General features: G+C 62.2%; 49 protein-coding genes, 1 tRNA gene and 1 pseudogene (1 of these 51 running past the window's edge). 26 read left to right on the forward strand and 25 right to left on the reverse strand.

All coding sequences use genetic code 11. The annotated features are described in order from the left end of the window. From MUY37_RS09490 to MUY37_RS09510, 5 genes and pseudogenes are all read right to left on the reverse strand, one after another. Positions 1-115, reverse strand: a pseudogene (locus tag MUY37_RS09490) (electron transfer flavoprotein subunit beta/FixA family protein); the annotation flags it as partial. Between the two features lie 116 nt (positions 116-231). Then, complete coding sequence (locus tag MUY37_RS09495) at positions 232-2,583, reverse strand: TonB-dependent receptor (RefSeq protein ID WP_499195146.1); 2,352 nt, start codon at positions 2,581-2,583, stop codon at positions 232-234. A gap of 306 nt (positions 2,584-2,889) precedes the next feature. Then, complete coding sequence (locus tag MUY37_RS09500) at positions 2,890-3,693, reverse strand: SDR family NAD(P)-dependent oxidoreductase (RefSeq protein WP_499195147.1); 804 nt, start codon at positions 3,691-3,693, stop codon at positions 2,890-2,892. 2 nt (positions 3,694-3,695) lie between these two features. Further along, positions 3,696-4,490: an enoyl-CoA hydratase/isomerase family protein gene (locus tag MUY37_RS09505; protein WP_499195148.1), complete on the reverse strand. Its 795-nt coding sequence runs from the start codon at positions 4,488-4,490 to the stop codon at positions 3,696-3,698. Beyond that, the gene (locus MUY37_RS09510) at positions 4,480-6,117 is read right to left on the reverse strand and encodes a class I adenylate-forming enzyme family protein (protein ID WP_499195149.1); all 1,638 of its coding nucleotides are present in this window, start codon (positions 6,115-6,117) and stop codon (positions 4,480-4,482) included. Before MUY37_RS09510 ends, MUY37_RS09505 begins: the two co-directional genes overlap by 11 nt. A 227-nt stretch (positions 6,118-6,344) precedes the next feature. Between MUY37_RS09510 and MUY37_RS09515 the strand changes: the two genes are divergently transcribed. The 15 genes from MUY37_RS09515 to MUY37_RS09585 all read left to right on the forward strand — a co-directional run bounded on the left by MUY37_RS09515 (position 6,345) and on the right by MUY37_RS09585 (position 20,716). Further along, entirely contained in the window at positions 6,345-6,860 is a 516-nt protein-coding gene (locus tag MUY37_RS09515; RefSeq protein WP_417322446.1) for an FAS1-like dehydratase domain-containing protein, read from the forward strand. Then, complete coding sequence (locus MUY37_RS09520; RefSeq protein WP_499195150.1) at positions 6,857-7,324, forward strand: MaoC/PaaZ C-terminal domain-containing protein; 468 nt, start codon at positions 6,857-6,859, stop codon at positions 7,322-7,324. Before MUY37_RS09515 ends, MUY37_RS09520 begins: the two co-directional genes overlap by 4 nt. 100 nt (positions 7,325-7,424) lie before the next feature. Continuing rightward, on the forward strand, positions 7,425-8,564 hold the full coding sequence (locus tag MUY37_RS09525; RefSeq protein ID WP_499195151.1) for an acyl-CoA dehydrogenase family protein: 1,140 nt from the start codon (positions 7,425-7,427) through the stop codon (positions 8,562-8,564). Continuing rightward, on the forward strand, positions 8,557-9,351 hold the full coding sequence (locus tag MUY37_RS09530) for an enoyl-CoA hydratase/isomerase family protein (RefSeq protein ID WP_499195152.1): 795 nt from the start codon (positions 8,557-8,559) through the stop codon (positions 9,349-9,351). Before MUY37_RS09525 ends, MUY37_RS09530 begins: the two co-directional genes overlap by 8 nt. Next, complete coding sequence (locus MUY37_RS09535; RefSeq protein WP_499195153.1) at positions 9,341-10,102, forward strand: enoyl-CoA hydratase/isomerase family protein; 762 nt, start codon at positions 9,341-9,343, stop codon at positions 10,100-10,102. The genes MUY37_RS09530 and MUY37_RS09535 overlap by 11 nt, the downstream gene beginning before the upstream one ends. Beyond that, on the forward strand, positions 10,099-10,569 hold the full coding sequence (locus MUY37_RS09540) for a MaoC family dehydratase (RefSeq protein WP_499195154.1): 471 nt from the start codon (positions 10,099-10,101) through the stop codon (positions 10,567-10,569). The genes MUY37_RS09535 and MUY37_RS09540 overlap by 4 nt, the downstream gene beginning before the upstream one ends. Before the next feature lie 4 nt (positions 10,570-10,573). Next, the gene (locus MUY37_RS09545) at positions 10,574-11,047 is read left to right on the forward strand and encodes a Zn-ribbon domain-containing OB-fold protein (protein ID WP_499195155.1); all 474 of its coding nucleotides are present in this window, start codon (positions 10,574-10,576) and stop codon (positions 11,045-11,047) included. Continuing rightward, positions 11,044-12,027 (forward strand): VOC family protein, encoded by a 984-nt coding sequence (locus MUY37_RS09550; protein ID WP_499195156.1) that lies wholly within the window; start codon positions 11,044-11,046, stop codon positions 12,025-12,027. Before MUY37_RS09545 ends, MUY37_RS09550 begins: the two co-directional genes overlap by 4 nt. Then, positions 12,024-15,509 carry an indolepyruvate ferredoxin oxidoreductase family protein gene (locus MUY37_RS09555; protein WP_499195157.1) on the forward strand — a complete coding sequence of 1,162 codons (3,486 nt, stop codon included), beginning with the start codon at positions 12,024-12,026 and terminating at the stop codon, positions 15,507-15,509. Before MUY37_RS09550 ends, MUY37_RS09555 begins: the two co-directional genes overlap by 4 nt. Continuing rightward, the gene (locus MUY37_RS09560) at positions 15,506-16,387 is read left to right on the forward strand and encodes an SDR family NAD(P)-dependent oxidoreductase (protein ID WP_499195158.1); all 882 of its coding nucleotides are present in this window, start codon (positions 15,506-15,508) and stop codon (positions 16,385-16,387) included. Before MUY37_RS09555 ends, MUY37_RS09560 begins: the two co-directional genes overlap by 4 nt. Then, entirely contained in the window at positions 16,384-17,547 is a 1,164-nt protein-coding gene (locus MUY37_RS09565; RefSeq protein ID WP_499195159.1) for a thiolase C-terminal domain-containing protein, read from the forward strand. The genes MUY37_RS09560 and MUY37_RS09565 overlap by 4 nt, the downstream gene beginning before the upstream one ends. An 11-nt stretch (positions 17,548-17,558) precedes the next feature. Continuing rightward, positions 17,559-17,993 carry a VOC family protein gene (locus MUY37_RS09570; protein WP_499195160.1) on the forward strand — a complete coding sequence of 145 codons (435 nt, stop codon included), beginning with the start codon at positions 17,559-17,561 and terminating at the stop codon, positions 17,991-17,993. Positions 17,994-17,996: 3 nt separating this feature from the next. Continuing rightward, on the forward strand, positions 17,997-18,707 hold the full coding sequence (locus MUY37_RS09575) for an SDR family oxidoreductase (protein ID WP_499195161.1): 711 nt from the start codon (positions 17,997-17,999) through the stop codon (positions 18,705-18,707). 179 nt (positions 18,708-18,886) lie between these two features. After that, the gene (locus MUY37_RS09580; RefSeq protein WP_499195162.1) at positions 18,887-19,507 is read left to right on the forward strand and encodes a TetR/AcrR family transcriptional regulator; all 621 of its coding nucleotides are present in this window, start codon (positions 18,887-18,889) and stop codon (positions 19,505-19,507) included. An 18-nt stretch (positions 19,508-19,525) separates the two neighbouring features. Then, on the forward strand, positions 19,526-20,716 hold the full coding sequence (locus MUY37_RS09585; protein ID WP_499195163.1) for an acyl-CoA dehydrogenase family protein: 1,191 nt from the start codon (positions 19,526-19,528) through the stop codon (positions 20,714-20,716). On the opposite strand, the gene MUY37_RS09590 is transcribed toward MUY37_RS09585, so the two are convergent. From MUY37_RS09590 to MUY37_RS09620, 7 genes are all read right to left on the reverse strand, one after another. Continuing rightward, positions 20,717-21,940 carry an acetyl-CoA hydrolase/transferase family protein gene (locus tag MUY37_RS09590; RefSeq protein ID WP_499195164.1) on the reverse strand — a complete coding sequence of 408 codons (1,224 nt, stop codon included), beginning with the start codon at positions 21,938-21,940 and terminating at the stop codon, positions 20,717-20,719. A gap of 4 nt (positions 21,941-21,944) precedes the next feature. After that, positions 21,945-23,135, reverse strand: a complete 1,191-nt coding sequence (locus MUY37_RS09595) for a cytochrome P450 (protein ID WP_499195165.1) — start codon at positions 23,133-23,135, stop codon at positions 21,945-21,947. Positions 23,136-23,261: 126 nt separating this feature from the next. Then, on the reverse strand, positions 23,262-24,290 hold the full coding sequence (locus MUY37_RS09600; RefSeq protein ID WP_499195166.1) for an acyl-CoA dehydrogenase family protein: 1,029 nt from the start codon (positions 24,288-24,290) through the stop codon (positions 23,262-23,264). Continuing rightward, the gene (locus MUY37_RS09605; protein WP_499195167.1) at positions 24,287-25,396 is read right to left on the reverse strand and encodes an acyl-CoA dehydrogenase family protein; all 1,110 of its coding nucleotides are present in this window, start codon (positions 25,394-25,396) and stop codon (positions 24,287-24,289) included. The genes MUY37_RS09600 and MUY37_RS09605 overlap by 4 nt, the downstream gene beginning before the upstream one ends. Before the next feature lie 191 nt (positions 25,397-25,587). Next, positions 25,588-26,361 carry an SDR family NAD(P)-dependent oxidoreductase gene (locus tag MUY37_RS09610; protein WP_499195168.1) on the reverse strand — a complete coding sequence of 258 codons (774 nt, stop codon included), beginning with the start codon at positions 26,359-26,361 and terminating at the stop codon, positions 25,588-25,590. Between the two features lie 27 nt (positions 26,362-26,388). Continuing rightward, positions 26,389-27,588, reverse strand: a complete 1,200-nt coding sequence (locus tag MUY37_RS09615) for an acetyl-CoA acetyltransferase (protein WP_499195169.1) — start codon at positions 27,586-27,588, stop codon at positions 26,389-26,391. Beyond that, the gene (locus MUY37_RS09620) at positions 27,581-29,107 is read right to left on the reverse strand and encodes a 3-oxoacyl-[acyl-carrier-protein] synthase III C-terminal domain-containing protein (RefSeq protein WP_499195170.1); all 1,527 of its coding nucleotides are present in this window, start codon (positions 29,105-29,107) and stop codon (positions 27,581-27,583) included. Before MUY37_RS09620 ends, MUY37_RS09615 begins: the two co-directional genes overlap by 8 nt. 243 nt (positions 29,108-29,350) lie before the next feature. On the opposite strand from MUY37_RS09620, the gene MUY37_RS09625 reads away from it, so the two are divergent. The 4 genes from MUY37_RS09625 to MUY37_RS09640 all read left to right on the forward strand — a co-directional run bounded on the left by MUY37_RS09625 (position 29,351) and on the right by MUY37_RS09640 (position 34,386). Continuing rightward, the gene (locus MUY37_RS09625; RefSeq protein WP_499195171.1) at positions 29,351-30,514 is read left to right on the forward strand and encodes an acyl-CoA dehydrogenase family protein; all 1,164 of its coding nucleotides are present in this window, start codon (positions 29,351-29,353) and stop codon (positions 30,512-30,514) included. A gap of 187 nt (positions 30,515-30,701) precedes the next feature. Continuing rightward, positions 30,702-31,817: a Rieske 2Fe-2S domain-containing protein gene (locus MUY37_RS09630; RefSeq protein ID WP_499195172.1), complete on the forward strand. Its 1,116-nt coding sequence runs from the start codon at positions 30,702-30,704 to the stop codon at positions 31,815-31,817. Between the two features lie 23 nt (positions 31,818-31,840). Further along, entirely contained in the window at positions 31,841-33,067 is a 1,227-nt protein-coding gene (locus MUY37_RS09635; RefSeq protein WP_499195173.1) for a sulfotransferase family protein, read from the forward strand. Then, the gene (locus tag MUY37_RS09640) at positions 33,064-34,386 is read left to right on the forward strand and encodes a DUF1254 domain-containing protein (RefSeq protein ID WP_499195174.1); all 1,323 of its coding nucleotides are present in this window, start codon (positions 33,064-33,066) and stop codon (positions 34,384-34,386) included. Before MUY37_RS09635 ends, MUY37_RS09640 begins: the two co-directional genes overlap by 4 nt. A gap of 117 nt (positions 34,387-34,503) precedes the next feature. Here the strand turns inward: MUY37_RS09640 and MUY37_RS09645 are convergent, their stop codons facing one another. The 7 genes from MUY37_RS09645 to MUY37_RS09675 are packed head-to-tail and all read right to left on the reverse strand — an operon-like array spanning position 34,504 to position 43,217. Next, positions 34,504-34,944 (reverse strand): lipocalin-like domain-containing protein, encoded by a 441-nt coding sequence (locus tag MUY37_RS09645; protein ID WP_499195175.1) that lies wholly within the window; start codon positions 34,942-34,944, stop codon positions 34,504-34,506. Then, the gene (gene paaN / locus MUY37_RS09650; RefSeq protein WP_499195176.1) at positions 34,934-36,652 is read right to left on the reverse strand and encodes a phenylacetic acid degradation protein PaaN; all 1,719 of its coding nucleotides are present in this window, start codon (positions 36,650-36,652) and stop codon (positions 34,934-34,936) included. The genes MUY37_RS09645 and paaN overlap by 11 nt, the downstream gene beginning before the upstream one ends. A 20-nt stretch (positions 36,653-36,672) precedes the next feature. Continuing rightward, complete coding sequence (locus MUY37_RS09655) at positions 36,673-37,833, reverse strand: acetyl-CoA C-acyltransferase (protein WP_499195177.1); 1,161 nt, start codon at positions 37,831-37,833, stop codon at positions 36,673-36,675. A 4-nt stretch (positions 37,834-37,837) separates the two neighbouring features. Further along, positions 37,838-39,067: an acetyl-CoA acetyltransferase gene (locus MUY37_RS09660; RefSeq protein WP_499195178.1), complete on the reverse strand. Its 1,230-nt coding sequence runs from the start codon at positions 39,065-39,067 to the stop codon at positions 37,838-37,840. 4 nt (positions 39,068-39,071) lie between these two features. Beyond that, positions 39,072-40,763, reverse strand: coding sequence for a class I adenylate-forming enzyme family protein (locus MUY37_RS09665; protein WP_499195179.1), 1,692 nt, complete (start codon positions 40,761-40,763; stop codon positions 39,072-39,074). Between the two features lies 1 nt (position 40,764). Then, positions 40,765-42,261 carry a carotenoid oxygenase family protein gene (locus MUY37_RS09670; RefSeq protein ID WP_499195180.1) on the reverse strand — a complete coding sequence of 499 codons (1,497 nt, stop codon included), beginning with the start codon at positions 42,259-42,261 and terminating at the stop codon, positions 40,765-40,767. Positions 42,262-42,266: 5 nt separating this feature from the next. Further along, on the reverse strand, positions 42,267-43,217 hold the full coding sequence (locus tag MUY37_RS09675; protein WP_499195181.1) for an NAD(P)H-dependent flavin oxidoreductase: 951 nt from the start codon (positions 43,215-43,217) through the stop codon (positions 42,267-42,269). Positions 43,218-43,352: 135 nt separating this feature from the next. Here MUY37_RS09675 and MUY37_RS09680 point away from each other — a divergent pair, with 135 nt between their 5' ends. The 4 genes from MUY37_RS09680 to MUY37_RS09695 all read left to right on the forward strand — a co-directional run bounded on the left by MUY37_RS09680 (position 43,353) and on the right by MUY37_RS09695 (position 47,649). Continuing rightward, the gene (locus tag MUY37_RS09680) at positions 43,353-45,680 is read left to right on the forward strand and encodes a TonB-dependent receptor (RefSeq protein ID WP_499195182.1); all 2,328 of its coding nucleotides are present in this window, start codon (positions 43,353-43,355) and stop codon (positions 45,678-45,680) included. A 210-nt stretch (positions 45,681-45,890) separates the two neighbouring features. Then, a complete protein-coding gene (locus tag MUY37_RS09685) occupies positions 45,891-46,871 on the forward strand; it encodes a winged helix-turn-helix transcriptional regulator (protein WP_499195183.1) in 981 nt (326 codons plus the stop codon). Between the two features lie 30 nt (positions 46,872-46,901). Beyond that, positions 46,902-47,279 (forward strand): hypothetical protein, encoded by a 378-nt coding sequence (locus tag MUY37_RS09690; protein WP_499195184.1) that lies wholly within the window; start codon positions 46,902-46,904, stop codon positions 47,277-47,279. Between the two features lie 139 nt (positions 47,280-47,418). After that, entirely contained in the window at positions 47,419-47,649 is a 231-nt protein-coding gene (locus MUY37_RS09695; RefSeq protein WP_499195185.1) for a hypothetical protein, read from the forward strand. Between the two features lie 100 nt (positions 47,650-47,749). On the opposite strand, the gene MUY37_RS09700 is transcribed toward MUY37_RS09695, so the two are convergent. From MUY37_RS09700 to sppA, 3 genes are all read right to left on the reverse strand, one after another. Further along, on the reverse strand, positions 47,750-49,360 hold the full coding sequence (locus MUY37_RS09700; RefSeq protein ID WP_499195186.1) for an ABC-F family ATP-binding cassette domain-containing protein: 1,611 nt from the start codon (positions 49,358-49,360) through the stop codon (positions 47,750-47,752). Positions 49,361-49,775: 415 nt separating this feature from the next. After that, positions 49,776-49,850 (reverse strand) — tRNA-Val (locus tag MUY37_RS09705). Positions 49,851-49,918: 68 nt separating this feature from the next. Further along, complete coding sequence (gene sppA, locus MUY37_RS09710; protein WP_499195187.1) at positions 49,919-51,802, reverse strand: signal peptide peptidase SppA; 1,884 nt, start codon at positions 51,800-51,802, stop codon at positions 49,919-49,921. Positions 51,803-51,905: 103 nt separating this feature from the next. Here sppA and MUY37_RS09715 point away from each other — a divergent pair, with 103 nt between their 5' ends. Both MUY37_RS09715 and MUY37_RS09720 read left to right on the forward strand, forming a co-directional pair. Continuing rightward, the gene (locus tag MUY37_RS09715) at positions 51,906-52,931 is read left to right on the forward strand and encodes an aspartate carbamoyltransferase catalytic subunit (protein ID WP_499195188.1); all 1,026 of its coding nucleotides are present in this window, start codon (positions 51,906-51,908) and stop codon (positions 52,929-52,931) included. Continuing rightward, entirely contained in the window at positions 52,928-54,157 is a 1,230-nt protein-coding gene (locus MUY37_RS09720; RefSeq protein ID WP_499195189.1) for a dihydroorotase, read from the forward strand. The genes MUY37_RS09715 and MUY37_RS09720 overlap by 4 nt, the downstream gene beginning before the upstream one ends. Positions 54,158-54,224: 67 nt before the next feature. On the opposite strand, the gene MUY37_RS09725 is transcribed toward MUY37_RS09720, so the two are convergent. From MUY37_RS09725 to MUY37_RS09735, 3 genes are read right to left on the reverse strand one after another with little or no spacing between them, the layout of a single operon-like run. Continuing rightward, entirely contained in the window at positions 54,225-55,535 is a 1,311-nt protein-coding gene (locus tag MUY37_RS09725) for a tetratricopeptide repeat protein (RefSeq protein ID WP_499195190.1), read from the reverse strand. Between the two features lie 38 nt (positions 55,536-55,573). Further along, positions 55,574-56,089, reverse strand: coding sequence for a hypothetical protein (locus MUY37_RS09730; protein ID WP_499195191.1), 516 nt, complete (start codon positions 56,087-56,089; stop codon positions 55,574-55,576). 24 nt (positions 56,090-56,113) lie between these two features. Beyond that, the gene (locus tag MUY37_RS09735; RefSeq protein ID WP_115417806.1) at positions 56,114-56,830 is read right to left on the reverse strand and encodes an AAA family ATPase; all 717 of its coding nucleotides are present in this window, start codon (positions 56,828-56,830) and stop codon (positions 56,114-56,116) included. A 231-nt stretch (positions 56,831-57,061) separates the two neighbouring features. Here MUY37_RS09735 and MUY37_RS09740 point away from each other — a divergent pair, with 231 nt between their 5' ends. Continuing rightward, a protein-coding gene (locus MUY37_RS09740) for an SPOR domain-containing protein (protein WP_499195192.1) crosses the window boundary here: on the forward strand, positions 57,062-57,671 show its 5' portion. It continues 497 nt past the right edge of the window; 610 of the gene's 1,107 nt are visible here — the first part of the coding sequence; the start codon lies at positions 57,062-57,064; the stop codon falls past the right edge of the window.

Genomic DNA, 57,671 nt, shown 5'->3' on the forward strand with positions numbered 1-57,671 from the left:
CGAACGGGTTCATGCTCATCTTGACGTTGGCAAGATCAACGCCAGACCCATCCGCCTTCACGCGCGGCTTGACGTTGTAATCGATCACCCGCTTCACGGGGACGAGGATTTTCATGCAATACCTTCCGTTAAAAAGGGAGCCGCCAGGTCAGAAACGAATTTCCGTCCTGGCGGCAGGAGAGAGGGTGGAATGACAGGGGGAGGGCAGGGCGTACCCGCGAACGGTCCCTGTCAGTATCGATAGCCCAGAGTGACCCCGTATGTGGCGGGCATGCCCGCGATGCGCGAGACATAGTCCGTCAGATGGGTCACATTGTTATAGTAGAACGCATTGGTGACATTACGGCCCCAGATCTGGGCCGACCAACCGCTGTCCTCGTCCTCGATACCGAACCGCAGGTCGAGCAGCGCCACCGAAGGCAGTTCGAAGATGGGGTTCTCACCGAACGCGGCCGGGCTCGAATCGCGAACCGTCAGGCTTGCGCCGAGGACCGCACCCAGGCCGCCATTACCGAGCGAGAAGCGATATTCCGCATCGGCATTGACTTGCCAGGGGGGCGTGTTGGGGAAGCTTTCACCCACGTAACTGGTCAAGGCGCCGAACGGATCGCGAGGTTCGGCCGGAGCTTGTGGATCCTGCTGCACCTTGGTTTTTACGTGAGTGACGCCGAGGCTGAAGCGCAATCCGCGGATTGGCCGAAGGATACCCGTGGCCTCGAACCCGTACACCTCCGATTCCGGAATGTTAACGAGTTGGGGTAGCGGGCCGAATACGGGCGTCAGGACAATTCCCTGCAACTGTTTGTCGCGATAGTCATTATAGAACGCGGCAAATTCGAAGCTGAAGGTTTCGTCCAGCGTGCTGAAGCGAGACCCCACTTCGTAGGCCAGTACCGATTCCTGGGTGACCGGCGTGAACTGGCTGGACAGGATCGCGGGCACCAGCCCGTAACTCCCCGCCTTGTAGCCGCGCGTGACATTGGCGTAGATCAGCGCATCGGGCGAAAGCTTGTAGTCGATCCCCAATCGCCAGGAGATATTGTCCTCGTCGAGGCTCGATGTCGCCAGACCAGGCGCGAAAGTCGCCGCGTCGAGCGTTACGCAGCCGCCTGCCGGGATCGTGGTCGGGGTGCCCGACAGGATCGTGGCGAGGAAGGAAAAGGCATCGCCGGCGCTCACACCGACCACGCCCGCTCCGGCGTCGCTGATACAGCCGGCGAAGTCCCGTTTCTGCGATGCGTAGCGGATCGATCCCTGCAGGGTCAGATCCTCGGTCAGATGGAAATCGAGGCTGCCGAAGACCGATGCGGTTTCGACATTCTGCACGGCCAACTGACCTAGCGGAGAGAAGATGAACGGGCCGATGGTCCCATTGGTGCCCTGGGCGATCGTATAGGTCGATTCGCGCAGATCCTCGTCCTGGTAGTTGCCCCCGATCATCCAGTCGACATTGCCCACCGATCCCGAAAGGCGCAGTTCCTGAGAGAAGGTTTCGATACGCGTCGGGTGTTCGGCGACGAGGAAATTATTGAAAGCCGTACCGTCGATATCGATCGGCTGATTGCCATCGAATTCGGACCAGGCTGTGATCGATGTCAGCAAGATATCGTCCGACAGGTCCAGATCGGCGCGGAGCGACAATTGATAGAATTCATCGTCCCGGCGCAGATCGGCTCCGGCGTCCCAATCGGCTTCGCGCGGATTGTCCCCGGCTGGCGGAGAGGCCTGCATCGCATCCGCAATGTACTGTGTCAGCGGAGTGACGGGCACGGCCGGGGTGAACTGGATGAACTGCGCCGCCTGGCTTTCCGAACGGTCCCGCCATGCGGATGCGCCGAACTGGAAGCTGAGCGTATCGGTCGGTTCCCAGTCGACGAGCAAGCGGCCGTTGAGGAAATCCTTCTTGCCGAGCCGGTCATCGGGCCGGGTCGTGCTGTATTGCCAGCCGTCGCGCGTTTCGTATTGCACGGCAACACGGGCCGCCAGAGTGTCGCCCAGCGGACCGCTGACAAAACCTTCGAGATTGAATTCGTTGAAGCGGCTATAGGTCGCCGTCCCGCCGAATTCGAGCTGATCGGTGGGGCGCGCGGCGATGAAATTGATGGCGCCGCCAGTGGAGTTCATGCCGAACAGCGTGCCCTGAGGCCCCTTGAGGACTTCGACTCGCTCGAGATCGAGCACGGCTCCGCGGGTCATCGAAGAATAGGGTAGTGCGACCTGGTCGACATAAGCGGTAACGGCCGGTCCGGCGGAGGCCGAATTGTCGGCATAGCCGATGCCGCGGATCGACAGGATCGGTGTGCCGAACGCGCCTTGCTGGTAGTTGAACCCGGGCACGACCTTGACCAGATCCGCCGCTTCGGAAACGCCTGCCGTCACCAGCGCCTCACCGGTGATGGCGGTGATGGACATGGGAACCTCGGCGAGATTTTCCGCGCGCTTTTGCGCTGTCACGATAATGACGGTGCCGCCGTTCTCGTCCGCGCTGTTTCCGTCGTTCGTCTCCTGTGCATGTGCCGAAACCGGCGCAAGCGCTGCACACATCGCAGCAGAAGACAGCAACAGGGTTTTGCCACCTAGCATTCGATATTCCTCCCCATAAAGTGTCTGGCTGTATTTCGTTTCCCGATCCAGCGGTCGCTGCACCGTCGACTTGAAAGGGCAGGTCGCGGAGAGTGAATCCCACGAAAGCCTCCAAACAACCGAAGGTTTCTCCGGTCGACGCGAACCGTCCGGCGAAGACCGAAATCGCCAAACCTGTGAACCCCGGAAATCACTCTATGGTAATCCGCCCTGGTTCCGGTATTTTGGTATCTGCGCAAAAGCTGAGGTGCCACTCGGTTCGTGCTCGCTTTGCCGTAACGGCATGTGGCCATATCCGGGCTGCGATCAGTCATTGTTTTTGCTGTGGCAAGGCGGGGCGTCCGCGAAGGCCTGCGCGATCATGGCGTGATGTTTCGAGACGGGCGTGATCCATTCCGCGTGGGTCGCAATATGGCGCCTTCGATCGAGCATCCCGGTGAGGATTATCTCAGCCGCATCATCCGCGCCGATAACGCGGCACAGTTCCGGATCCATGATGGGTGGCTGATCGCTGTCGGTCTTGTCCTGGATCGTCGTGGCTATCCAGCCCGGGCACACGATCGACACATCGATCCCCCTCGGCGCAAGTTCTTCTGCCAGCACTTCGCTGTAGCCGACAACGGCATGCTTGCTGGCGGAATAGATGCCGAAACCGGGCAGCGGAACCAGCCCGGCCATGGACGCGATGTTCACAATGTGGCCGCGCCCCGCACCGGACATCATCGGGATGAAAGCCGAGGTGCAATTGACGAGCCCGACAAGATTGACCGACAATATGCGCGCCCAATCGCCGGAATCGCAATCGGTCAGCGGACGGCAGATCGCTATTCCGGCATTGTTGATCAGGAAGTCGCAGCCACCGAGCTTCTCGCCGCATTCTTCCGCCAGCTCGGCCATGGTATCGGCGCAGGCGATGTCGCCCCGAAAGGCGAACGCCCGTGCCCCGCCTTCACGAAGTTCCTCTGCCACCCTGTCGGCAGCGTCGCCATCGATATCGACGACCATGATACTGCCGCCCTCGGCGGCGCATTGCCGGGCGAGCGCTTCGCCCAGTCCGGCGGCGGCTCCGGTGATGACGACACAGCGCCCCTCCAGGCGATTACGCGCCATCGCTAGCGGCCAGTGAATTCGGGTTTGCTCCGCGCACGGAACGCATCGACCGCGATGCGGTGATCCTGGGTGAGCATGGACAGATTCTCGTAAGCTGCGGCGCGGTCGATGATGGCATTCGCCGTCACCTTGAGCCCGGCATTGATGGACGACTTGGTCCACTTCACGGCCAGGGTTGCCGCCTTGGCCATGCGCTGCGCCATCGCATCGACGACTTCGTCGATCCGCTCGCGTTCGACCGCTTCGGTGATGAGGCCGATCTCCGCGGCTTCGCTGCCCATGATCGGGTCGCCGGTCAGGAGGTATTTGCGGGCGCGCGCATAGCCGACAAGCTGCGGCCAGATAACGGCCCCGCCATCGCCGGCAACCAGGCCGATTGCGACGTGCGGATCGGCAAACCGGGCATCGGGTGTGGCGTAAACGAAGTCGCAGAACAGCGCCAGCGAACAGCCCAGGCCGACGGCGGGGCCGACGACACGTGCGATGATCGGCTTCTCGAGATCGAGCAGCGAGTTCTGGATGCGACGATCGTTCTCGATGCTGGCGGAGGTCGCCGCGAGGTCACCATCGAGCGACACGAGCCAATCGATGTCGCCGCCGGCGCTGAACGCTTCGCCCGAACCGGTCAGGACGACGACCGACACTTCGGGATCACGATCGACGTCGTAGAAGATGCGCGAGAACTCGTCATGAATCTGCGGGTTGACGGCGTTTTTCACCTCCGGCCGGTCGATCGTGATTGTCAGGATCGGACCGTTCCGGTCGATCTTCAGCGCTTCGTACCCATCATAGTTCATCAGCCTGCTCCGTGATTTCTTCGCTGGTTATGCCGAACCGCGCGGCCATTTGCGGGCGCAGTTCGTGTTTGACGATCTTTCCCGATGCCGTGGTCGGCATTGCGTCGACGAAAGCGATGTAGCGTGGCACCTTCCAGCGGGAGACCTGGCTGAAACACCAGTCCCGAACCGTATCCGCATCTGCGTGATCTTGCCGTGCGGGACGCAAGACCGCGCACAGCTCTTCGCCGTATTTTGCGTCGGGCAATCCGAAGACCGCAGCTTCGGCGATATCGGGATGTTCGATCAGATAGGCTTCGATCTCGGCGGGATAGAGGTTTTCGCCGCCGCGAATGACCATTTCCTTCAACCGGCCGACAATGGTCACGTAACCTTCATCGTCCATTGTGGCGATATCGCCGGTTTTGAGCCAGCCGTCGCTGTCGAAGGCTCCCTCGGTGGCGGCATCATCGCCGTAACGCAGCATCTTTCCGGGACCATCGACACACAGCTCGCCCGGCGTGTCGCAGGGCAGCACCTGCCCCTTCGCATCGACGACCTTGAGGCTGACGCCCTCAATGGCGAGACCGCTGGTGCCGGTCTTCTTCTCGGCGTCGTCATCTGCCTTTACGCTTGCGCTTACACCGCAGCTCTCTGTCTGACCGTAGCCGTTGAGCATAGGCACGCCGAATGTATCTTCGCAGCGTTTGAGGAAGGGCCGGGGCACCGCTGCCCCCCCGACGACGATCCGCTGCAAGGCCGACAGATCGCGCGATGCAAAGTCCGGCTCTTCCATCATGGCGGTGAGCATGGAGGGAACGCCGATGAAACCGGTGCAGTGTTCGCGTTCGAGGATGTCCAGCGCCTGCCTGGCGTTGAAGATGTAGATCGGCAGCGTGGTGGCGCCGACGATCAGCGACCCCGGCGTCGAGCTGCCCGACCCGCCGACATGGAACAGGGGAAAACCATGACACACGCGATCGCCATGCCCGAAGCCCCAGCGCTTGTAGGTGCGCGCCGCGATGGCGGTGATGCCTCCATGCGGCAGCCAGGCCGCCTTGGGCACGCCCGTGGTGCCCGATGTGTACTGGATCATGCAGACATCGTCCGCCGCAACGTCAGGCAGCCGCGTGTCGGGGCGGGCTGCACAGGCGATCCGCTCCAGATCGCAGGTCAGATCGAACCGGGCACGCAGCAGCGGCGTTTCGTCCGCGATATTCGCGAGCATGTGGGCGGGCGATGCGCCGCCGACCTGGCCGCCATGAAAGACGGCCACCACCTGCGATGCCTTTAAGGCATAAGCGAGTTCGCGTTCACGATAGAGCGGATTGATCGCGACCAGGACCATTCCGGCCTTGGCGATGGCATATTGCAGAAAGATCCAGTTCGGATGGTTCGGAGCCCAGACGCCGATCCGATCGCCCGCTGTAAAACCATGCGCGATCAAGCCGCGCGCCAGTTCGTCGGACAGCCGGTCCAGCTCGCCGAAGGTCCAGCGAAAGTCGCCGATCGCAGGCTGGTGGACGAAGGCAAGGGCAGCATCGTCGGCCCATTTTTCAGCCGAACGGGACAGCGCCTCGCCGATGGACGTGCACGCTGCGGCCGGATCATCGGCCGTGTCGATCCAGAGTGATTGGCGCAGGGCCAAGATCCCCTCCATTAACATTGGGAGCGCGGCTGAGCGGCGCCTTGATTGCCATCGTCATAGGCAGCCCAAAGGCCGCACGGCTGCTCGCCTATCGCTCGCAAACGCGCCCGATCTGTTGCGGATCGGCCGATCGCGGGCCAACATCCTGGCATCAAAGATCGGTCGTCTGCGGATCGTGACGGTCCGGACTGCCGATTGCAGGGCCGGTGTTCTTTTAGGGGGACGGAATGACGAGCCTACCCGACACAGTGAAGGATTGGCTGGGCAAGCCGGTGATCGTGATGGACCATGTCCTTACGGTGGAACAGGGCTTGTGGGCCAATTTCTGCGTGGCGATCGAAGACGCGAATCCACTCTACTGGGATTACCGTCTGGCACGCGAGGAAACCGAGACGGTGATCGCACCGCCCATGATGCTGCCGAGCTGGGCCATCGACCATGACTGGCGGCCCGAGCGGGAAGGTCCGGCACCGCGTACCTTGGAACTGCATTTCATGGTCAAGGATGCGCTTGGCTACAAGAATGGGCTCGTGACGGAGGTCGAACTCGAACTTCACGAGCCTCTTCGCGCAGGCGATTCCGTCAAGGCCGAACAGATATTGCGTAGTGTCGGCGATGAGCGCGAGACCAAGCTTGGGACGGGGCGCAACTGGGAAATCGATGTCGTCTATCACAAGCCGGACGGCACCCTGGCTGGCGTCCAGAAACTGACTTTCCTCGGATATGGGAGGGTTGAAGCATGAATCGCACGCCCAAGCCCCATATCGGCTTGAAATTGCCCGACCTGTTCTTGCCGGTCACGCGCAAACTCGTGAGCATGGGGGCGGCTGCGTCGAGGGACTGGCAGCCGCAGCACCACGATCCCGACTGGGCACGGAAAGCCGGCCTGCCCGACATCATCATGAACAATTACACCCAGGCGGGACTGATCAGCCGGTTCGTTACCGATTGGAGCGGGCCAGCGGGACGAATCGGCAGGCTGCGCTTTGCCATGCGCCGACCGCTATGCCCGGTGGGAAACCTCACGATCCGTGGCGCCGTGGTCGATTTGTCGGCTGAATCCGACACGCTCGTATGGGTGGAGATCGACGCGGAAATTCTGGTCGGTGACGATATCGTCACGACTGCGACGATCCGCGTGGCGCTGCCCGGCCCGGGAGGGGATTCGTCGGCCTGGCACTGCTCGGGCTCGCGCTGGAATCCTTGAGCGATCGGCTTCGGAAATATGAGTTCGAACAGAGTTGAGGTGAGCGCGGCCATCTGACCACTTCCCGTTGACTTTAGCGGTTTGAGAAGATGAGGCGCGCATGGACCTCGGGCTGTCCGATGAACAGAGAATGCTGCAGGATATGGTCCGCGACCTGTGCGAGGATCGGTTCCCGCTAACGGCGCTGCGTCGGCTCGAATCCGACGAAGATGGCTTGGATCGGGATTTCTGGAACGCCCTCGCCGATCAGGGGCTATGTGGTATCTCGATCTCCGAGGCCCATGGCGGCCACGGTCTCGGCCTGCTGGAATGTGCCCTCGTGCACGAGCAGTTCGGCTATCATCTCGCGCAGTCTCCCCATCTCGCCAGCTCGGTCTTGGCTGCATCCTTCATCGAGGCGGCTGGCGACGATTCTCTGTCGGCGGCACTGTTGCCGGGAATCGCCGATGGCTCGCGCATCGTCGCGATCGCATCGAGCGAGGCGGGGAGGGGCGAGGACCTGAGCGACCAGCAGGCCGTGTTACGCCGCGATGCGAAGGGCGTGCGGATTTCGGGCACGAAACACTTCGTTTCCTTTGCCAGCATCGCAGACGATCTCATTGTTTTCGGTCGCGAGAAGCAAAGCGGCCGCATGCTCGCCCTGGCCGTATCCCCTGGATCCGATGGCATCACTTTGCGCAGGCAGCAGACCATGGCGAGCGAGCCCTGTTTCGAAGTGCAATTCGAAGATGTTTTCGTCCCGTCTGAGCGGGTTTTCGCCGATGGCGCCGATGCGACAGGAGCTTGGCGGGCGGCGATGTCCAAGGCCTGCGTCGCCATCGCCGCAGCCGCAACCGGCGCCGCGCGGCGGATTCACGAAATCAGCACCGCCTATGCCAAGGAACGCGAAGCCTTCGGCAAGCCGATCGGGGCATTTCAGGCCATCGCCCATTATCTCGCCGATGCAATCGTCGAGATCGAAGGCGCCCGTGTGCTCTATCGCAATGCGGCCTGGTTGCATGACGAGGCGCGGCCCTACGCGCTCGAGGCGGCGATCGCGAAACTGCAGGCATGCAATATTTTCCGCCGGGCATCGGCTCTCGGCATCCAGGTCCATGGGGGGCTTGGCTACACGACCGAAGCGGACCCTCAGCTTTTCTTCCGCCGGGCCAAGCAATGGCAGATCCTCAATGGCAGCGAGGCCTGGCTGACGGAGGAAATTTCCCGGTTGGACGACAGCAGGGAGAATGCGGGTGTTTGAGACACTCGATTATTCGGTCCGCGACGGCATTGCCGAGTTGCGCCTTCAGCGCCCCGAACGGCGCAATGCGGTCAACCACCAGATGCATGTGGAATTGCCGCAAGCCTGGTCCGCAATCCGGCGTGACCCGCAGGTCGTCGTGGCGATTGTAACCGGGGCGGGGGGCAAGGCCTTCTGCACCGGCGCCGATCTTGCCGACCTCCCGCGTGTCGAGGAGAGCGATGGGCATGGCGCGATGGCCTGGACCGGCCTGCGGAACGATGTCTGGAAACCGGTGATCTGCGCGATCAACGGGCAGGTGGTCGGAGGGGGGCTGCATTTCGTAGCCGATGCCGACATCGTCATCGCCAGCGATGAGGCGACGTTCTGCGATAGCCACGTCAGCAGCGGGCTGGTCGCCGGATTGGAGCCGGTGGCGCTGGCCCGCAAGATTCCGCTCGAAGCGGTCTTGCGGCTGGCGCTGGTCGGGCGCGGCTATACCATGTCCGCCGCGCGCGCATGCGAGCTGGGCCTGGTCGGCGAAGTCGTCCCCGCACGTCAGGTGATGGAACGAGCGCGCGAACTCGCGGCGCTCATCGCAGCCAATTCCCCATCCGCGATGGCGAGGACCAAGCGGGCGATCTGGAGGTCACTGGAGCTGCCGCTGTCGCAATCCCTGGACGCCGCCTGGGACGATATCGCGACGCACAACCGTGGACCCGACTTTCAGGAGGGGATCGACGCTTTTCTGGAGCGCCGCCCGCCTGAATGGGCCGCTTACGATCCCGAGGCGCGCGATGACCGGTAAGCGGCAGGTCCAGGTCGACAGGATCGGGAAGACGGGTGTTATCCGCCTCGACCGGCCCGATGTGCTCAACGCCTATACGCCCGACATGGGGGACGAGCTGGTCGACGCATTCCGCACCCTGGCGTCCGACAGCGAGGTCTGCGCCATCGTCCTGACCGGCAAGGGCAGGGCCTTTTGTGTCGGCGCCGATCGCAACTTCCTGAACGGTGAGAAGGGGCGCAACGGGCTGCGCCTCGGCGAAGAGGATTTCATCGGCGGGTTCGCGACCGAACTACTGACGATCGCCAAGCCGACCATCGCGGCGATCAACGGCAAGGCAGTCGGCCTTGGCTGTACCATGCTGTTGCCACTCGATTTCCGGATCGCCGCGGACAGCGCAAGTTTCTCTTTCCCCTTCGCCCGTCTCGGCCTGATGCCGGGAATGGGATCGACTTTCCTGCTGCCCCGAATCGTCGGAGATGTCGCCGCGCGCGAGATCATGTTCGGCAACGCGGTTCTGGATAGCGGGGCCGCCCTGAGGGCCGGGCTGATCGGCGAAGTGGTCGCGGACGACCGGTTGCAGGATGCGGCCATGCGGCTCGCAGCGACATTCGAAACCGCCGACGCGGCAACGCTGGCGGCGATCAAATCCACCCTCAACGGCGCCGCCGTCCGGGCGATGAACATCGCGGTCGAAACCGAACTGCGCAAGGCGCGCGAATGCCTTGCCGCGCGATCGGCCACGCAGAAACAGGAACCAATCCCGACATGACGAACGATACGATCCGGTACGACGATCTCAACGCCTTGGCGCAGCGTGTAGGGGGCGAGTTCGGGGCGTGGAGCCCTGCCATCGAAGTGCCGCAGCAGATGATCGACGCATTCGCCGAAATGACCGGCGATCACCAGTGGATTCATGTCGATCCCGCACGGGCTTCCGAAACGCCGCTCGGAACCACGATTGCGCATGGCTTCCTGATTCTGGCGCTTTCCAGCGTGATCAAGAACAGTTCCGACCTGGCCATAGTCGGTCATGGCAGTGCCCTGAATTACGGGCTCGACAATGTCCGGTTCGTGTCGCCCGTGCCCTCGGGGGCACGGATACACGGCCGGACGAGAGTCGCTGCGGTGGCAGAGGAAAAAGGCGGCACCATGCTGACCGTGAGCGTCGCGATCCATGTGGTCGGTTCCGAAAAGCCAGCGGTCTGCTTCGACTGGAAGCTACTGTACCGGGCATGAGCCGATGATCGAAAGCATACCCCTTCCGATCGTGGACGATCCCGCCGACCGGGCTTTCTGGCAAGGTTGCGACGAAGGTCGGCTGTTGGTCCAGGCCTGCAAGCAATGCGGGCACCGCCAACATCCGCCCAGGGCGATGTGTCCCGCCTGTCGCTCGATGGAGCTTGGTTGGCAGGAATGCGCGCCGACCGGGCGTCTGTGGTCCTACGTGGTCCCGCACCCGCCGCTGCTCCCCGCCTTCGCCCCGCTCGCCCCCTACGTCGTCGGGCTGATCATACCCGATGGGTTGCCGGGGATAAGGATGGTGGGGGCGATCGTCGCCTCTGCGGAAGAAGGCATCGGGTCGGTCGCGCCGGCCGAGATCGCGATCGGCGACCGGATGCGTCTCACATTTGTTCGATTGGCGGAGGATGTCGCTCTGCCCTGCTGGGTCCCGGATGCGGCCTGCGCCCCCTCTGAAAGGGAAGAAAAACCATGAAAATCAAGTCGCTCGGATATGTAGGTATTGGCACGGCGAATCCCGGTGCCTGGCGGGATTTCGCGATCGAGGTGCTTGGCATGATGGCTGCCCGCGCCGTGCCTGGCGAAGGCTGGGGCGAGCCCGGCCAGCCGCGCCCCGACACAGGGCGCCCCGAAGGGGTTGCCGAGGACGGTTCGGTCTATCTCAAGATGGACGAACGCCAATGGCGCGTGGCGGTCCACAAAAACGAGGAAGACGGCAAGCTGCTCTATTTCGGGCTCGAACTGGACGGGCATCTCGAACTGGCGGCTGCGGTGGCGGAGTTGCGCGCCGAAGGTGTCGAGGTGCGCGAAGGGACGCCTGCGGATGCCCTGGCGCGGGCCGTGACGGGGATCGCCTATTGCGCCGATCCGTCCGGCAACCAGCTCGAACTCTATTACGGCCCGACGACCGACTACAATTTCGCATCCCCCGTGCCAGACCTCAAATTCATCGCCGGGGCGCTGGGGGTCGGCCACTTCAATCTCTTCGTCAACGACCAGGAGAAATGCTTCGATTTCTATACCCGCGTGCTCGGCTTCAAGTTGTCCGATTACATCCGCTTCGGTCCCGATGCAGCGTTGCAGTTCCTGCGCTGCAATGCCCGCCATCACAGCATCGCCATGGTCGATATGGGGGCGGGCAACGTGCTTCAGCACATGCTCGTCGAAATGACCGATATCGACGATGTCGGAAAGACGCTGGACCGGGCGAAGCGATATGGCCTCGATGTGGTCAGCACGCTTGGGCGGCACCGGAACGATGGCATGCTGTCGTTCTATATGCGCGCGCCGGGCGGGTTCGATGTCGAGGTCGGCTGCGGGGGCAAATTGCTCGATGAAAGCTGGTCGCCGAACGAATTCTGCGAAGGCGACGTGTGGGGGCATGACGGACTTGTCGAAGCCGTGGTCGAGGCGAGCGAAACGGCGCGGGCACGGATGCAAGCGGCAGCGTCATGACCAAAACAAGTATCGACTTGGAGTATCGGCTCGAAGACCGGTACACCCAGCGTTCGGGGCGCGTGTTCCTGTCGGGATCGCAAGCGCTTGTCCGCTTGCCCCTGATGCAGCGCCAGCGCGACGTTGAGGCCGGGCTCAATACTGCGGGTTTCATATCGGGTTACACCGGGTCGCCGCTCGGTGGATACGACATCGCGCTCAATCAGGTGCCCGAACTTCTCGAAGAGCATCACATCCATTTCGAGCCGGGGATCAACGAGGATCTCGGCGCCACCGCCGTTTGGGGTTCGCAGCAGGTCGGCCTGTTCGGCAATGCGCGATATGACGGCGTTTTCGGTATCTGGTACGGCAAGGGTCCGGGCGTGGACCGCTCGGGCGACGCGCTGAAGCATGGGAGCTATTCGGGTTCCGCGCCCAATGGCGGCGTGCTGGTCCTCGCCGGGGACGATCATGGCGCGAAATCGTCCACCACGGCCCATCAGAGCGACCACGCCTTCATCCATTTCGGGATGCCCTATCTGAACCCGTCATCGGTTCAGGACTACCTCGACCTCGGCCTCCACGGCTTCGCCATGTCCCGCCATTCCGGATGCTGGATCGGGATGAAATGCGTTACCGATATCATCGAAAGCAGCGCATCGGTCGATATCGACCCGAACCGGCCGTCGATCACCATTCCCGAGCGCGGCGGAGGCGGACTTGGCCCGCAATGGGGCATCCCGGCCCTTGCCGCCGAAGACCGGCAGTACAACCGACGCATTCCCGCATTGCTCGAATACGTTCGGGTCAACCGCCTCAATCGAGAGGTGGTTTCGGCACCCTCCCGCACGCTGGGCATCGTGACCAGCGGCAAGGCCTATCTCGATGTCATGCAGGCGCTCGAGGACCTCGGTCTGGATGCTGCACGGTGCCGGGAACTGGGTGTCTCGGTGTTCAAGGTGGCGATGCCCTGGCCGTTGGAGCCTGATACGCTTTGCGAGTTTGCCGAGGGTCATCGCGAAATCCTGGTGGTCGAGGAAAAACGCCCGGTGATCGAGGACCAGATCGCCAGCCTCTTCGTCAACCGCGCAAATGCGCCGCTGCTGACTGGCAAGACAGGTCCGGACGGATCGCCGCTGGTCCCGGCGATCGGCGAGACGACCCCGCTCATCGCTGCGCGGTCGATCGCTGCGAGACTCATCGCTTTGACCGGAGATGACGGCCTCCGCGCGGCGCTGGATGGTCTGGAGGCGGAAAGCGCGCCTCCGGCTCTCCCGGCGGCCACGCTGGCCCGGATGCCGAGCTTCTGCGCCGGTTGCCCGCACAACCGGTCGACCAAAGTGCCCGATGGTAGCGTGGCCTTCGGCGGTATCGGTTGCCACGGGATGGCCACCTTCCTGCCCGAGCGGAACACGCCGACGCTGTTCCAGATGGGCGGCGAAGGAGCGCCCTGGATCGGCATATCGCCTTTCACCGGCACCGATCATATCTTCCAGAATTTAGGTGACGGGACCTACTATCACTCGGGCCTGCTCGCCATTCGCGCGGCTGCCGCCGCGGGCGTCAACATCACCTATAAGATCCTCGCCAACGATGCGATCGCGATGACCGGCGGGCAGGAGATAGCGGGCCAGATGCGGGTCGATACGTTGAGCCGGCAGATCCACGCCGAAGGTGTCAAAGCGATTGCCGTTGTTTCCGATGAACCCGATACCTATCCACCGGATGCAAGCTTCGCACCGGGGACCACGATCCATCACCGCGATGAGATGGACGCCGTCCAGCGCCGGATGCGCGATACGCCGGGCGTGACGGCGATCATCTACGATCAGAATTGCGCCACCGAATTGCGGCGTCGGCGCAAGCGGGGGCTGGCGCCCGACCCGGATTCGCGGCCCTTCATCAATACCCGCGTATGCGAAGGCTGCGGCGATTGTTCGGTGCAATCGAATTGCATCGCATTGGAGCCTGTCGAGACTCGCTTTGGTCGCAAGCGCCGCGTCAACCAGTCGGCCTGCAACAAGGATTTTTCCTGCACCGATGGCTATTGCCCCAGCTTCGTCGTCGTGAATGGCGGGCAGCCGCGCAAGCGGTCGGACGGGCAGCAGGACTACACGCGCTATGCCGATGCGCTGCCCCATCCCGAAGCGGCATCGACCGACACGCCCTTCAGCCTGCTGGTGACCGGTATCGGTGGGGCCGGCGTGGTCACGCTGGGGGCAATCCTCGGCATGGCGGCGCATCTGGAAGGCAAGGGGGCGTCGGTCCTTGATGTGACCGGTCTGGCGCAGCGCAATGGCCCGGTGACCAGCCATGTGAAGATCGCCAATTCGCCGCAGGCGCTCAAGACGAGCAGGATCGGCCGCGCCGATCTGGTGATCGGCAGCGACATGGTGGTAACGGCATCGGCCGATGTGCTTGGGCGGATGCGCAAGCGGACCACGAAAGCCGTGGTCAACAGCCGGGTGGCGCCCACTTCGGACTTTGCGACCAACCCCGATCTCGATCTCGGCACGGACGAGATGGAGCGGGCTATCGCGCAACGTTCCGCCGATTGCGACTTCATCGAAGCCGGACGCCTGGCCTACGCGCTGACCGGGAACGAAGTGGCGGCCAATCTCATGCTCGTGGGGTTTGCCGCCCAGCGCGGATGGCTGCCGGTTTCGCTCGACGCCCTTGATCGCGCCATCCAACTGAACGGTGCCGCCGTCGAGATGAACCGTGCCTCCGTTGCCTGGGGGCGCTTGCTGGCGCATGATCCGGCTCTTGTCGCGGAGCTTGTCGCGGCGAAGAACATCGCCGATCCGCAGCCCGTGTCGCTCGACGATCTGATCGCCGACTATGCGCAGGAACTGGAAGCCTATCAGGATCGGGCCTACGCGCAGCGATATGTCGATCTCGTAGCGCAAGTGCGCGCCGCAGAGAGCGCCCTGGCCGGGAACGATGGCCGGTTCGCGACCGCTGTGGCCCGATATTACTACAAACTGTTGGCCTATAAGGACGAGTATGAAGTCGCCCGCCATCTGAGCAGCGATGCATTTCGCGACGCGATCGCGGAAGAATTCGAGGGCGAATATTCGATCGAATTCCTGATGGCCCCGCCGATCCTGCAGCGGCGCGATCCGGTTACCGGGCGTTATCCCAAACGCCGGTTCGGTAGCTGGATATTGCCCGCGCTGAAGCTGCTATCCCGCTTCAAGCGCCTGCGCGGCACCCCTTTCGATCCGTTCGGCTATGCGGCCCATCGCAAAATGGAACGGGGGCTCATCGCGCAATATGAAAGCGACATCGCCATGGCGATCGAGCGGTTGGACGCCGAGCGATACGAAGCTGCGACCGAGATCGCGAGCTGGCCGGAACTCGTGCGCGGATACGACACGGTGAAGGACGAGCATATCGCGGCGCTCGAGGAAAAGCGGGGCGGCCTGCTGGCAAGCCTGGCCGACCCCGTGGCCACAATACCATCGCGCATCGCCGCTGACAGGAAGGAAAAAGTGTCATGAGCATACTCGATGGGAAAGCCGCCATCGTGACCGGTGGCGGACGCGGCATCGGCAAGGGGCATTGCCTGGCTCTGGCGCGCTGCGGTGCCAGTGTGATCGTGAACGATATCGATCGCAGTGTCGCGGCGGAGACTGTGGAGGCGATCGAGGCATCGGGCGGAAAGGCTGCGGCCAGCGATGCCAATATCGCATCGCGCGAGGGCGCGGAGGCCCTGATCGGGCAGTGTGTCGATGCGTTTGGCGCAGTCGATATTCTGGTCAACAATGCCGGCAATCTGCGCGATCGATCCTTCCTCAAAATGAGCGACGAGGAATTCGATTCCGTCTGGCAGGTTCATGTCAAAGGCACCTTCTGGTGCAGTCAAACTGCCGCCCTGGCAATGCGAGAGGCGGGGCGCGGCGGAGCGATCGTCAACACGACATCGGGCGCACATTTCGGCAGCTTCGGCCAGACGAACTATGCGGCCGCCAAGGGCGCCATCGCCTCAATGACCTATACCTGGGCGCTCGAACTGGCCCGATACGGCATCCGCGTGAATGCTATCGGACCAACGGGCACAACGCGTATGTCGGACACTTTCGCGGGCAAGCCATTGCCGTTCGTCGATCCCGGCCTAAACGGCGATCTGGTCGCCTTTCTGTGCAGCGATCTGGCGCAAAGTGTCAGCGGTCAGATCTTCGGATCGGGCGGCGAACGTGTCGCGCATATGGTCCAGCCGCACTATGGCAAGACGCTGATCCGCGAGGGAGGCTGGACTCTCGAGGCGTTGCAGGATCACTTCCTGCCGCACCTTGCCAGCCAGTTCGGGCCTCTCGGCATGCTTGGGCAACCCTATCCCTTCCACGATGGCGTGTCGCCGCAGAGAAAAGAGGCGTGAGCGATCGCGCCGCCCTGAAAGACCGGACTGCGATCGTCGGTATCGGGCAGACGGAGTTCGGCAAGAACCTGGAGCATACAGAGCTTCAGTTGGCGTGCATGGCGATCCGCAACGCACTGGACGATGCCGGGATAGACGCGTCAGACGTGGACGCTCTGGGATGCTTCACGCAGGAAACGACTCCGGAGTTCGAGATCGCGCGCAATCTGGGCTTCGGAGAACTGCATTTCTTCAGTCAGGTGGCACATGGCGGGGGAGCGGTGTGCGGCGCGATCGGACAGGTTGCCATGGCGATCGCGCTCGGCATCGCAAAAGTCGGTGTGGTGTGGCGGTCCCGCAAGCGCGGCGACCCTTCCAAACGGCAATGGGCGGGTGTCCAGCCGAGGATCGACGATCATTGGAAATGGTCGCGCCCGCACGGCCTGTCGCGTCCGGTGGACGAGGTGGCCATGCTCATGCGGCGCTACATGCACGATCATGGGGCGACACGCGAGCAGCTCGCTGCGGTTGCACTGACCCAGCGGGCCTATGCCAGGCGCAACCCCGATGCGCTCATGCGCGACAGGGAAATGGGCCTCGAGGATTATCTAGAGGCCCGGATGATTTCCGATCCGCTGTGCCTGTTCGACAATTGTCTGGAGAGCGACGGGGCCATTGCCATCGTCCTGACAGCGACGGATCGCGCTGCGGATTGCAGACATCGTCCGGCGCTGATCCATGCCTTTTCGCAGGGGATGAGCCGCGAACACCAGCTTATGACCGATTATCACGGGGCCGATCCGTTCGTGAGTTCCTCGTCGGCGACGGCCCGGAACCTGTGGCGCCATTCCGATCTGGCGCCGCCGGATATCGATGTCGCGCAGATTTACGATGCCTTCTCGCCGCTGGTCCTGTTCAGCCTCGAAAATTACGGCTTTTGCGGGAGGGGCGAGGCTGCGGCAATGGCCGGATCGGGCGCTCTCGGGGAGGGCGGACAGTTGCCAGTGAACACTTCGGGAGGCAGCCTTTCCGAAGTCTATCTGCACGGCGCCAATCTGGTGACCGAAGCTGTACGCCAGATCAGGGGAACCTCGCCCAACCAGGTTTCCGATGCACGAAACTGCTTCATCAGCACCTGCGACAGCACGCCCAATGGTGCCCTCATTCTTCGCCGGCAATAGGGGAGATTGCAATGGAAACAGCACTGGAACACCGCGCGTTCGATGTCGGTTTTGTAACGCGAGATGCCGAACCCATGCAGCGATTCTATCAGGATGTGCTGGGACTGCAGCACGTTGCGACGATCCCCCTCGGGCCGGATACGCTGATCAAACTCGCCTATGGCCGCAGCACCCTGAAACTCTACGTTCCGGCCGCGCCACCGGCACCGAGTGCCGATCCGGAGCGATGGGCCTCGCACGCCGGTATTCGCTACGTCACGGTTCCCGTGGACGATGCGCGTGCGACACTCGAGAGATGCCGCAATGCGGGGGCTCCAATCTACTCCGAAATCGTCGAGCTGCCCGCGGATAGAAGGGCGGCCATCGTCGGCGATCCAGATGGGAATGCCATTGAGCTATTCGAGGATCCGGCCAGTATGGTGCGGTCAACTGAGGAGAGACCGTAAGCCATGCCGACGTCACAAGGACCCGCCACCCTCGTTATTACAGGTGCCAGCAGAGGCATCGGCCTCGAAACCGCGCGGCTCTTCGCGGAGCATGGCTATCGTATCGTCAACATATCCCGCAGTCCGATATCGGTCGAAGGGGCGGTGGACATCACTGCGGATCTGGCCAGCCCGGACTGGGCCGAGCGGATCAAGGACGAGCTCGATGCTGCGCTGGCTGGATCGGGCGAGATCAGCCTGATCCACAACTCGGCCATTCAGCTGCCCGGCGCTATCGACCAGGTCGATGCGGGCGATTTCCGAAAGACGCTCGAACTGGCGGTTGTGGCCCCATCGATCCTCAATCGGTTGGTGCTGCCCCACCAGTCGGCCGGATCGTCGATCATCTATGTCGGATCCACGCTGAGCCAGCGTGCCAGCAAAGGGCTGGCAGCCTATGTGGCGAGCAAACATGCGGTCGTGGGTTTGATGCGAAGCACGGCGCAGGACCTTGGCGGGTCGGGCATCCATACGGCCTGCGTGTGTCCCGGTTTCACCAACACCGAAATGCTGCGGGAATATGGCGGAGAGGCGACCGAATACCTCAAGTCGCTGGTGCACGAAAAACGGCTTATCGATCCAGTCGAGATCGCGCGCGTGCTGCTTTTTGCGGTGCGGAATCCCGTAGTGAACGGGTCGGTCCTGCAGGCCGAACTGTGCTTCGTCCAACCGTGAAGCGGCCCGAAAATCCATAAAGCGAGTTCAATGTGAGCAAATTTTCAGTTTTTCTGATATTCTCACAGGCCCAACGCGGAATTGTGCTGAGCGCGTCGCGATAAGCGTCGCCAGGGCGGCAGCAGCGCATTTCGGTGCGCTCGCGATAATGGCGGTCGATAAGAACGGGAGACGGAGATATGACGGTATTGGATGCTCAGCTTGCACCGCGAAAGGTACCCAAGCAGCAGCGCGCCCAGTTCACGGTGGATTGCATTCTGAGAGCCGCCGAGTCGATCATCATGAAAAGCGGCTATGATGCCGCCAACACCAACCACATTGCCGAAGTGGCGGGCGTCAGCATCGGTTCGCTCTACCAGTATTTTTCCAGCAAGGAAGCCATCGCCGCAGCACTGGTCGAAAACGCGGTCATCAATGCCTCCGAGGTCCTGCGCGATTGCCTGATCGAAAACATGGCCAAGCCGCTCGAAGACTCGGCGCAGGCCATCATCGGGACGATCCTAAAAACCCGGAAACAATACAGCTTCATCTTCCTGCGCCTGCCCCGTGAAGTCCCCAAGCTGGGCAGGCTGTCGCGCACGGTTACGACAGAGAAGTTCCTCTATCATACGATCCGGGCCTATTATCAGCAGCATCGCTCGGAGATAAAAGTCGACGATCTCGAAGTGGCGATGTTCGTATCGGAACACATTATCGTCGGCAGTATCGACGCCTATCTGGAAAACAATTCTCCAGCGATCACCGACGAACAGCTCGTCCAGCAGCTCTCCGACGCGTTCGTCAAATATCTCACCAAATAGTCTGCACGGGAACCCGCCATGAATTTCGATTTCGATGCCGATCAGGTAGCGTTCGTCGCGCGTGTTCGGGAATTTCTCGCCGAGGTGCGGGAATGGCCGGACGCGGACGACATCATGTGCCCGGAACGCGAATCGGATTCCATTCTGGCGGATACACCGGCGCGCAGGGCCTTCAACAAGGAACTGGCGCGCAGGGGGTACCTCGGCATGTCCTGGCCAAAGGAATATGGCGGGCAGGAAAAGCCGGGCATCTACGAATATCTCCTCAACGAGGAGCTTTCGCGCGTCGGTGCTCCCCTGATCGGGAAGGGGGTCGGATGTGTGGGGCAGACGCTCATTCGGCACGGGTCCGACAGGTTGAAGGCCGAATTCCTGCCGAAGATCCTATCGGCCGATGTCGAGTTTGCTCTCGGCTATTCGGAACCCCATGCCGGATCGGATCTGGCATCCCTGCGGCTGCGCGCGGAACGCGTCGAAGGCGGCTGGATGCTCAACGGTCAGAAGATGTTCACCACCTCGGCCCATTTCGCGGACTGGTACTGGCTCGCCGCGCGGACCGATTTCGACGCGCCGAAGCACAAGGGCATCAGCCTGTTTCTTCTCCCGATGGATCAGGAAGGGATCACGATCCAGCCGATCGAAACAATGGGCGAGCATGTCACCAACGCGGTATTTCTCGACAACATCTTCGTCCCGGAAGACTATCTGGTCGGCGAGTTGAACCGGGGGTGGACCTATATTTGCGAGGCGCTCGATTACGAGCGTTTCACATTCTATACCTACAGCCCCCTAGAGGAAAAGCTCAAGGTACTCAAAGGGTTGCTCGGCGAAACCAAGCGCAATGGCGAGCGCCTGGACACGTCCACAGAGGTCCGGCACGGCCTCGCACGGCTTACGGCTGACGTCCAGATGGCCAAGATGCTGCAGCGCCGCGTGATCTACGCCTCCTCGCAGGGCCGCGTCCCCACGATCGAGGCCGCCATGTGCAAGCTCTACAGCACAGCACTCCACCAGCGGCTGGCAGACTTCGCGATCGATACGCTTGGCGCCGACGGCTTGCTGCACAAGGTGGATGCCGATGCTCCGGCTGGCGGGAAATGGGAATGGTCCTATCGCGCCACTGCACTCGATACGATCGGTGCGGGCACATCGGAAGTGCAGAAGAACATCATCGCAAGGCGCGAGCTCGGCCTGCCGCTGGAGTTCTGATCAGGGGCCCGCTGCGATAAGCGAGGCTCTGAAGTCGGGGTGCGCGATCGCCGCGAGCTCGGCAGCCCTCTCGCTCGCTGTCTTTGCGCGCAAGTCGGCGATCCCGTATTCCGTGACCACGAAATCCACATCGGTTCGCGCGATGGTGACCGGCGATGTCGAGGCCAGCGAAGGCACGATCCGCGATCGTTTGCCGCGTGAAGCCGTCGAGGGAAGGGCAATGATCGAACATCCTCCCGAGGATTGATGACCGGCCCGGCAGAATTCGGGAAGTCCGCCCGACGCGCTTATCGGCTTCGCTCCGAAACCCTCGGAGTTGACTTGCCCCATCAGGTCCACCTGCAGCGCCGAATTCACGGCCACGAATTTCTCGATCCGCGACAATACGGACGCGCTATGGGTATGTCGCACCGGTCTGAGCAGGAAGTCTTCCCGCCCATCCAGCCAGCGATAGAACGCGTGCGATCCGGCGATGGTCGCACACACGATCGGGAATTCCCTGTCGATCGAGTCTGCTTCGACGAGCCCGCGGATGGACTCCGTTACGATGCCGGAATGGACTCGAAGCCGCTTCTTCGATCTCAAATGATCGAGAAAAAGGCTCGGGACCTTGCCAATGCCGCATTGGACCGCCGCGCCATCATCGACGAGTCTGACCACGTTTCGTGCGATTTCGTCACCGATATCGTCGGGGCCGGTACCGCCCGATGCCAGCGCCAGCGGCGCTGTTTCGTCATTGAAAATTGCTGAGAATTCGTCGCGGTGAATGAGGTCGCCATTGATCAGGCGAGGGAGGGCCGGGTTGGCAAGCGCGACGACCCGCCCGGATGTCTCGAGCGCATCCCGCACGAACTCGGCGGACAGGCCGCAACCGACATAGCCGCGTGCGTCGGGAATGGTGGTCGGAACGAAGGTGATGTCCGGTGCGAAGTGCGCAAGCTCCCGGCCGATGCCGGAATATGTCGCGATGATCTGACGATAGGCCGGGAGTTCCGATGCAGGGAAAAAGCCTGCACTTTCCATCGCACCGGTCAGGACGGGATGGGCGAAATCGTTGAGGCCCGCGACGAAGCTTGTCAGCACCGACAGATGAGCAAGGCTGTCTTCATGTCCCTCGATCCGGTTGCGCAGCGCGAGCGGTTCGCCGGTGGTGCCTGGAAGGAACAGGCGCGTACTTTCGCGCAGCAGATCGGCCAGCGCGGCAGCCGTCAGGTTCTCGATCAAGATTTCAGCTCGCGTGCGGTTTGAACGAGATCGGTAACTGGCAGAAGCCCTGAAGGAATTCTCCGCGAATCCGTTCGCAGCGATCGTGCCTAACTTCGAAATCGCCGACAGAAGCCAGAATTTCCTGGAGCAGGACCTGCCCTTCGAGCCGGGCGAGATGCTGGCCGAGGCAGAAGTGCAGGCCCGTGCCGAATGAAAGATTGCGGCGCTGGCGGCGGGTGATGTCGAAGCGGTCGGGCTTGTCGAACTCGCGCTCGTCGCGGCACGCTGCGGCGTAGAGGAACAGAACAGACTGCCCCGGTCGCATGGTCTCGCCATGAAGTTCGACCTCCTGGCAAACCCTGCGGCCGAGCATGTTTGTCGGCTGATCGAAGCGGGCCGCCTCTTCGAAAGCGGCGGCGCAAAGCGTCGGGTCGTCCCTGACCATGCCGAGCTGGTCCGGGTTCGCGGCGAGATTGTAGATCGTGCATGCCGTGGTCAGGGGGAGCGTGTCGGAGCCTGTGATGACCATGGCGAAGATGCTGAAGAAAATCTGCTCGTCGGTCAGCCGGTTGCCGTCGACGTCGGCATTGAGCCAGGTGACAATATGGCTGTGTTCGGCAGGCGGGTTCTGGCGGTACTTCTCGATCAGCCCCATAATGTATTCGCGCGCCTCGGCAAAGGCTTGGGCACCTTCGGGCGTCGTACCGCGCACACCGGGCTCGCGCAGGTAGAACCGGTCGATATAGCCGCGGATGCGCAGGGCTTCCTCGTATTCCAGACCGATGAACGCGGCGATCAGTTGGAGCGCCGTCCGGCTGGCTAGCCGGTAGACATCGATCTCCCCCGTCGACAGCATGGGCGCTATTTCAGTGCGGACCACACCGCGGACATGGTCTTCGATCAGTGCGATCTTGTCCTTCAGGTAGGACCGCCCGATGAGCCCCCGGGTACGGCCATGCGCAGGAGGGTCCATGAACAGGAACACCTCTGGCTGCGGCGCTTCGGACAGGAACAGCGCATCGGGGGATGTGCCGTGTGTGGCCGTGTAGGCCTTGCGGTCCATGCTCGCCTTCCAGATGTCTTCGAAGCGGGTCAGCGCCCAGCAGTCGAGGTCCTCGATGTAATAGGCAGGCGCCTCATCCTGCATCCGCTTGTAGGTGTCCCACGGATGGGACCACAGGCTTTCGTCATAGGGCGAGTAGCGGATGGACATCGGACAGTCCTTTCATCGTGTCTTGGTGGAAATCGCACCGGCTGCATCGGTGTGAGCCAGAGCGCGGCATTGCTGCGCGATTGGTCCGCGCCAGTTGGTCAGCGCGGCAATGGCGGGCAAAGGGGCTCATGAACCCGCGCCCGCGCGTTCGGCCGCCAGGATCGCATCGTGTCTTGCGGTCAGAAAATGCCAGAGCGGTTTGGGTCTGTTGCTCAAGACGGCTCTTGCCATCTCGCGCGCCCAATACCCCTCGTTCCCGAAGTCGCGCCTCCATTCCTGCGCCCTGAGCGAGAATTGATGCAGGTCGTATTCGCGCGTAAAGCCTATGGCGCCGTGCACCTGATGGGCGATGTCGAAGACCCTATCCGCGGCCTTGCCGACACGCCATTTCGCCGCCGCGATCTCGAATGCTGCGTTACCCAAGGTCATTGCCTGGCAGGCGCTGGCGGCCGCACAGGATGCTGCGGCGCTTTCTTCCACTGCAAGCGCGAGCTGGTGCTGGATGGCCTGGAAGGAGGACAGCGACCTGCCGAACTGCTGGCGGTCGCGGGTATACTCGATGGCGAGGGCTACCATGGCCTCGATTGCACCTGCCATCTGGCACGCGCGCATCAACGCCGCTTGGTGCGCATGATCCTGCGGCCCGCCGTCCAGTGGGCCTTCCGCGATGAGCGCAGCGCCGAGGTCTTTCGAGATCAGTTCTGCCCTTGAAGGTCGCGTGCCATTGCTGGTGAAACCGAACTCTTCCAGATCGACCAGTCGCCAGCTCTTGTCTCCAAGAGCCAGGACCCAATCCAGTTTTCCGGCCGCCAGCATCCGTTCGAGCCCCGCCGGACCTGCGGGATTGACCGAATGGAGAAGAAAACCGCCCATGCCCTCGGGAGATTTGAGCGAGAGCCCAACGAGCCATGAACGGGCGAGTATCGTCTCGCTCACGGGGATTTCGAGCCGGTGGATCGCGCTGGCCTTGAATACCGTCCCCGCATCCTCCCAGTCGCCACCAAAGCCCTCTGCTTCTTGTGATTGCAGAAGGCCGGGCAGACCCAGCTCTTCGATCGCGTGCCAGCTTGCGCGAGGGTCGGCGTTTCGATCCGCCGCCAGATCGGCGAAAAGGCGCTCGACCGTCTCCTTGAGAATGGACCGATGTTCGTTCATCGCAGGCCGAGCTCCCGGGCAATGATTCCGCGCAGGATTTCTCGCGTTCCCCCTCTGAGGGAAAAGCAGGGCGAGTTTGCGACGAGATAGGTCAGGACAGGTTCGATCGCGGATCCTGCATCGCTGAAAGACGATGCGGTGAATGCTCCCGAGAGGTCGCGCGCGATCGACTGCTCGTAGCGTGCGCCCAGGTCTTTGACGATGGCGGCTTCGAGCATCGGCGCCTCACCGCGTTCCAACCGCGAGGCGACGGAAAGCGACATCTGCCTCAAAACCCACAGCTCTGCGGCCCATTCGCCCAGAAGTGCGAGCATCGCATCGTTCGGTTGCTCGTTCAGTGTTTCGCAGACCGCTTCGAGCAGCACATGGCTGCTGAGAAACCGTTCCGGACCGCTTCGTTCGAGCGCCAGTTCGGCGGTGACTTGAGCCCAGCCTTGGCCTTCCTCGCCAAGCAGCATGCGGTCGGGCACGAAAACACTGTCGAAGAAAACCTCGCAGAAATGCGCCGCCCCGGTCTGATCCTCGATCGGCCGGATGGTCACGCCCTCGCTCGACAGATCGACCACGAGCTGGCTGAGCCCGTCCCGCGACGATCGCGCGTCTTGCTGGGTGGTACGGACGAGGGCGATCATGAATTGGGACTTGTCGGCAAAAGTGGTCCAGATCTTGGAGCCGCTGATGGACCAGCCGCCGTCCACCCTCTGCGCGCGGGTCCTGAGCGATGCCAGATCGGAACCCGAGTTAGGCTCGCTCATCCCGATGCAGAAGAAGAGTTTGCCCGTCGCGATCTGCGGTACCAATTCGCGCTTCAGATCGTCGCTGCCGAATTTGAGGATCAGCGTGCCGCTCTGGCGGTCGGCGATCCAATGTGCGGCGACGGGGGCGCCCGCGGCAAGCATTTCCTCAACAACGGTATAGCGGTCCAGTTGGCTTGCCGCCTGTCCGCCGAAAGTCGTTGGCCAAGTCATGCCGATCCAGCCCCGTGCGCCCATCGCGGCGCTCAACCCGTCATCCCAGCCAGACCAGCTTTGCGCACGCACTTCGGCCGGCAAGTGGGCAACCTTCTCGTCGAGGAATGCGCGGACGTCGGCGCGCAGGGCGCTCATGTCGGTCGCTGCCCTGATCGGTTCGAAGTGAACATTCATCGGCTGAACAGGCCCCGCATATACGTGGCTGACGTGCTTCCTGCCTGCCGGATCAGTGAGTTAGTGGACATGCCCGTCTGCGTAGCCGTGGCACCAGTCACCAACATCTCGCATTCGGCTCACTTGTCGCGGCAAGCGGCCCGTACCCGCGATCAGGTGGCGATGTGAAAGCCGCCATCGACTGAAAGATGCTGCCCGGTCACATAGCTCGCGGCATCTGTCAGGAAGAACCAGGTTGCCGGCGATACTTCCTCGGGATCGGCGAAGCGACCCAGCGGTATCTGCGCCAGATAGCGTTCGCGGAAGCGCTCGTTGCGGATCGTTTCGGTCATCGGCGTTTCGACCACGCCGTAGCAAATACTGTTCACGGTGATTCCGTGACGCGCCCATTCACGTGCCGCGCTCATCGTCAGGCCCAGCACGCCTGATTTCGCTGCCCCGTAATTGATCTGACCGATAGTGCCGCGGCGCCCGGCGTCGGAGGAAATGTTGACGATCCGTCCGGGCGATTGCACGCCGCGCTGCGCCTTCTCGATCAGCGCCCGGCCCACGGCGCGAAGGCACAGGAATGCGCCTGTCAGGTTGACGTCGATCACTTTCTGCCAGGTTTCCAGCGACATTTCATGCGCCAGAGCCGCGCGGACCACGCCGGCATTGTTGATGAGCCCGTCGAGATCCCCGAACCGGTCGATCGTCCCGGCGACCAGTTCGTCGACTTCCGATTCGACAGCCACATTGCTCGCAAAGCAGGCGAGGTTGGGGCTGTCGATTTCGTCGCGCGCCTGCTCGAGTGCTTCGGCATTTATGTCTACCAACGCGATGTTGGCCCCCCGCGCGAGGCCGAATTCGGCAAGGGCACGGCCCACACCCTGGGCGCCGCCGGTTACGATAATCGTACGGCCTTCGAGGCCGAAAGCGTCGGTCATAGTTCTTCTCCGGATAGGGGGTGACAGTCAGCAGGTGCCGATTACGGAAATGCTGCAGACGTTCTTGTTCGGGAAACCACCGAGATTGTGCGTCAGTCCCAGCTTCGGCGTGTCCAGTTGCCGGTCGCCCGCCTGGCCGCGAAGCTGGAGATAAAGCTCGTAGACCATGCGCAGGCCGGTTGCCCCGATCGGGTGCCCGAAGCACTTGAGACCCCCATCGAGATTGCAGGGCACTTCCCCATCGGCGTCATAGGTCCCAGCCAGGACGTCGCGCCAGCCTTCGCCGGGCTTGGACAGTCCGAGGTCTTCCATCGTGACCAGTTCGGTTACCGAGAAACAATCGTGCACTTCGATGAGGTCGAGTTCCTCGCGCGGGTTTTCTATGCCGGCCTCGCGATAGGCGCGCTGCGAAGCCAGGCGCGTCGTCAGAGCGTAGCTACCGTCCCACCCGTCGAAACCGATTTCCGAACCATTGCTGAGCGCGAGCTGCATCGATTTGACCGTCACCATCGGCCCTTCGCCGACTAGCTTTTCGGCAATTGCCGGAGTGGTCACGATCGCGCAGGCCGAACCGTCGCTCACCCCGCAGCAATCGAACAGGCCGAGCGGGTAGGCGATCATCGGCGCGTTGAGGATCTTGTCCTTGTCCACGCGCTTGCGCAGATGCGCCTTGGGGTTTTTGGCTCCGTTCTCGTGGCTCTTCCACGAAACATGCGCCATCGCCTCCTTGAGCTGCTCCATGTCGATGCCGTGCGCCTCGACATAGGAACTGGCGAACTGCGCGAAACTGCCGGGGGCGGTGACGCTGGGGAACCAGAGATCCTCGAAGGTGCCCTTTGTCCTCTCGGGCAGACCGCCATAGCCGGTGTCCTTGAGCTTTTCGACACCGAGCGCCAAGGCGACATCATAGGCGCCGGACGCCACACCATAGACCGCGCCGCGCAGGGCTTCGGTGCCCGTGGCGCACATATTCTCGACACGCGTTGCGGCGATATTGGGCAGGCGTAGGGCGGTGGAAAGCGAAAGGGCCGATTTACCCGGTCCCTGATCGTCGGAGGACAGGCCGAACCAGGCCGCTTCGATGCGATCGCGCTCGATATTGGCGTCTGCCAGCGCTTCTTCGAATGCCTCGACCATGAGGTCTTCGGCGCTGCAATCCCAGCGTTCGCCGAAGCGCGTGCAGCCCATTCCGACGATGGCGACCTTGTCGCGGATACCTTCAGCCATGGTGTGTCGTTCCTTGCTTTGCGGGGGGAACGGTGCGGGGGCCGTCCAGATTGCGGGGCGGCACTGCCTTCCAGCAGTAGCGGCGGAATCCGCGCTGCGGGTCGATGTCCTTGATGCGGAATTGCATCGCGAGCGGAGAACCCACCGCGACCTCGCCCGGAGCGAAATCGCTGAACTCGAGCATCGTCACACCGCCGCCATCAAAGCGGATGTTGCCGTAGATCAGGGGCGGGTTGAACGATAAGGCCAGCCAGTCTTCGGTGAAGGATTTGACCGATGCGCGCTTGTCGGCGAACGGCTCCTTCACTTGGGTTCCGGTCGACCGGCAGGATGGGTTCACGCATACCCGCGTCCGCGGGAATTGCGGTGTGTCGCATTCGGTGCAGCGCCCGCCGACAAAGCCGGTTACCGTGTGGCGATGTCGGAAGAATGCCGATTGTGCCGTGCGGTTATCGCGCTCGGCGCGCATTCCCCAGTCCATTTCGACCAAGCCGTTGAAAGACAGAAAGCGCAGATAGTTGTCGTCTTCCACAAAATCGGCGAGCATTGCCCGGGCGCCGATCAGTGGCGCGGCGTTGCCGATGCGATCGGTGGTCCTGAACAGGATCAGCTCGGCGCCCTGGCCGTAGCCCAGCAACAGAACGAATTCGCCGGGACCCGCATTCTGAAGCGTGAGGGTCAGCGAAAGCAGCGGGTGAGCACAACCGGCGTCGCCAGCCTTAGAGATAATCTCTTCGGGAATGGCCTCCGCCGCGATTCCGCATGCCGCAGCCATCGAATTGGCGTCGCGCGGATTGAGGCCGGCAGGCACGAAATGGGCGATGTCGGTCGCTGCTATCCCGGCCTTCTCGAGCAATCCCGTGACTGCCTGAGGGATAATCCGGGAAAGCCCTTCGTCGCGTGCCCAGCGTTCTTCGAGCACATAGTCGAACGACGCTCCGCTGGAGCGGTAATGATCGGTGAAATCCACCGAAGTGGCGTGGGCGCAGACGAATTCGGCCAGCAGCTCTGTTTCGCCGATCGAGAAGGCTGCCGCCGCATCGCCGTATTTGAGTTCCTGGGGGCTGCCGGGTTTCGCCTGCCGCTTGTCGGCAGCGACGACGAGGCTGTCTCCCGCTCCTTCCAGGGCCAGGCGCAACGCCGTTACACCCGCTTTCAGCGAACCGCCTATATCGGCGGATGCCGCAGCATCGCCCAGACCTGATGCGGCCGCAATCAGCCCGGCATTCTGGCGATCGGCGAATGGCATGGTGGTCGAGGCGAAGAACAGCGATCCCGGATCGCCGGAGCCGCCAAGGCCGTCCAAGGCATGATGCGTTGCCGCGACTGCCATCGTGATACTGTCTTCATCGTGAGAACAGATCGCACGATGCCCCTTGGCCGCACCGGGCATCGAAGGTGTGGCCCATCTGACCGCCGAGGCGATTGCCTCGCGTGGAAGTCTTCGGCGCGGCACATAGGCGCCGAATGAGGTAATCCCGCGTTGCTTCAATTCCTGCTCCTGCCGAAAGTCGGCCATCTGCCGAGTCTGGTGGCCCGATCGCGCTCTCTCCGCCCCCGGGGAGACCGGAGGATGCGCGGCTGACTTGGCGGCTAGAGGAGCTCCCGCTCAGCTTGAACTCGCATCGAACCGCATTCATCCGGGCGGTGAGCCGCTCCCCCTTTTTGCGAGTTTGAAGTGAGGATGGCCGTTTGTAGGCCAGCGCGATGTGGCCAGCGGCTTTGCATCCCGCCGGCTCGAAGCAATATCGGGAATTAGAGAATGGCGCCGTCCGAGGACAATGAACATCTGACGATGCTGCGCGACACCTTGCGCCGCTTCATCGAGAACGAAATGCCGCGCGATCAAGTCTCGCGCTGGGACAAGGAAAACCGCTTTCCACGCGACGTCCATGACAAGCTGGTCGAACTCGGCCTCACCGGCCTGACCGTACCCGAGGAATACGGAGGCTCGGGCCGCGACATTCTCGCGACGATCCTCGTGATCGAGGAGCTTTGCTCGCGAAGCATGGCGGTCGGGTGCGCCTATATCCAATCGAGTTGCTATGCCGGCCTCAACCTGTGCGAAGTGGCCAGCGAAGAGCAGAAAGAGGCGCTGCTGCCGAAGGTCGCGCAGGAAGGCCTGATGTTCGCTTACGGTTTCACCGAACCGGATGTCGGAGCCGACCTTGCCAGCGTCAGCACGAGCGCCCGGCGCGAGGGCGACGAATTGGTCGTCAACGGGGCAAAGCGGTTCTGTTCGGGCGCGGCGATCTCGGACTATATCTACGCACTGGTACGCACTGGTTCGCCGGAGGAGAAATACCGCAATCTCTCGCTGGTTCTTATAAGGCCCGATGCCCCGGGAGTGACGCTGACGCCGCAAGACACGCTCGGGCTCAAGGGCGGGGGCACCTTCGATGTCAGCTTCGACGATGTGCGGATTCCGGTAAGCGACGTTGTCGGAGGCGAGGAAGGCCTGGGACTGGGGTGGCAAAAGCTTGTCGGCCCAGGTCTCGACATCGAAAAGCTGGAGGTCGCCGCGATGGCGCTCGGCATTGCCCGCGGCGCCGTGAGCGATGCCTGGGACTATGCCCAGCAGCGCGTCCAGTTCGGCAAGCCCATCTGCACCATCCAGTCGGTTCGCCATATGCTGGCCGACGTGAAGACCAAGTTCGAAGCCTGCCGTCTGATGACCTATAACGCAGCCGAACTGGTCGCTTCGGGAGAGCCTGCCGCGGCGGAAACTTCGATGGCCAAGCTCTTCGTGTGCGATACCGCCCGCGATATCGTCCTGACCTGCCAGCAGATCATGGGCGCTTACGGCTATGTCCGCGATTTCGATATGGAGCGCTACGTGCGCGACATTCTGGTCATGCCGATCCTGGGGGGCTCCTCCGCCATCCAGCGCAACAATATTGCCAATCTGCTCAAATTGCCACGTTAGGCACCTTCGAGGGCTGCCCCCGCCTTGCTTGGCATCCGATCGCTAAGCTGAGCAAAAGCGAGTTTCCGGCGAGTTGAGCGAAAGCCCTGGACCGCCAACCCTTCGTTCATTGGTTCGGCGGCGGGGGCTGACGCATGCTCTCCCCGATGGGGCCGATCAGGAGACATCATTCGCGGAGCGACAGGCGATGGGAATTATCAGCAGCAGTTTTGTCAGGAATTGCTGGTACGTAGCCGGTTTCTCGCACGATTTCCCCGCCGACCGGATCGAAAGTCGGAAGATCGCGGGCGACCCCGTGGTGTTGTATCGCCGGAGCGACGGCCATCTTGCGGCGCTGGCGGACCGGTGCGCCCACCGCCATGCACCGCTCTCGCTCGGGCGGGTCGAGGGCGACGACCTGCGCTGTATGTATCACGGCCTCAAATTCAGCCCGGACGGGACATGTGTCGAGATCCCCGGGCAGGACCGGATTCCTGACAGGAGCTGCGTAAGAAGCTATCCGCTCGTCGAGAAAGGCGGCTGGGTATGGATATGGATGGGCCAAAGCGATGCCTGCGATCCCGGCCTTATTCCTCCCGTCTGCGATTTCGACGATCCGGAATGGGTACAGAGTTCCGGTCAGCTCGATTATGAGGCACCTTACGAGCTGATAAACGATAATCTGCTCGACCTGTCCCATCTCGCCTTCGTCCACGCGGATTCCTTCGGGGCGACGACGGGATGGAGCGATCGCCAACCTCGCCACACGCTCCTCGATCGCGGCATTCGTGTCGAGCGCTGGATCGAGGCGGCACCCCCTATCCCGCCATTGCCGCAGCTCTCGGCGTCGGACACCGTCGATATCCGGTCGTGCTATGAATTCCACATCCCGGGAATATTCCTGATGCGTACCTCGTTCCACCGGACGGGAGCGGCAAAGGCTGCGGATTGGGGCGATCCGGTCGATGAGGAACTGTTCGCCCATTATTCGTGCCAGTCGGTCACTCCGATCGATATGCGTAGGTCGCGGACGCTGTTCAGCTGGGGGCCGGGGGCGGCATTCGGGGATAGGGCGATGGCGCAGCAGATGATCGCCATGGCTGATCACGCTTTCAGGGAAGACAAGGTCATCATCGAAGCCCAGTTCGCCAATCTCGACGAGGAATCGGGCGCGCCGATGCTCGCCACCCAGGCCGACAAGCCGCTCACTATCTTTCGCGGAATCATGCAGAAGGCGCGCAACCGCGAACGCTATGGATCCGTTGCCGAGGCCGCGCAGACTGCGGTTCCGACCGAGAGCCCGCCCATGGCACGGGCTTCGTAGCGGTGCTTGGGGCAACGACCGGCATGGCCTGTCAATCTGCAACCGCATCGGGCGATCGCCACGCTGCCATAGCCGAGCCGGACGGCGAGGTGTCCGCTCTGCTCGCGGAAGCACGGGCGCTTGCGGGATACGACGATTTCGGGGACCCCGCCTTTCTGGAACCGCTCGCGATGCTGCTGCGCTGCGTCAGAGCCGATGGCAATCTATCGCAATCCGGCGAGGCGACGTTTCGGCGCAATATTCTGCGCTGCCTGGTGAACCGCCTGTGGACCCAGCGGGACTTTTCGGCCCATCCGGAAATTTTCGAGGAAGACGTCGACGATCCCATCGTAATCATCGGCCTGCCACGATCGGGCACGACCAAGATGCAGCGTCTCCTGTCCGCGCTTCCCGATGAGGATGTCCAGCGCACGCCCTTGTGGCGAATGCTCTATCCGGCCCCATTCGAGGGCACGCGCGCCGATGATTCCACCCGCCGCATAGCAGCGGTGGCATCGATCGGCTTCCATTCGGATGGGAATGCCGACCTGGCGGCGGCGCATCACATGGCGGCGCAGGAGCCGGAGGAAGACGTCCTGCTGTTCGATGCCACATTCGACGACTGGCTGTGGCCATCGATCTATGCGCCGTCGGTGCAGTATTACGAATGGGTCATCCAGCGACCGAGGATGGATAATTACCGTTACCTCAAGCGGATGTACCAATACCTGCAATGGCAGGACGGTGGCCGCAGGGGGCGCCGCTGGATCAGCAAGAACGTTCAGCATATCGCATCGCTGGAAGAACTGCTCCGGTGTTTCCCCAAGGCAACCATCGTTCAGTGCCACCGCGATCCGAGAGTTTCGATCCCGTCCCTGGCCAAGCTGACCCACACCCTCTGGTCGGCATTGGTGAACGATCCCGATCCGCATTTCGTCGGGGCCTGCATGCTCGATTGGTGGGCACGCGCGACCGATAGCTATATCGAGACCCGCGATCGTCTGGGCGATGAGTTGCAGATCATCGATCTGCCATACGATCGCATCAAGAGCGACGCCGCTGGCGCAGCCATCGCGGTGGCCGAAGCTGCCGGAATACCGATGAGTGCAGAGAAAGCCGCCCTCCTGCGGGGGTGGGAAGCTGCGAACCCGCAGCACAAACATGGCCGCAACGACTACAGCGCCGACCAATTCGGCCTCGACGAGGAGGCCATCGGAGAGCGCTTTGCAACCTACATCGACCGTTTTGTCACTCAGGGGAGAGGCGCATGACCGTTTTGGAAGCCGACAATCGGGCGATGCTCAAGCAACTGGCCATCGATGCCTATATTTGGGGTATCCCGCTGGTTCAGACACGCATGTATCTGGAACTCGCCGAACGGCTCGAACTACCGTTCAACCAGCTCTTCGGCACGCCCGAACTGTGCACTCCGCAAAGCCTGGTTCCCTTGCCGAATGTCGATACTCTATACGGCATAGGGTGGCTCGACCTGACCACGCAGCCGCAATTGCTGAGCGTACCCGAGGCTCACGACCGTTATTATCTCGTTCAGCTCAACGATGCCTATCTCAACAGCTTTTCCTATATTGGTCGGCGGACCACGGGTACCGCGCCGGGCCTGTTCGCAATCTGCGGGCCGGGCTGGGAAGGGGATTTGCCTGAGGGTGCAATCCGCGTCGATGCGCCGACGAACCACGTTCTGGTCATAACGCGCGTGATGGTGGTGGATCGCGACGATCTGGCGGAGGCTCTCAGAGTTCAGCAAGGGCTATCCCTCACCGGGCTGTCGGATTTTCCCAAGATCACCAATCCCAATCGCCCGATCGACGATGCGTTCGACAACTTTCCGATCTTGCAGCCCGCGCGGCTTGGAGCACGATATTTCGACGAGCTGTGCGCCGGATTGCTTGAGAACCCACCACCGGAAGAAGACGGCCCATTTCTCGAAAAACTCACCGCGCTTGGCATCCGACCTGGGGCCAAACCGAGCCAATCGGGGGACGGTGAACTGATCGACCTGCTCGATCAGGCGGCGAGCGAAGCCAACGCTATCATCCACGGCAGGGCCGGATGGCTGATCGACACGCGCGACGTGAACGGGTGGCAGGTCAGCTACGGGATCACGCAGCGGATCGAAGACCCTCTCGATCGCGCGGTGGTCGCGAAGCTAGGTCCCGGCTGCCTCGTCCCGCAAGAAGGCCTGTATTTCTCGCTAAGACAGGGGCCGGACGGAGAGCTTCTGAGCGGCGACAAGAGCTACGTGTTGACCTTTCCGCCGGGGCAGACACCGCCCGTCGATGCCTTCTGGTCGTTGACCATGTATGGAGATGACTGGTCGCTCGTCGAGAACCCGATAGATCGTTATGCGATCAGCAATCGGACCCCCGGCCTGCGCTATGAAGACGATGGCTCGCTGATCCTGCATATCCAGCACGAACGGCCGACCAGTGGCACCAGCAACTGGCTTCCGTGTCCGCCACCCGGATCGCCGCCCTTCCATCTCTTCATGCGGACGTATCAGCCCCGTGCGGAGCTATCGGACGGCCGCTACGAGATGCCACCGCTCCGGCTTGGCGATAGCGCCCGATAACGTCGGAAACCACTCGGGCCAGATCGTCAGCCGGCCCGGTCCGGCCGATGATGGGGGCGCGGCAAGGATCGAACTTGCGGCCCCACCTGTCGGCAGCTTTGGCGAAGTTTCGAAGCGCTACTTTGCCGCGCTACTCCATTGCAAAATGTGGTGGCGGGATCTGCCCTGGTCGATGTCTTCGTAAGCCGACAGGATAAGCCCTCCCTGACCGTCGAACTGGGCCAGCCGACGCTGTTCGGTTCCGGTCATGTCGGGATTAAGCGACATAACGACCTCATGCACGACCTCTTCCCCTTCTATCCGCCACGGGCCGGCATAGTGGAAATAGCTGTCGAATGCGGCCGACTTTTGCGCAGAAGCGGCGTTGCGGGCATTGGCAATACCGAACTTCTGCCGGTCGCCTTTGGCAATGCTGGCGGTCATCGTGCCATCCGCCGAGTAGACGATATAGCCCTGTGCCCGCTCTCCGAACGGGCGCGTCACGCCGTCGTCACCATACTCGATCCGCCAGTCGACCAGCTTCCATGCCCCGATGAAGTCTTCCGGTTCATGCGGCATCGGCCACCTCCTCACGTGCGGCCGGCCGGCGGCTCTGGACGATGCGGAACCGACCGGCGACGAAGGCAAGGTCGGCAAGGCAGGCATTGCCGGCCGGGTTGAGCCCAGTCACATGGTAATCGCTATAAGCTGCTGCGAAATTCGCCCACATCGCGCCGTGGAGATTGATCGAGAGATTCATGCCCGAAACCGTATAGGCATCCAGCGAACGGGCGATGAAAGCTTCGTCGGTCGAATAGAGGTAGGACGATATGGCGCCGTGTTCGCGCACTAGCTGCGTTGCTTCCTCGACCGCGTCGTCACCGGATTCGGCTGCGATGATAAACATCACCGGCCCGAAATGTTCTTCGGCATAGAGCGCCGCATTGTCGGCCGGGAGCGTCACGATCAGCGGTGTCATTGTGCGGGCATCGGGAAAGTCCGGATGTTCGTAGGGGGTGGGGCGGCGCAGCACCTTTGCAGCGCGGTGTTCCTCAGCCTCTTTTTCCAGTCGTCGAACGATATCGCAACTTGGCTCGGCCTGCACAGCGCCCATGATCCCGGCGGCCATGGCCGGATGCTCTGCGATTTCATCGACCGCCGCAACCAGCGCCTGCGCCACATCATCGAACGAAACAGGCCCCATTGCCGTCGTGAAACCTTCCCTGGGGACATAGATGTTCTGTGGGCTGGTGCACATTTGCGCGGAAAACAGGCATGTTGCCCGCGCGATCGCCTTGGCGGTCTCGGCAAGGTCTTCGCAGCTTTCGAGGACAACGGAATTGATGCCTGCCGTCTCGGTGAAAAGCAGCTTGCCGGTAAGGGTTCGCTCGAGATGGCCGCCGTAGCGCGGGCTTCCGGTGAAATCGACAATTTGAACGGCGGGGTGATCTATGAATTCCTGTGCCACCGGTTGCTCCAGCGTATCGACCGCCAGTGTCACCAAATTCGGATCGCAGCCGAAATCGGCCAGCACGCGGCGGCATTCCTGCACCGCAATGGCCATTGGCAGGATCGCGATCGGGTGTGGCTTGACGATTACGGGGTTGCCCGTTGCAAGGCTTGCGAACATCGCCGGATAAGCATTCCAGGTCGGGAACGACGCGCAGCAGATTACCAGTCCGATACCGCGCGGCACCAGCGTGTATTGCTTGTCTAGCGCGACATCTTCCTTGCCGAAGGTCCGCTCCCATCTGGCTGAAGGCGATACGTCGCGCATTGCCTTGGCGGCATAGGCCAGCGCCTCGATCCCGCGATCGAGCGCGTTCGGACCGCTGCCGCTGAACGCCTGTGTGTAGCTTTGCCCCGCGACGTGCATCACCGAATGTGCCATCTCGAAGTTGCGATCGTAAATCCGCTCGGCCATCTCCAGGCACAAGGCGATGCGTGCCTTCGATGCGGTTTTGCGCCATGTCGGCATCGCCGCCTGTGCCGCTTTGATCAGCATAGCCGGATCGCCCTGAGGGTAGGTGATCCCGAGGGGTTGCCGCGTGAATGGCGATACCTCCCAACCGAGCTGCCCAATCGTGCCCGGTTGTCGAAGGTCGAACGGCTTGCCGAGCAGCGTTTCGAATGCAGCCTTCCCGGCCTCGGGTTTCCCCGGCGCATGAAATTTCGAGCTGGGAGAATCGCGGAACGGGCTCCAGTTCTTGCGGGTCTCGATGGCGTCGATCGCTGCATCGAGTGTTGTAGCATGGCGAGCGATGAGGTGCTCAAGCGTTTCAGTCATTTCAGGATTCCATCAGCTCGTCAGTTGAGTCGTTCGACCACCATCGCCGCGCCGGTGCCCGAAGCGCCGGTGACCACAACCAGGCCGAGCGTTCCGTCGGCTGCATCGAGCGTGTCCAGCAGGGTCGAAGTCAGGATTGCGCCGCTTGCGCCGAGCGGATGCCCCTTGGCGATGTGCCCCCCGCTGACATTCACCTTTGCCGGATCGGGTCTGCGGTCGCGCAGGAATTTGGCGATCGTCACCGCAAAGGATTCCATGAACTCGATCCGGTCCATGTCATCGAGCGTCATGTCGGCGCGTTCCAATGCCTTGTCCATCGAGGCCAGTCCTGCGGTAAGCGAAGCGGCAGGGTCGCCCCCGCATTCGGCATAGGCGACAATGCGGGCGCGCGGGCTTTCACTCAGTTCGCGCCTGCCGATAAGAGCCAGAGCGGCTCCGTCGCAGACGGGCGGAGCGTGTCCTATCGTGTGGAGCGGCTTGAAATGCTCATTCCCCAAGGCTTCGCTATAGTGCTCTTGAAGGGCACCAAATCCGGGCGGCATTTTGGCCAGAGACTCGCCATCCGTGCCGGGGCGTATACACTCCTCGCCATCGAGCGTTCCGGTTGCGATACGCGAGCGTTGCAGCGCCGGATCATTTTCCGCAGCGGCGGCCTTTTGCTGGGAGGCGAGGGCAACGGCATCGAGTTCTTCGCGCTCGATCCCCTCGGCATTGGCCAATCGGTCCGCCGCAAGCACTACCGGGATATAACGCGCGCGGAGTGGAAGGGATGCATCGCTGTAATAGGCTGCTCGGTCGCCCATAAAGGGAACGCGGCTCATACATTCGACGCCGCCGGCGAGCACGCCTTGGGCTTGCCCGCTCGCGACCAGGCTGGCTCCTTGCCCGATCGCCGTCAGGCCCGAAGCGCAGTAATTGTTGAGCGAGATCGCGGAGGTATCGTCAGGCAGCCGCGCATGCAGCTTGGCGATGAGCGCGATATGTCCGCCCTGGTCATCGGCCTGGCCAACACAGCCAAGCATGAGGGAATCGGGAGCGCGTGCATGTGTGCCGCAACGCTGCTCCAGGGCATCGATCTGCTGGCGGACGAGTTCCTGCGGACTGAGAGCGGCAAGCCCACCGGCTTCTTTCGCTTTTCCGCGCGGGGTACGAAGCGCGTCATGGATGAATACTCCCTCCACCCCATCAGACTCCGACAATGAAGCTGCACGCGGTCGTAGCGCTGCCGCCGACATTGAAGGTCGCCATGTTGCGCGCGCCATCGATCTGGTAGTCTCCGGCATTGCCGGTGACCTGCCGCCAGCTATCGAGCATCATGCGAACGCCCGTCGCGCCCACCGGATGGCCGGTTCCGATCAGCCCGCCCGATGCGTTGACCGGTAATTTCCCGCCAAGAGCGATGGTGCCATCCTCGATCGCGCGCCAGCTTTCACCCGGCGGTGTGATCCCGAAATGGTCGATCGCCATATATTCGGTTATCGAGAAGCAATCGTGCACTTCGACACCGTCGCACGCATAGACATCTGCTAGGCTGGCGCGATGCAGCGCATCCATCATGGCCTTGCGGACGAAGGGAAAAACGTAAGGCTGTCCCTTGCTGTCGTTGATTTTGCGCCGATACATGAGCGGTGCGGTGGTGTGGCCCCACCCCTTGATCCGCGGCACGGATTCCAGCGGAATGCCGCGACGCTTCGCCCATTTTTCTGCGTAGGCACGCGAGGCGAGAAATATCGCCGCTGCCCCATCGGTCACCTGACCGCAATCGGATTTGCGCAACCGGCCTTCGATGCGCGGGTTCACCTCGTCATTCTCTCCCAAATGCTCATCGGTGATCGCCCAGCCGCGCGTTTGCGCATTGGGATTGCGCTTGCCATTGGCGAAGTTGTTTTCGGAGATCGCGCGCAGGTGGGCACGGTCGATTCCGTGTCGCTTCTCGTACTCCTCCTCGACCTTGGAGAACATCCAGGGCCACAGATAGCGAGCCTCGTTCGCTTCCTGCCCGACCCACGCCGCCGCCCCCAGATGCTCCGCCGCCGTCTGCCCGGATACGTTGCGCATGAGCTCGATCCCGAGCACGAGCGCGAGATCGTAACGTCTGGCCTCGATTTCCGCTGATGCGGCCAGGATAGCGATGCTGCCCGATGCGCAGGCAGCCTCGTGCCGCGATGCCGGGACACCGGCAAGATCCGGATGAACATGGCCGAAGAAGCCGCCGAGCTGACCTTGCCCGGTAAACAGTTCGCCCACAAAATTGCCGACATGCGCGGTGTCCACTTCGGCGGGCTCGACACCGGTCGCCGCAAAAGAGGCCTCGGCCACTTCACGGAACAGGTCGAACATGCCGTTGCCCTCGCGTTCCATGTTCCGCGCGAAATCGCTTTGCGCGCCCCCCAGAACGAAAACTTCGCCAGTCATATCGCTATGCTCCTTCCCGTGATCCAAGGGCATGCTCGCGCACTTCGCTGCGCATCGCCTTGTTCGTGACGTTGCGCGGCAGGGCCTCAAAGCGGTACATCCGCTCCGGCAATTTAAACACGGCCAGATCCTTCTCGCGCAGGAAGTCCGTAACCTCTTCGAGTGTGATTTCCCGGTCTTCGCGCGGCACATAGGCCAGCCCAATTCGCTCCCCCATTACCGGATCGGGCAGGGAGAAGGCGCAGGCCTCCGCCAATAGCGGATGCCCGCCGAGCAACTGATCGATCTCTTCCGGTGCGATATTCACACCACCGCGAATGATCAGATCCTTGCAGCGACCGACAAAGCGATAGAAACAGCCATCGCCTGCGATCTCGAACAGATCGCCGGTACGGAAGAACCCGTCGGGGGTGAATGCCGCCTCGGTTTGCTCGGGCGCGTCGTGGTAGCCTTCGAACACGGACGGTCCGCGAATCTCCAGCTCTCCCGGTACGCCCACTTCGGTGATCTCGCTGCCGTCATCGACCGAAACCAGCCGCGTTTCGGCAATCGCCGCCGGGGTGCCGCCCAGCATCGGCTCAAGCACCATCTCGCGGGGGAAATAGCTGGCGCGCTCGACCGGATCGGGAACCGCATCGGGGCCGGTGACGAGCGACATTCCCTCGTTCGAGCCGAACAGGTTGACGACCATGATCCCAAAGCGTTCCTGAAAGCCGCTGACCATGGATGGGGCCAGTGGGGCCGAACCCGAACCGATAGTGCGCAGGCTGGAAAGGTCCACCTTCGCCAGCAGCTCCTCGTTCTGGAGCAGCATATTGAGCACGGCAGGCGGCGCGATGGTGAATTGCGGGCGTTCCGTCGCGATCTGGCCGAGAAACACCTGCGGGTCGAACGGGTGGTGCAGCACCATGGTGCCGCCGACGCGCAGCCAGCTCATCGTCACCCCGCCGATGCTGGCCATGTTGATAAGCGGGAACGGATTGAGCATCACGTCGCCATCCCGTAGCCCCGAAGGCTGGTACGTCCCCGGTGCGATTGCAATCCAGTGATTATGACTGCGCGGCACGCCTTTAGGGGTGCCGGTGGTGCCTGACGTCCAGCAGATCGTGAATATATCGTCCGCATCTACTCGATGTGTCTCGCGATGTACCGCGAGCAATCCCGGGTCCGCCCGGGCGGCGCTGAGATCGACCGTATCATCGGGCGCATCAGGCCCGAAGGTCATGATCTGGCACCCCGCGCCAATCACCTTGCGCGCGGTCGAAAGATGATCGCCGCCCTTGAAGCGGGTTGCGCAGACGAATGCGCTCGGCTTGGCGATGCGATACATCTCCGAGAGTTCATGGCTGCGATACTGAACCGCCGCCGGGCTCACGACCGCGCCGATCGTCGCGGCGGCGAAATACAGGTTCACGAACTCGCTGATATTGGGCAGCTGGACCATGATCACATCGCCCTTGCCAATGCCATTTGCCAGCAGGGCTCCGGCCAGACGCTCGGTTTCCGCAAGCATTTGCGCATAGGTCAGCCGCTGCGGCTCTCCGAATGCGAAATCGGCGCGGTTCGGCGGGTCGACGAGCGCCAACCGTTCGGGATGGATTCCGGCATTGGCGCGAAACATATCCGCTAGGGTCGTGTCACCCCACCAGCCCTGTTCGCGGTAAAGCTGCCGTTTGTCCTTCGTCGCCGTGACCATATCAGGCCGCGAGCACGCTGTTTTCCGGCATGCCGATATCGCTGCCATTGGCCCAGGTCGAATGCGTGCCCGAACAGATCCTTTCCGGCAGGATGATGCGGCAGACCGGACCTGCCTCGATATCTTTCGCATCGAGAAGGATGCATTCGGATTGGTCCGCATTCACATCGGAGACGTAGGAAATGATGTAGCCATCATCCTCGTCCTTGGCGCCGATGCGGGGGACAAAAGGGCTTTCGCTGGCGTAACGGCCTTCGCCCAACTCGTAGCTACAGCTTTCGCCGGTCTCGAGGTCGTGTTTCACGATTCCCTTGAACAGGAACCAATACGGTTCCGGGATCGCGCTATAGGCATAGCGGTACTTCCGCCCGGCGTATCTCTGGTTGATCATGCCGAATTCGAGGATGCGGTCGTCCAGGCGTTGCTCCACAGTCTCGCCGGTTTTCATATTGAAGCGCCAGCGGTGCAGCTTGGGCTTCATCAGGCCCTGACTGAGATAGGCCATCATCCGTTCGAGCCCGTCGGGCGCATCGGGATAGCTCTTGGGTTGCGGCTCTTCCTGGAAATATCCGTCGAGCACGATCTCGTCGCCTTCCTCATAGGCGTTGAGCCAGTGCAATGTGTAGGTCGGCTCAGCTTCGAACCAGCGGATATCCTCCGGCTGACCATAGCGCGGGATAATCGCGAAACGGGTCTTCATCTCCGGATGAAACTCGACCGCATGGACATTGCGTTCGAGCAGTTCCTCGTTCCAGAACAAGGGCATGTCGTTGAGGATCGAGTAGTTTTCGGTGAAGCACATGTCATGCGGCAGACGCGGCCCCGGCAGCGGGATCGGAACATAGTGCTTCAGCTTGTTGTCGGGACCGACCACGCCATAATGCATGTAGGGCGCGTGCTTCGAGTAGTTGAAGAACAGCAGCTCGCCGGTCGCTTCATCGAGTTTGGTGTGAGCGGAAATTCCGTCGACTGGAACCCAGCCTTCAGTGCCGAACTGCTCCATGGTGAACGGATCGAGGCGATATCCTTCGCCGCATTGATAGAAGGTCGAGAGGATTTTCCCCGCATGCACCACGACATCGGTCGAGGAGCTGTCTTTGAGCCATTCCTGCGCACCCCAGCCCGGGCGCGTGGATTTGTGCGGTGGTTCCATCAGTCCGGCCCATAGCGAGCGCCCGGCTTCCCGTTCGGCTTCGAAGCCCTTGGTGCGCACGAACCGGCTACGATAACTCGCCTTGCCATCCTTGAAACTGATCGAATGAACAAAGCCGTCGCCATCGAAGGGGTGATAGCGCCCGATCGGTTCGTGAATCTGGTTCTCTCCAGTACGAACATAGACCCCATCGATATCTTTCGGGATCTCGCCGATCACTTCGGCCTCGCCATCGGCAAAGGTCGCATTCCATTCGTTGAATGTCGGGCGCCAGGCTCCCTTCATATAGGGATGATCGTTGGGCCGGATCGTAGTCTTGATCGTTTCAACCAGTTCCGCAGGCATTTGTCTCACTCCTCGATCTGGAACGGCGGCATCTGCGCCGCGATTTGATATTCGTGGCGCAACCGCTCAACGATTGCACCGACAGGCTCGATGGCTTCAACTGCGCCGACACCCTGGCCGGCGGACCACACGTTCTTCCACGCCTTGGCGTCGTCCTGTGCATTCTCGAAATTGGGCTTCTTGTCCTCCGGCATGTTGTCGGGATCATGCCCCGCCGCGATCAGGCTGTCCCTGAGCCAGTTGGCGGTTACGCCGGTGATGCCCTTCGACGGGACGACCTGATCGGCCCCGGCTTCGACCACCATTTGCTTGTAAGCGTCCGCAGCCATGCTTTCCCGGCAGGCGATCAGCGCCGTCCCGAGATAGGCGAGGTCCGCCCCCAATATTTCCGCAGCACGAATTGCATGCCCGGTCGAAATCGCTCCACCCAGCACGATCGGCCCATCCCAGAAGCGCCGAACTTCCTCGACGAAGGCAAATCCGGCAGTCTGTCCGGTGTGCCCTCCGGCACCCGACGCTACCAGCACCAGCCCGTCGACTCCAGCCATCGCCGCCTTGCGCGCGAAACCGACCGAGTTCACGTCCGCGAATACCAGGCCCCCATAGCCGTGGACCCGATCGACTACGCGGCTCGGGCTGCCCAGTGCGGTGATGACCAGAGGGGCCTCGTACCGGACGACAAGGTCCAGGTCCGCCGGCAACCGATCGTTCGAGGGGTGCACCACGAGATTCGCCGCCCATGCCGCCGCTTGCGGGTCGGCGCCGAGAGCGTCGGTGATTGTCCCGAGCCACTGATCGAGAATCTCGGGCGTCCGCGCATTGGGCGTAGGGAACGATCCGATCATGCCCGCACGCGATGCCGCGATGACCATGTCCGGCCCCGATACGAGAAACATAGGCGCAGCAATCGCCGGGATGCGCAAATTGCGCGTCAGTCGGGCCGGGAGCCTGTTCACCAGATCGCTCCTTTGAGAAAACCGCGTGCTGAGAGTTGCGTAGTCATACTAACTTGTATAAACATACTACATCTGCAGTTGCAATAGTCGATCCGACACGGACGCATCGCAACAGTCCATAAGGGGGAGATAGTCATGAGATCGATCGTCAAAATTCTGCTGGCCGGGACCGCTTTCGCAGCACCGGGACATATCCTTGCGCAAGACAATCCCGTCGCTACCACGGGAGGTGACGGGGCCGAGGATGTCGAGGAGGCCGGTGGTCTGGATGTCATTGTTGTTACTGCGCAAAAACGTGAACAGGGGCTTTCCGACGTTCCGATTTCGATTTCGGCAGTTACCGGTGAAGCGATCGAGTCTTATGGCCAGGCCAATCTGGAATCAGTCTCGTCCTCGATTCCCAACCTCAAGATCACCCAGACAGCCATCGCAAACCGCATCGCCATTCGCGGCATCGCCTCGGGCGACAACAAGGGCTTCGAGCAATCCGTGGCAATGTTCGTCGATGGCATTTATTACGGGCGCGACCAGTTGAGCCGCATGCCTCTGGTCGATCTGCAGCGGGTCGAGGTCCTGCGCGGTCCACAGCCAACGCTTTTCGGCAAGAACGCCATTGCTGGCGCGGTAAATGTCGTCAGCCGCCGTCCGACCGACCATTTCGAAGGATCGCTCAGCGCGAGCTACGAATTCGAGCATGAGGAAACGCGCATTACGGGCGTCGTTTCCGGGCCGATCTCCGACACGGTCGGCGCGCGCGTCGTGGGATATTACCGCGACATGGACGGCTACTTCTATAATACGAGGCAGCAACGCAACGAACCCAATGTCCGCGAAGCCTTCGTGCGCGGGATCCTGGCTTTCGAGGGTGGCGGCCCCCTGTCTGCCGACCTGAAAGTCGAATATGCCGATTTCAAGACGAAAGGGCAGCCGCGCGAGGCTTTCGGTCCGGCAAGAAGTTACAGCCTTGTGTTTGCGGGGCCGCTATTCGTGGAAACGGATGAGGATTATGTCCGGGCCGACGGAGGCTACGAGAGCCGTAACAAGATACTCAACGCCGTGGTCAACGCCAATCTGGAGCTGGGCGATCATACGCTTACATCGGTGACGGGCTATCTCGACTACAATGTCGATGAGACAATCGACGTTGACTTCACCAATCTGCCCCTGCTCGACGGCACTGCTCAATCGGAAGATTATCGCCAGTTTTCGCAAGAATTGCGGATTGCCTCGCCGGGCGATCGGGCTTTCAACTACATCGCCGGCGTCTATTACCAGAACACCAAGCTGGGCCTGACCGATCACGTGCAGTTCAATCCGTTCTTCTTCGCAACGCCGTTCAGGGCGTTGGGCGATACCTCCAACGACCGCGACTATTCGCAAAAGTCCGACCTGTATTCCGTCTTCGCCCAGGGCGAATATTCTCTTACCGACGATCTGCGCATCACCGTGGGCGCGCGTTTCAATCACGAGAGCAAGACAGGTAGCCGCGCCCTCGAAATCAATCGTGGGCCGCTCAGCCTGGCAGCCACGCCGCCGATCATCGATCCAGTCGTGATCGGAACGTTCCGTGCACTTAACATCGAGGCGCACACCATATCCGGCAAGCTGAACGAAAGCTCGTTCAACCCGATGGCCAATATCCAGTATGACGTTACCGACGCTTTGATGCTTTACGCGTCGTTCGCGCGCGGATCCAAGGCCGGCGGTTTCGACGCTCGCGGCAATTCGCTGCCAAGCTCGACCACCGTCGCTTCACCCGGCGCATTCGAGTTCGGTGACGAGCGAGCCGACAACGTCGAAGTGGGGCTGAAATACCAGACCCGCGACCTGGCGTTTAACCTCTCGGCCTATCGCACGAAGTATAGCGATCTGCAGACCAACGTGTTCGACGGCGTTCTCAACTTCAACGTCAAGAACGCCTCGGGCGCGAAGACGCAGGGTGTCGAGGCGGACATGCGCTGGGCGCTGGACGAGCACTTCACCCTGAGCGCGGCAGTCGCCTATCTCGATTTCGAATTCACCGATTTTCCGCTCGGACAGTGCTATTTCCAGCAGGTGCCGGATAATGGCGGCTTCTGCAGCTATTCGGGCAAGCGCAATGCACTTACGCCGGAATGGTCAGGCAATCTCAACGGCGATTTCAATCACGAGATCGGCGGCAATCTGAAGCTGGGCATCAATCTCAACGCCGATTTTTCGAGCAGCTACATTGCCGCGGCCAACCTCGATCCGCGTACGAAGCAAGATGGCTATGTGAAGATGGGCGCTCGGCTCTCGCTCGGCCATGTCGATGACAACTGGACGATTGCGTTGATCGGCCGCAATCTCACCAACGAGCGGATCATGCAGACTGCCGGCGCCTTGCCCTTGGCCACTACCATCACGGGCGGGACGGGCATCGCCTACAACGCCATCTATGATCGGCCGCGCAATATCGCACTGCAAGTCGATATGACATTCTGATCGATGACACGTAGCCCAGCCGCAGTGTCAGACGCAGCCTGGCGGGTCTCCCCTGTCGGGCTGCGGGCAGGCTACCTATGAGGTCTCGGGACTACCCCGAGGGTGCCTACGGCGATCCGGCGATGGAGATGGTCATCGTAAAGCTTGCATCCCTTTCCTTAGAGGTCGATGCGCATATCGACCGAGTGAGTTTGCCAGCCTACCAGGCGATTGCCGACCATCTCGTGCAAAGAGAATGAGCGAGTTCCAATTGAGCGCATCGAGACAGAAATGAAGCAGGGAACAATCAGGGCGTGCTCGATATGGCGTGCGCTGGAGGTCGTCGGCGATGTCCCGGTCCTGCTGATAATGGAACGGGCGTTTCTCGGCACCAAGACGTTTCAGAGCTTCGTCGAAGAAACAGGCGTCCCGCGTTCCGTGGTGAGCGATCGCCTGAAAAAACTGGTCGCCGAGGAGTGTCTGTCGAAGCGACCGGTGGAACACCAACGGCACAGCCGCTACCACCTGACCGAGAAAGGGCGCGCATTGTTTCCTGTTGCCCTTGCTATGGTCGGTTGGCAGCACGAATGGGAGAGTGGACAACGCGGCTTTTCCGTCCAACTGGTTCATGCAAGCTGCGGCCATGTGGTGGAACCGCATGCCAACTGTTCCTCTTGTGATCAGGAGATCGACCCGCGAGACGTCGATTGGAAACCGGGGCCAGGCCTTGTCCAGGTCGTGCCGCATTACAGCGCGCGACGGCGCCCCTCGAAGGGTGTAACAAGCCGCCGCGACAAAGCCGCGCTGGTAGATACGGTCATTGCCTTGTTCGGGGATCGCTGGTCGACCTTGATCGTGCGAGCCATGTTTGCCGGATTTCATCGGTTTGAACAGATCCAGCAGGATACGCAAATGGCCCCGAATATCCTTTCGGGCCGCATCTCCGAATTGATGGAGGCGGGCATTCTGACGGCGCGGCAATACACCGATCATCCTCCACGGCAGGAATACCGGCTGACCGCCAAGGGAAGGGCGCTCTACCCGGTCATTCTTTCATTGCTGCAGTGGGGAGACCGCTACTACGCTGACGCAAAAGGCCCTCCTTTGCTGCTCTCGCACAAGCCTTGCGACAATCCGCTGGAGATGGTGATGGCGTGCGATCGCTGCGGGCATGCATTGCAATTGGACGAAGTTACCTTCCAGACCGCATGAAACCGGCCTCGCTGTCGAAATGACCCCTACGTGCTGGATGAATGCCGCTCATCCGTTGATGAAAGGCTGAGCGGTGTATGCCGACGCACCTACCCGGATGTTCAATTGGGCAGCTACACGCCCGATGAAGCGTTCTTCGACCTTGTCCGCTCAAAGCTGGTGGCGGGTGCGATGCTCGCCGAGATCGGCGGCAAGGCGGTTGCCGACGCCAATGTGAGCGCCACCGCGAAGGTGCAGAAGGGCATCATTCGCGACTACGTATCCGGCGCGAACGAGCGCGAGCAGGTGACAGGCTGGCTTCCTGCCTACTTCCGTTTCCCGGCTGAATCCTACACGCCGAGCGGGGCAGGGCGGCTGTCGGCCAACGCCGCCAAAGCGGCGCAGATCGCCACACCAGCCGAGAAGTGATCGACAAGGGCGCGGCGCTCATGCGAGCGCCGCGCCTGCCGTTGGAATGACCTGGAATGCGGTGGGTCAAGGCCCACCCGCCTCCCGACGCCCGCCGCGACCGGCGGGTGTCCCGTCTGAATCGGGTTAATCTCAGGATTTGCGCGGTATCGGTGTGAAATGGCCGCGCCGAGAGCCCGAACCGCAAGCGACCCGCAAGGAACAGGTCGCCGAAAGTGTGGCAGCGTCCACTGCACAGGCTGCGTTCGAGATCGAGCGCCGCGAAGTGCTGGCGCTGTTGGGGTTCGAGACGGAGGCCTGGAAGGAGACCGGCAAATATCGGTTCGGCTGCGGTGAGGAGCTGTCATTTGAAGCTCGAACCCATGTGTGAGCATTTTGCCGCCAATTGCCACGCTTCGTGCCATCGAGCAGGACGACGCAATCGAGACCAATCATACGACGAAGCCAGGGTAGCTGTGCGGACAAAGCAGTCAGTATTGTCTGCCCGGAATTGGCGCGCGGCGATCCAATGTTATCTCGCGCCTTAGGCCGAGGGCGTTGCGAAAGGCCGCATCATGACTGATGCAGACAAGCGCGCCATTGTATCCGACCAAGGCGTTTTCGAGCAGTTCAATCGCATTGATATCGAGGTGATTTGTCGGCTCGTCCAAAATCAGCATTTGCGGGGGCTCTTGCCGCGAGAATAGGCAAGCTAGTGCAAGTCGCACCGCTTCGCCGCCAGAGAGGGCGTCCACCGTTCTCCCCGCCCAGCTTCCACGAAAGCCGAACTCTGCGAGGGAGCCGTGGATTGATTGCCGATCGAGCGCCGGATTCTGTCGTTTCATCGTCTCGAAAAGCGTTTCGGACACATCGAGCATCGCCAAATGCTGGTCGAGCACCGCGATGCGCTCTCGATCAGTGGCAATCGTGCCGGAAGCTGGCGCATCAAGCCCCATCAGCAATCTGACCAGGCTGGTCTTGCCGGAGCCATTCGGCCCGGAGATCGCGATCCGTTCCGGGCCTCGGATGACGATGTCCATGGGACCGAACAGCGCGCGCCCGCCACGTTCGCAGACAAGGTCATGAGCATCGACCAAAATATGGCGTTGTGATAGGCCGGAGTGGGGGAGTTCTATGCGTATCGGCACGATCCGCTCGACATCCGCTTGGGCTTCGCTAAGCGTTGCTTCTGCCTGATCGACGATATCTTGGCCGACCGAGCTATATCGCGCGGCGGTTTTTTCCGCGCGTTGCTGTTGCTGGAAAAGATAGGGCTTCGGGTCGCCTCCCTTGGCTGCAACCGCCCGACCGCGCTTGTCGCGTCGTTCCTGCTTTTCCTTTTCGCGTTGCTTCGATCGTTTTGCGGCATCGAGGTCGGCCTGAGCCTGTTTGAGCGCCTCAATTGCGCGTGCACGTTTGGCGTCCCGCGCTGCCTCGAATGCGGTCCAGTTCCCGCCAACTACCGAGACACCGGCAGGTGAGAGTTCCACCATTCTGTCGACCCGTTCGAGCAGCCAGCGGTCGTGGCTGGCGACGAGCAGCGGGCCTTTCCAATCTTCGATCAGATTGGCCACGGCGTCGCGTCCGTCGGCATCGAGATCGTTTGTCGGCTCGTCGAGCAGCAAAATGTCAGATTCGGACAAAAGCAGCGCCGCGAGCTTCAGACGCATGCGTTCTCCGCCACTCAGGCTGGAAAATGCGCGCGATGAGTTCAGTGCCCCCAGGCCGAGCTGTTCCGAAACGAAATCCAGCCTGGAAGCGAGCGTCCAGTCCGCAAGGTCGAGATCGTCACCAACGGGGGCACCCGCCTCGATGCGCGCCATTCGTGCCAGATCGTCCGCAACGCCGAGCATGTCGCCAATTGTGGAACCAGGTGGCGGGGCATCCTGACGTAGCAGGCCAACCTTGCCGTCCGTCATGATCGTTCCGCCAACAACAAGGCGCGGATCGCCAGCGATCGCGTTCAAGAGGGTGGTCTTGCCCGAGCCGTTACGACCAAAAAATCCAACGGCTTCACGTTCGACGGAAAGGGAGAGATCGGAAAAAAGCGGAGTGCCGTCCGGGGTCGCAAGCGACAGGGCATCCAGTGTAAGATGGGGCATAGGAACACCATGGCAAACAGTTGTCGAGAAAGACGCGCTGGTTGCTCAGTTGTTCATCGGTGCCTTGCTCCTCATTCTTGCACAGCAACCATTTGGGTCCGGGCTTCGGAATTTGCAAGTTTCAGGCGGGATTTTGTTTGCAATCAGCTTCGCATGATCCCCGAGGCAAGGGCGACGACCTTGCAATCTTCATGTCCGCTACCAGGCGATTGGCGAGGGAGCCTCAACAACCGATATTGGGACGCAAAGCTGCCTTTCACGCCAGATCAAATGCTCACAAGAGGCCTCAGGAGCTCATGCTTCCTGTTGCCAAACTGCATCAGATTCTCAGAAGGTGTCGCCCAAATCGTCCACCCGAGTTTTTCATGCTCGTTTCATACATTGGGTGTTGGCGGGGCCTAAGCCATTGAAAAGATGGTGGGCGCGGCAAGGATTGAACTTGCGACCCCACCCGTGTGAAGGGTGTGCTCTACCACTGAGCTACGCGCCCGTCCGTGATGCTCGGGCACCGGACAGGGGCGCGCCTTTACGCCGCGATGCGCGCCAATGCAAGCGTTGCTATCGTGCGAAGAGGGCCACCAGCTTCGCCAGCAAACCGTCGAGCCGGGCGGGGCTGGCGACGCGGTCTTTGACCGAAGGGCAGGCGAGGCACATCGCCTGCATCCCGCGCGCGCCCATCAGCCGGTCGACATCGGCGTTGATGCGGGCGATTTGTGCCTGTTGGCGCATCGCGATCAGCCCGGCGACATCGCGCCCTTCCGCCGCTTCTTCGCCTTCCCCGATCAGCAGGCTGCGCAGCAGCGTATCGGCGGGGCTGGGCTCGGTGCCGATATATTGGGCATGCCAGTCGCCGTCCTCCAGATTGGCCTGCTGGGCGGCCCAGGCCAGGGCTTCGTCCATTCCGCCATACTGGTCGACGAGCCCGAGCTGCCGCGCGGTGCCGCCATCCCAGACCTGACCCTGGCCGATCCGGTCGGCCTGATCGCGCGAAAGATTGCGCGCGCCGCCCACACGGCTGAGGAAATCCTCATACCCGTTCTCGATGGAGGCCTGGACGATGGCATCCACCTCCGGCGTGAAACCGCCGATGATGTTGGGCTGGCCCGATAGCGGCGTCGTGCTCACGCCGTCAGTGGTGATTCCGATTTCGGCCGCGGTGCCTTCGAAGGTCGGGATAACGGCGAAAATGCCGATCGAGCCCGTGATCGTTTCCGGTTCGGCGAAAATGCGGTCCGCGGGCGTGGATACCCAATAGCCGCCACTGGCCGCGACATTGGCCATCGAAACGGCAATCGGGATGTTTTTCGCCTTGTGGCGCAGAATCGCCTCGCGGATCGCCTCGCTCGCTAGGACCGAGCCGCCGGGTGAATCGACCCGCACCACCAGGGCTTTCAAATCGTCATCGAGCGCTTCGTCGAGCAGATCGGCAATCCGGTCGCCACCGGCAATGCCCGGTCCGGCGTCGCCATCGACGATCTCCCCTGCCACGGTAACGACACCTATGGCGCTACCCGAAGTGGGGGCCGGATTGTCCTGTAACCACGCGCCCAGCGATGTGTGGGGATAGGCATTGGGGCCGTCTCCCCAATCGTCCTCGCCCACCAGTTCGACCAAGCGCGCATCGAAATCCGCGCGGCTTCCAAGCTTATCGACGAGGCCTGCCTCAAGCGCCGCCGTGGCGAGATCGCCGCTCGCGGCCTCTACCCATTCGACCGGCTGAGTCGTTACCCGTTCGATATCTGCGGCGGGGCGGGCCTTTTTGAAATTGGCGCGGTATTCTTCCCACAATGTGGCGAACAGCGCGCTGTAATTCTCGCGCGCGGGTTCGGACAGGCTGGTGCGGTCATAGGGTTCGACGGCGCTTTTATACTCGCCCACTTTGTAGATCCGGGCATTGACCCGAAGCTTGTCGAGCAGACCCTTATAGAAAAGGATATCTCCGCCGGGGCCGGCGATCACGGCCCCGCCCAGCGGATTGAGCCAGACCTCGCTCGCATGAGCGGCCAGAAGCATGGCATCGTCGGTATAGGCGGTGGCGTAAGTGAGAACGGGTTTGTCGGCGGCGCGGACGCGATCCAAGGCCGCGCCGACTTCGGTCAGGTGGACCTGGCCAGCGCCAAGAAACCCTTCGAGATCGAGCACCACGGCTTCGATCCGCTGGTCGGCCGCGGCGGCGTCGAGCGCGCGGACGAGATCGCGTGCCTGGAATTCGCCGATGGGCGCCTGCTGGGACAGGAGCGCCGCGAAAGGATCGACCTCGCTACGTTCCTCCACGATGATGCCCGACAAATCCATCACCAGCGCCCCTTCGCGAACCGCGCCGGGGCTCGGCCGGGCCGTCAGAATCGCGAACAGCGCGGAAAAGAACAAGAGCATGAGGATCAGGACCAGCCCGTCCTTGATGCCGACCAGCAGGCGCCATACTTTCCCGGCGAAACCCATATGCAAAAATCTCCTATTGCTTCCGGGTTAGGGAAACGGGCGCCGCATTTCCACTGGAAAGCGCTTGAGCGGTCGATAGACGTCGACTAAGGGCGTGGCCTCAATGACATCGACGGAATCCTCGCCCGACAAGGCCCGCTACCCGGCGGGTGCGCTCGCCTTTCCGCACCGCGACCTGATCGGTATCGGTCAGTTGGAACGACATGAGGTCCTCTTCCTTCTCGACGAGGCGGAGCAATGGGTGGCGCTGAACCGGCAGCCGACCAAGCATGAAGGGCTGCTTTCGGGCCTGACGGTGATCAACGCCTTCTTCGAGAATTCGACCCGCACGCTGCTCAGCTTCGAGATTGCGGGCAAACGACTGGGCGCCGATGTCGTCAATATGCACGCCGCGCAGTCGAGCGTGAAAAAAGGCGAGACGCTGATCGATACGGCGATCACGCTCAACGCCATGCGCGCGGATGCGATCGTGATCCGTCATGGATCGAGCGGTGCGACCCAGCTTATCGCCGACAAGGTCGATTGCCCGGTTCTCAATGCCGGCGACGGCCAGCATGAACATCCGACCCAGGCGCTGCTCGATGCTCTGGCATTACGCCACGCGCTGCGCGATCGCGGCGAAACGGCGGAGGATTTCACCGGACTGAAGATCGTGATTTGCGGGGACATCCTGCATAGCCGTGTGGCACGGTCCAATCTGCTGTGCCTGCAAGCGCTCGGTGCGACAGTGCGCCTGTGTGCACCGCCTGCGCTGATGCCCGCCGGGATCGAAACCATGGGGGCCGAAGCCTACCACGATTTCGACGCGGCGCTCGACGGGGCGGATGTGGTGATGATGTTGCGCCTCCAGACCGAACGCATGAGCGGGCAGTACATCCCTTCGGCGCGCGAATATCATCATCTCTACGGCTTGACGAAGACCCGGCTCGATCGCGCGGGCAAGGACGCGCTGGTCATGCATCCGGGGCCGATGAACCGCGGGGTCGAGATCGACAGCGAGGTCGCCGATATGATCGATCGTTCGATCATTACCCGCCAGGTCGAAATGGGAGTGGCGATCCGCATGGCGGCCCTCGACGTGCTTACGCGCCGCGCCCGGGGTGTCGATGGTTGGGGAGAGGCAGCATGAAGCAGTTGCGCCCCTGTACCATCGTCGGCGGCAAGCTGGTCACCTCTGACGGGCTGGTCGACGGCTGCGTAAGGCTGGTCGACGGGTGTATCGACACGGTCGGCCAAGAGGCGCAGGATGGTGACGAGATCGTCGACGCCGCTGGCAAACTGGTCGGCCCGGGCCTGGTTGATCTCGGCGTATTTGCCGTGGACAAGCCGGCCTTTCATTTCGGCGGAGTTACGCGGGCGGCACTCATGCCCGATCAGGCGCCGCCCTTGGACCTGCCGAGCCGGGTTTCCTACATCTCGAAGAGCGGCAAGCCCGATTTCTGGGTCCACCCGCTGGCCGCCGCGACGCGCGGCATGGAGGGGCGCGAGATCGCCGAGCTGGCTCTGATGCGCGAGGCCGGGGCGCGCGGCGTCGCAACCGGGCGCCAGTGGATAGCCGATTCGGGCGTGATGCTCCGCCTGCTCCAATACGCCGCCATGCTGGACATGGTGGTGATCGCGCATGCCGAAGATGCTGCTCTCGTTGGTCAGGCAGTGGCAACCGCTGGCGAATTCGCCACGCGCCGCGGCTTGCCCAGCGCGCCAGCACAGGCGGAAGCAATCGCCTTGATGCGCGATGTCGCGCTGGCGGAAATGGCCGGTGCCCGGATCCACTTCCGCCAAGTGACGACGCGGGCGGGGCTCGACATCATCCGCCATGCGAAGGCGCGCGGAGCCGGTGTGACCTGCGGCGTCACACCCGCGCACTTCATGCTGTCCGACCTGGCGACGGTCGATTTTCGTACCTTCGCCCGCCTGTCGCCGCCCTTGCGCAGCGAGGATGACCGCCAGGCCGTACGCGAGGCAATCGCCGACGGAACCATCGACGTGATCGCGAGCGGGCACGACCCGCGCGGACCGGAAGACAAGCGCCTGCCATTCTCCGATGCCGAGCCCGGTATGGCCGGGGCCGAGACGCTGCTGGCGATGACATTGTCGCTGGTGCGCGACGCGGTGATCGATATGTCCCGCGCTTTCGAACTCGTCGCGGCGAAACCCGCAGAGATACTCGGCGTCGAAGCGGGCCGGGTATCCGAAGGATTCGAGGCGGACATCGCGGTGATCGATCCGGACAAGCCCTGGGTTATCCAGAGTGCCCGAATGGAAGCGACTGCAGGCAATACGCCATTCGACGGGCAGCCCACCCAGGGCCGTGTCACCAGCCTGTACAAAGGCGGTGTCCGGATCGACAGCTAGGCGATAGGAAAGACCCCGCCCGGATCGCTCCGGACGGGGGCGCTCGATGGTACGGTGGATGCGCCTGTTAGCGCGCTGCGACCCGCACGTCGTTCTTGACCACGTTGATGGCACCCGGGAGCGGACGTGCCGATGCATAGGCAATGCACCCGCCGCCCTTGCCCTTGACCGTCCTGCACATGGACTGTGCCGCCGACTTGGCGAAACCGGCGGCGGCCACGCGGTAGTAGATCTTTCCGTTCACGCGCGCCTTGGTGATGACGCGTTCTGAATCTTCCAGTTCGGGATAGCGTTTGCGAAACTGCTTCCAAGCCTCGTTGGCGTCCGACATCGAGAAGTAGGAGCCCAGCTGGACATTGTAGTCACCCCCGGCGGCAAGTGCCGACGTCGCGGGGCTAGTCGTCCGCGAAGCCGCGCGTTTCGGGGTGGAAGCGGGCGTCTGCTGTACGATCTCTTTCGCTACGAAGCGAGTGGCCCCGGCGGCGGGGACGAGAGCTGCATCGGCGAGGGCCGCATCTGCGCTGTCGTCACTTGCGCTCTCGGACTCGACCGGAGGCAGTTCCCCGGCGAAGGCGAAGTCACGTGCCGAGGCCTCGGTAACAGGTTCAAGCTCGGTAGCGTCCCCAGCGGCCAGCATGTCCACGCTCGGGTGATTGATCAGCGCGAGCATTCTCGGCTGCCCGGGATCTGCCTGGGGCGTCACGCCCAGCAGACTTGCCACGCGGGCGGTAAACGCTTCCGGGCGCACCATGGCGGCCCACTGGGCCATCCGGTCGCCGACCTCGCCAGCGGGCACATCTTCCGCAGCCATGACCCGTGCAGCGCGCCAGTTCCCCTGCAAAGCGTAAGAATAGGCGAGATTCTGCCGGACCTTGGGTGTGTTCTGGCCAGCGCGCAGCGCGTTGCTCAGCACATGGACACCTTGGTCCGGGCGGCCCGCGAGAGCGATTGCCAGACCGAAATCGGCCGGGTCGAGCGCGCTTTCGAAGCGATTTAGAGTGGTAAGGGCGCCGACCTGATCGCCGATGGCGATCTGTGCCAGCGTATAGCTGATAATCGTACGCGGCGCGGTATCGCCGAGTTCGATCGCTTCCGCAAAGGTACTCGCGGCGGAAGCGAAGCGCCCGTCCTTGAGATAGGCATTGGCCAGCAATGTGCGGGTATGGCCCTCGCGCGGATTGGCGAGGACCGCTGCCTCGGCATGTTGCACGGCCTTGGAAGCCTTGCCTTTTGCGAGTGCCTTTTCCGCGTGCTCAGCCGAATAGGCGTGGCTGGGCGCGGTCTTGCCGGTGCATGCCGTAAGTGCGGTGGTCGCCAGCGCCGTGGTCACGGCGAGCTGGACGAACCGCTTGTTTCTGGCTTTCGTCTCGATGCTCATTCTAAACCCCCTCGAAGGCGATCCCACGTCGTTGATGTTCATTTGGTCCCACCGCGCTGGACTTGGGCGGCGAGGCTTGCGATTTCCGGCATTTCGGCCAGCAATGCGTCGAGCGCATCCGTCACCAATTGCTGCGCGCTGCGACCGCGTACGGTGCAGGCGAGGCGCAGCATGAGATGACGTTCCTGGTCGAGCCTCAGTGTGAAGGCCGCGCGCTTGCCTTGTGCCAAGGCGGATTTCCGAATGGGCGGCCTGACCCGGGTCGGCGTGTCGAGTTGCGCCTGGATCTTGTCGAGGGATTCCCGGACCTGATTGGGCGCGCGGGCTTCGTTTGCGGCCTGCGGAGCGATGGCCACGACTTTCTCGGGCGCCGGCCGGGTCGCACCCTCTTCGTCGTCGCCCAGGTCGTTCCAACCCAGATCTTCCAGATTGGCGGCGGCTTCCTTGCCGTCGACGGGACCCGGAACGCCCGATTGGGGGCGCATGGCCGGCTTCGCGCCGCCCTTGCGTGCCAAGAGGGTCGAGGAAAGAGAAGCGAAATTGGCGTCAGACATCTGGCGGCCTCCGCCTTTCCGGGCTTACTGGGCTACGCGACGGCCGAAGCCGCCGGCAGGACGGTGGACACCGGGCAGTGCGGATTGCGCATGCGGTGCGGCGAAGATCGTGCGGCGAAAGTTCTTCTCCAGACGGTCGGCGATATATTTCCACAGGGCCGTGACTTCAGCAGCGCTGCGGCTTTCCGGATCCACTTCCATGACCGTGCGGCCATCGATCATCGAGGCGGCGAAATCGGTGCGGTGATGCAGCGTGATGGGCGCGACCGTGCCATGCTGTGACAGCGCAACGGCGGCTTCCGACGTTATCTTGGCCTTGGGTGTCGCGGCATTGACGACGAAGACCAACGGCTTGCCGGCGCGTTCGCACAGATCAACCGTGGCCCCGACGGCGCGCAGATCGTGCGGGCTGGGGCGGGTCGGCACAACGATCAGTTCAGCCACAGAGATGACGGACTGAATGGCCATGGTAATGGCTGGCGGCGTGTCGAGTACGGCAAGCTTGAAGCCCTGCTGGCGGAGGATCGCAAGATCGCTTGCGAGGCGGGCGACCGTGGTCTGGGCGAAAGCGGGATACTCGTCCTCGCGCTCGTTCCACCAGTCGGCCAGCGAGCCTTGTGGATCGATGTCGATCAAAACCACGGGTCCGGCTCCGGCGCGCTGCGCCTGGACGGCCAGATGCCCCGAGAGCGTGGTTTTGCCCGATCCGCCCTTCTGCGATGCCAATGCCAGTACACGCAAGACTTGGTCCCCCTGGGTTTGCGCCTGTTTCCAGTCAAATGTGCTGCAAGTTTTCGCAGCGGTTTCATCCTGGCAATCGCAGACTACCCCTAATTTTGGGTTAACCGGGACGTGTGAAGACCCGGTCGGATGGCGATGATTTGTTGGCAACATTTTGCTAACAGGTGATTTACTATAGGGTGCTGCCGATACCGCGCGTTTGCGCGCGCCGCCGCAGGGAAGGGTTCCGCTATGCCACGATTGTCGAAAGCAGCTTGGAAGGTCGCGGCCGCGCTGGCCGCGGGCCTGGCGTCCAGCCCCGCGCAGGCGGACGTCAAGGCAGGTGTCGATGCATGGACGCGGGGCGATTTCGCCTCCGCCGTGCGCGAATGGGCGGGGCCGGCGGCACAGGGCGATCCCGATGCGCAGTTCAACATGGCACAGGCCTATCGTCTGGGGCGCGGGGTCGAAATCGATACCGAACAGGCCGAAGCGCTCTATGCCAAGGCAGCAGCGCAGGGGCATATCAAGGCCGCCGACAATTACGGCCTGCTATTGTTCCAGCGCGGTGCACGCGAAGAGGCACTGCCTTATATATCCGCGGCGGCGATGCGCGGCGACCCGCGTGCCCAGTACATTCTCGGTATTGCGCATTTCAACGGCGATCTGGTGGAGAAGGACTGGCGTCGGGCCTATGCGCTTCTGACCCTGGCGAACTCTGCCGGCCTGCCCCAGGCGCGCGGTGCCCTTGCGCAAATGGACGAGCACATTCCGCTGGAGGATCGCCAGGCGGCTCAACCGCTTGCCGCATCGCTCAAGGCCGAAGCGGATGCCGCCAGGGCGCGTGAGCTTGCCGCAGTCG

The organism is Qipengyuania sp. ABI-127-1 (assembly GCA_022953095.1).
GTDB lineage: Bacteria > Pseudomonadota > Alphaproteobacteria > Sphingomonadales > Sphingomonadaceae > Qipengyuania.

Bases quoted from the DNA above. Each gene is read 5' to 3' on its own strand.
- MUY37_RS09540 (WP_499195154.1), top strand. From the start codon at position 10,099: ATGACGAACGATACGATCCGGTACGACGATCTCAACGCCTTGGCGCAG.
- MUY37_RS09580 (WP_499195162.1), top strand. From the start codon at position 18,887: ATGACGGTATTGGATGCTCAGCTTGCACCGCGAAAGGTACCCAAGCAG.
- MUY37_RS09570 (WP_499195160.1), top strand. From the start codon at position 17,559: ATGGAAACAGCACTGGAACACCGCGCGTTCGATGTCGGTTTTGTAACG.
- MUY37_RS09550 (WP_499195156.1), top strand. From the start codon at position 11,044: ATGAAAATCAAGTCGCTCGGATATGTAGGTATTGGCACGGCGAATCCC.
- MUY37_RS09600 (WP_499195166.1), bottom strand. From the start codon at position 24,290: ATGAACGAACATCGGTCCATTCTCAAGGAGACGGTCGAGCGCCTTTTC.
- sppA (WP_499195187.1), bottom strand. From the start codon at position 51,802: ATGGGTTTCGCCGGGAAAGTATGGCGCCTGCTGGTCGGCATCAAGGAC.
- MUY37_RS09545 (WP_499195155.1), top strand. From the start codon at position 10,574: ATGATCGAAAGCATACCCCTTCCGATCGTGGACGATCCCGCCGACCGG.
- MUY37_RS09680 (WP_499195182.1), top strand. From the start codon at position 43,353: ATGAGATCGATCGTCAAAATTCTGCTGGCCGGGACCGCTTTCGCAGCA.
- MUY37_RS09620 (WP_499195170.1), bottom strand. From the start codon at position 29,107: ATGGCCGACTTTCGGCAGGAGCAGGAATTGAAGCAACGCGGGATTACC.
- MUY37_RS09605 (WP_499195167.1), bottom strand. From the start codon at position 25,396: ATGAGCGCCCTGCGCGCCGACGTCCGCGCATTCCTCGACGAGAAGGTT.
- MUY37_RS09595 (WP_499195165.1), bottom strand. From the start codon at position 23,135: ATGTCCATCCGCTACTCGCCCTATGACGAAAGCCTGTGGTCCCATCCG.
- MUY37_RS09645 (WP_499195175.1), bottom strand. From the start codon at position 34,944: ATGCCGCATGAACCGGAAGACTTCATCGGGGCATGGAAGCTGGTCGAC.
- MUY37_RS09585 (WP_499195163.1), top strand. From the start codon at position 19,526: ATGAATTTCGATTTCGATGCCGATCAGGTAGCGTTCGTCGCGCGTGTT.
- MUY37_RS09700 (WP_499195186.1), bottom strand. From the start codon at position 49,360: ATGCCCCATCTTACACTGGATGCCCTGTCGCTTGCGACCCCGGACGGC.
- MUY37_RS09575 (WP_499195161.1), top strand. From the start codon at position 17,997: ATGCCGACGTCACAAGGACCCGCCACCCTCGTTATTACAGGTGCCAGC.
- MUY37_RS09730 (WP_499195191.1), bottom strand. From the start codon at position 56,089: ATGTCTGACGCCAATTTCGCTTCTCTTTCCTCGACCCTCTTGGCACGC.
- MUY37_RS09630 (WP_499195172.1), top strand. From the start codon at position 30,702: ATGGGAATTATCAGCAGCAGTTTTGTCAGGAATTGCTGGTACGTAGCC.
- MUY37_RS09610 (WP_499195168.1), bottom strand. From the start codon at position 26,361: ATGACCGACGCTTTCGGCCTCGAAGGCCGTACGATTATCGTAACCGGC.
- MUY37_RS09715 (WP_499195188.1), top strand. From the start codon at position 51,906: ATGACATCGACGGAATCCTCGCCCGACAAGGCCCGCTACCCGGCGGGT.
- MUY37_RS09495 (WP_499195146.1), bottom strand. From the start codon at position 2,583: ATGCTAGGTGGCAAAACCCTGTTGCTGTCTTCTGCTGCGATGTGTGCA.
- MUY37_RS09520 (WP_499195150.1), top strand. From the start codon at position 6,857: ATGAATCGCACGCCCAAGCCCCATATCGGCTTGAAATTGCCCGACCTG.
- MUY37_RS09725 (WP_499195190.1), bottom strand. From the start codon at position 55,535: ATGAGCATCGAGACGAAAGCCAGAAACAAGCGGTTCGTCCAGCTCGCC.
- MUY37_RS09560 (WP_499195158.1), top strand. From the start codon at position 15,506: ATGAGCATACTCGATGGGAAAGCCGCCATCGTGACCGGTGGCGGACGC.
- MUY37_RS09660 (WP_499195178.1), bottom strand. From the start codon at position 39,067: ATGACTGGCGAAGTTTTCGTTCTGGGGGGCGCGCAAAGCGATTTCGCG.
- paaN (WP_499195176.1), bottom strand. From the start codon at position 36,652: ATGACTGAAACGCTTGAGCACCTCATCGCTCGCCATGCTACAACACTC.
- MUY37_RS09640 (WP_499195174.1), top strand. From the start codon at position 33,064: ATGACCGTTTTGGAAGCCGACAATCGGGCGATGCTCAAGCAACTGGCC.
- MUY37_RS09535 (WP_499195153.1), top strand. From the start codon at position 9,341: ATGACCGGTAAGCGGCAGGTCCAGGTCGACAGGATCGGGAAGACGGGT.
- MUY37_RS09720 (WP_499195189.1), top strand. From the start codon at position 52,928: ATGAAGCAGTTGCGCCCCTGTACCATCGTCGGCGGCAAGCTGGTCACC.
- MUY37_RS09615 (WP_499195169.1), bottom strand. From the start codon at position 27,588: ATGGCTGAAGGTATCCGCGACAAGGTCGCCATCGTCGGAATGGGCTGC.
- MUY37_RS09525 (WP_499195151.1), top strand. From the start codon at position 7,425: ATGGACCTCGGGCTGTCCGATGAACAGAGAATGCTGCAGGATATGGTC.
- MUY37_RS09665 (WP_499195179.1), bottom strand. From the start codon at position 40,763: ATGGTCACGGCGACGAAGGACAAACGGCAGCTTTACCGCGAACAGGGC.
- MUY37_RS09555 (WP_499195157.1), top strand. From the start codon at position 12,024: ATGACCAAAACAAGTATCGACTTGGAGTATCGGCTCGAAGACCGGTAC.
- MUY37_RS09500 (WP_499195147.1), bottom strand. From the start codon at position 3,693: ATGGCGCGTAATCGCCTGGAGGGGCGCTGTGTCGTCATCACCGGAGCC.
- MUY37_RS09670 (WP_499195180.1), bottom strand. From the start codon at position 42,261: ATGCCTGCGGAACTGGTTGAAACGATCAAGACTACGATCCGGCCCAAC.
- MUY37_RS09505 (WP_499195148.1), bottom strand. From the start codon at position 4,490: ATGAACTATGATGGGTACGAAGCGCTGAAGATCGACCGGAACGGTCCG.
- MUY37_RS09635 (WP_499195173.1), top strand. From the start codon at position 31,841: ATGGCCTGTCAATCTGCAACCGCATCGGGCGATCGCCACGCTGCCATA.
- MUY37_RS09625 (WP_499195171.1), top strand. From the start codon at position 29,351: ATGGCGCCGTCCGAGGACAATGAACATCTGACGATGCTGCGCGACACC.
- MUY37_RS09515 (WP_417322446.1), top strand. From the start codon at position 6,345: ATGACGAGCCTACCCGACACAGTGAAGGATTGGCTGGGCAAGCCGGTG.